The organism is Eikenella sp. (assembly GCF_057315495.1).
Genome location: NZ_DBHKXY010000061.1, coordinates 1 through 52,292, shown reverse-complemented (window position 1 = coordinate 52,292; position 52,292 = coordinate 1). Strand labels below are relative to the sequence as shown.

The 52,292-nt window shown below is 56.6% G+C and carries 49 protein-coding genes, 1 tRNA gene and 2 pseudogenes; 34 read left to right on the top strand and 18 right to left on the bottom strand.

The features are described 5' to 3' along the window. The 6 genes from ygiD to ACO6EE_RS09975 form a co-directional block, all read right to left on the bottom strand. Positions 1–700, bottom strand: a 700-nt coding sequence (ygiD, locus tag ACO6EE_RS10000) for a 4,5-DOPA-extradiol-dioxygenase (protein ID WP_485960863.1), incomplete at its 3' end; no start/stop codon positions are given. Positions 701–976: 276 nt separating this feature from the next. After that, the gene (locus ACO6EE_RS09995) at positions 977–2,884 is read right to left on the bottom strand and encodes an ATP-binding cassette domain-containing protein (RefSeq protein WP_485960862.1); all 1,908 of its coding nucleotides are present in this window, start codon (positions 2,882–2,884) and stop codon (positions 977–979) included. A 60-nt stretch (positions 2,885–2,944) separates the two neighbouring features. Continuing rightward, positions 2,945–3,541, bottom strand: coding sequence for a DUF4303 domain-containing protein (locus ACO6EE_RS09990; protein ID WP_485960861.1), 597 nt, complete (start codon positions 3,539–3,541; stop codon positions 2,945–2,947). Positions 3,542–3,732: 191 nt separating this feature from the next. After that, positions 3,733–4,443, bottom strand: a complete 711-nt coding sequence (locus ACO6EE_RS09985; protein WP_485960860.1) for a hypothetical protein — start codon at positions 4,441–4,443, stop codon at positions 3,733–3,735. A gap of 21 nt (positions 4,444–4,464) precedes the next feature. Continuing rightward, positions 4,465–4,812 (bottom strand): hypothetical protein, encoded by a 348-nt coding sequence (locus ACO6EE_RS09980; protein ID WP_485960859.1) that lies wholly within the window; start codon positions 4,810–4,812, stop codon positions 4,465–4,467. 211 nt (positions 4,813–5,023) lie between these two features. Then, complete coding sequence (locus ACO6EE_RS09975; protein WP_485960867.1) at positions 5,024–5,947, bottom strand: hypothetical protein; 924 nt, start codon at positions 5,945–5,947, stop codon at positions 5,024–5,026. Between the two features lie 223 nt (positions 5,948–6,170). On the opposite strand from ACO6EE_RS09975, the gene ACO6EE_RS09970 reads away from it, so the two are divergent. Continuing rightward, on the top strand, positions 6,171–6,749 hold the full coding sequence (locus ACO6EE_RS09970; protein ID WP_153711696.1) for a LemA family protein: 579 nt from the start codon (positions 6,171–6,173) through the stop codon (positions 6,747–6,749). 73 nt (positions 6,750–6,822) lie between these two features. On the opposite strand, the gene ACO6EE_RS09965 is transcribed toward ACO6EE_RS09970, so the two are convergent. The 3 genes from ACO6EE_RS09965 to ACO6EE_RS09955 form a co-directional block, all read right to left on the bottom strand. Next, positions 6,823–8,232, bottom strand: a complete 1,410-nt coding sequence (locus ACO6EE_RS09965) for an amino acid permease (RefSeq protein ID WP_485960858.1) — start codon at positions 8,230–8,232, stop codon at positions 6,823–6,825. Between the two features lie 278 nt (positions 8,233–8,510). Next, positions 8,511–9,959, bottom strand: coding sequence for an aminoacyl-histidine dipeptidase (locus ACO6EE_RS09960; protein WP_485960857.1), 1,449 nt, complete (start codon positions 9,957–9,959; stop codon positions 8,511–8,513). Between the two features lie 251 nt (positions 9,960–10,210). Continuing rightward, on the bottom strand, positions 10,211–10,366 hold the full coding sequence (locus ACO6EE_RS09955; protein ID WP_485960856.1) for a hypothetical protein: 156 nt from the start codon (positions 10,364–10,366) through the stop codon (positions 10,211–10,213). Between ACO6EE_RS09955 and ACO6EE_RS09950 the strand changes: the two genes are divergently transcribed. Beyond that, positions 10,365–11,237, top strand: coding sequence for a lysophospholipid acyltransferase family protein (locus ACO6EE_RS09950; RefSeq protein WP_485960855.1), 873 nt, complete (start codon positions 10,365–10,367; stop codon positions 11,235–11,237). The two genes, ACO6EE_RS09955 and ACO6EE_RS09950, sit on opposite strands and share 2 nt — an antisense overlap. A gap of 91 nt (positions 11,238–11,328) precedes the next feature. Here the strand turns inward: ACO6EE_RS09950 and trkA are convergent, their stop codons facing one another. After that, the gene (trkA, locus tag ACO6EE_RS09945; protein ID WP_485960854.1) at positions 11,329–12,738 is read right to left on the bottom strand and encodes a Trk system potassium transporter TrkA; all 1,410 of its coding nucleotides are present in this window, start codon (positions 12,736–12,738) and stop codon (positions 11,329–11,331) included. 82 nt (positions 12,739–12,820) lie between these two features. Next, the gene (locus ACO6EE_RS09940; protein WP_485960853.1) at positions 12,821–13,546 is read right to left on the bottom strand and encodes a helix-turn-helix domain-containing protein; all 726 of its coding nucleotides are present in this window, start codon (positions 13,544–13,546) and stop codon (positions 12,821–12,823) included. Positions 13,547–13,721: 175 nt separating this feature from the next. Between ACO6EE_RS09940 and hemN the strand changes: the two genes are divergently transcribed. From hemN to ACO6EE_RS09915, 5 genes are all read left to right on the top strand, one after another. Continuing rightward, positions 13,722–15,107 (top strand): oxygen-independent coproporphyrinogen III oxidase, encoded by a 1,386-nt coding sequence (gene hemN, locus ACO6EE_RS09935; protein WP_485960852.1) that lies wholly within the window; start codon positions 13,722–13,724, stop codon positions 15,105–15,107. 267 nt (positions 15,108–15,374) lie between these two features. Then, positions 15,375–16,148 (top strand): ribonuclease III, encoded by a 774-nt coding sequence (gene rnc / locus ACO6EE_RS09930; protein ID WP_485960866.1) that lies wholly within the window; start codon positions 15,375–15,377, stop codon positions 16,146–16,148. Positions 16,149–16,285: 137 nt separating this feature from the next. After that, positions 16,286–16,717 (top strand): hypothetical protein, encoded by a 432-nt coding sequence (locus ACO6EE_RS09925; protein WP_485960851.1) that lies wholly within the window; start codon positions 16,286–16,288, stop codon positions 16,715–16,717. A gap of 86 nt (positions 16,718–16,803) precedes the next feature. Next, positions 16,804–17,718, top strand: a complete 915-nt coding sequence (era, locus tag ACO6EE_RS09920) for a GTPase Era (RefSeq protein WP_485960850.1) — start codon at positions 16,804–16,806, stop codon at positions 17,716–17,718. A 111-nt stretch (positions 17,719–17,829) separates the two neighbouring features. Continuing rightward, entirely contained in the window at positions 17,830–18,198 is a 369-nt protein-coding gene (locus ACO6EE_RS09915) for a DUF4298 domain-containing protein (protein ID WP_485960849.1), read from the top strand. Between the two features lie 55 nt (positions 18,199–18,253). Here ACO6EE_RS09915 and purB read toward each other — a convergent pair whose 3' ends face one another. Further along, a complete protein-coding gene (gene purB, locus ACO6EE_RS09910) occupies positions 18,254–19,621 on the bottom strand; it encodes an adenylosuccinate lyase (protein WP_485960848.1) in 1,368 nt (455 codons plus the stop codon). Between purB and ACO6EE_RS09905 the strand changes: the two genes are divergently transcribed. From ACO6EE_RS09905 to ACO6EE_RS09880, 6 genes and pseudogenes are all read left to right on the top strand, one after another. After that, entirely contained in the window at positions 19,620–20,063 is a 444-nt protein-coding gene (locus ACO6EE_RS09905) for a hypothetical protein (RefSeq protein ID WP_485960847.1), read from the top strand. The genes purB and ACO6EE_RS09905 overlap by 2 nt on opposite strands. A gap of 68 nt (positions 20,064–20,131) precedes the next feature. Then, entirely contained in the window at positions 20,132–20,476 is a 345-nt protein-coding gene (locus tag ACO6EE_RS09900; protein WP_485960846.1) for a barstar family protein, read from the top strand. Positions 20,477–20,558: 82 nt separating this feature from the next. Then, complete coding sequence (locus tag ACO6EE_RS09895) at positions 20,559–22,250, top strand: DNA recombination protein RmuC (RefSeq protein ID WP_485960845.1); 1,692 nt, start codon at positions 20,559–20,561, stop codon at positions 22,248–22,250. A 618-nt stretch (positions 22,251–22,868) separates the two neighbouring features. Next, positions 22,869–23,282, top strand: a pseudogene (locus ACO6EE_RS09890) (glycosyltransferase family 2 protein); the annotation flags it as partial. A 108-nt stretch (positions 23,283–23,390) separates the two neighbouring features. Further along, on the top strand, positions 23,391–24,533 hold the full coding sequence (locus ACO6EE_RS09885) for a lysophospholipid acyltransferase family protein (protein ID WP_485960865.1): 1,143 nt from the start codon (positions 23,391–23,393) through the stop codon (positions 24,531–24,533). Further along, on the top strand, positions 24,526–24,972 hold the full coding sequence (locus tag ACO6EE_RS09880) for an acyl-CoA thioesterase (RefSeq protein WP_485960844.1): 447 nt from the start codon (positions 24,526–24,528) through the stop codon (positions 24,970–24,972). The genes ACO6EE_RS09885 and ACO6EE_RS09880 overlap by 8 nt, the downstream gene beginning before the upstream one ends. A gap of 93 nt (positions 24,973–25,065) precedes the next feature. Here ACO6EE_RS09880 and secB read toward each other — a convergent pair whose 3' ends face one another. The 3 genes from secB to ACO6EE_RS09865 all read right to left on the bottom strand — a co-directional run bounded on the left by secB (position 25,066) and on the right by ACO6EE_RS09865 (position 27,984). Beyond that, positions 25,066–25,527, bottom strand: a complete 462-nt coding sequence (gene secB, locus ACO6EE_RS09875; protein WP_003823659.1) for a protein-export chaperone SecB — start codon at positions 25,525–25,527, stop codon at positions 25,066–25,068. A 153-nt stretch (positions 25,528–25,680) separates the two neighbouring features. After that, the gene (gene dacB / locus ACO6EE_RS09870; protein WP_485960843.1) at positions 25,681–27,108 is read right to left on the bottom strand and encodes a D-alanyl-D-alanine carboxypeptidase/D-alanyl-D-alanine endopeptidase; all 1,428 of its coding nucleotides are present in this window, start codon (positions 27,106–27,108) and stop codon (positions 25,681–25,683) included. 183 nt (positions 27,109–27,291) lie between these two features. Next, the gene (locus tag ACO6EE_RS09865) at positions 27,292–27,984 is read right to left on the bottom strand and encodes an OmpA family protein (protein ID WP_485960842.1); all 693 of its coding nucleotides are present in this window, start codon (positions 27,982–27,984) and stop codon (positions 27,292–27,294) included. A gap of 443 nt (positions 27,985–28,427) precedes the next feature. Here ACO6EE_RS09865 and ACO6EE_RS09860 point away from each other — a divergent pair, with 443 nt between their 5' ends. Both ACO6EE_RS09860 and mtgA read left to right on the top strand, forming a co-directional pair. Next, on the top strand, positions 28,428–29,372 hold the full coding sequence (locus ACO6EE_RS09860; RefSeq protein ID WP_485960841.1) for a LysR substrate-binding domain-containing protein: 945 nt from the start codon (positions 28,428–28,430) through the stop codon (positions 29,370–29,372). A gap of 183 nt (positions 29,373–29,555) precedes the next feature. Continuing rightward, on the top strand, positions 29,556–30,326 hold the full coding sequence (gene mtgA, locus ACO6EE_RS09855) for a monofunctional biosynthetic peptidoglycan transglycosylase (protein WP_485960864.1): 771 nt from the start codon (positions 29,556–29,558) through the stop codon (positions 30,324–30,326). A gap of 105 nt (positions 30,327–30,431) precedes the next feature. Here mtgA and ACO6EE_RS09850 read toward each other — a convergent pair whose 3' ends face one another. Further along, on the bottom strand, positions 30,432–31,883 hold the full coding sequence (locus ACO6EE_RS09850) for a surface lipoprotein assembly modifier (protein ID WP_485960840.1): 1,452 nt from the start codon (positions 31,881–31,883) through the stop codon (positions 30,432–30,434). A gap of 164 nt (positions 31,884–32,047) precedes the next feature. Then, positions 32,048–33,007: a factor H binding protein domain-containing protein gene (locus ACO6EE_RS09845; RefSeq protein WP_485960839.1), complete on the bottom strand. Its 960-nt coding sequence runs from the start codon at positions 33,005–33,007 to the stop codon at positions 32,048–32,050. A 289-nt stretch (positions 33,008–33,296) separates the two neighbouring features. On the opposite strand from ACO6EE_RS09845, the gene ACO6EE_RS09840 reads away from it, so the two are divergent. The 3 genes from ACO6EE_RS09840 to ACO6EE_RS09830 all read left to right on the top strand — a co-directional run bounded on the left by ACO6EE_RS09840 (position 33,297) and on the right by ACO6EE_RS09830 (position 35,599). Then, complete coding sequence (locus ACO6EE_RS09840) at positions 33,297–33,740, top strand: universal stress protein (protein ID WP_485960838.1); 444 nt, start codon at positions 33,297–33,299, stop codon at positions 33,738–33,740. A gap of 91 nt (positions 33,741–33,831) precedes the next feature. Next, entirely contained in the window at positions 33,832–35,001 is a 1,170-nt protein-coding gene (locus ACO6EE_RS09835) for a PilT/PilU family type 4a pilus ATPase (RefSeq protein WP_485960837.1), read from the top strand. A 367-nt stretch (positions 35,002–35,368) separates the two neighbouring features. Then, positions 35,369–35,599 carry a hypothetical protein gene (locus tag ACO6EE_RS09830; protein ID WP_485960836.1) on the top strand — a complete coding sequence of 77 codons (231 nt, stop codon included), beginning with the start codon at positions 35,369–35,371 and terminating at the stop codon, positions 35,597–35,599. 106 nt (positions 35,600–35,705) lie between these two features. On the opposite strand, the gene lpdA is transcribed toward ACO6EE_RS09830, so the two are convergent. Beyond that, the gene (gene lpdA / locus ACO6EE_RS09825) at positions 35,706–37,508 is read right to left on the bottom strand and encodes a dihydrolipoyl dehydrogenase (protein WP_485960835.1); all 1,803 of its coding nucleotides are present in this window, start codon (positions 37,506–37,508) and stop codon (positions 35,706–35,708) included. A 240-nt stretch (positions 37,509–37,748) separates the two neighbouring features. Here lpdA and pssA point away from each other — a divergent pair, with 240 nt between their 5' ends. The 16 genes and pseudogenes from pssA to ACO6EE_RS09745 all read left to right on the top strand — a co-directional run bounded on the left by pssA (position 37,749) and on the right by ACO6EE_RS09745 (position 52,155). Continuing rightward, entirely contained in the window at positions 37,749–38,537 is a 789-nt protein-coding gene (gene pssA / locus ACO6EE_RS09820; RefSeq protein WP_485960834.1) for a CDP-diacylglycerol--serine O-phosphatidyltransferase, read from the top strand. 142 nt (positions 38,538–38,679) lie between these two features. After that, complete coding sequence (locus ACO6EE_RS09815) at positions 38,680–39,492, top strand: sulfite exporter TauE/SafE family protein (RefSeq protein WP_485960833.1); 813 nt, start codon at positions 38,680–38,682, stop codon at positions 39,490–39,492. A gap of 209 nt (positions 39,493–39,701) precedes the next feature. Continuing rightward, on the top strand, positions 39,702–40,127 hold the full coding sequence (gene ndk / locus ACO6EE_RS09810; RefSeq protein ID WP_064104114.1) for a nucleoside-diphosphate kinase: 426 nt from the start codon (positions 39,702–39,704) through the stop codon (positions 40,125–40,127). Positions 40,128–40,253: 126 nt separating this feature from the next. Continuing rightward, positions 40,254–41,345, top strand: coding sequence for a dual-specificity RNA methyltransferase RlmN (gene rlmN / locus ACO6EE_RS09805; protein WP_485960832.1), 1,092 nt, complete (start codon positions 40,254–40,256; stop codon positions 41,343–41,345). Positions 41,346–41,350: 5 nt separating this feature from the next. Then, complete coding sequence (gene pilW / locus ACO6EE_RS09800) at positions 41,351–42,124, top strand: type IV pilus biogenesis/stability protein PilW (RefSeq protein WP_485960831.1); 774 nt, start codon at positions 41,351–41,353, stop codon at positions 42,122–42,124. Continuing rightward, a complete protein-coding gene (locus tag ACO6EE_RS09795) occupies positions 42,121–43,014 on the top strand; it encodes a RodZ domain-containing protein (RefSeq protein WP_485960830.1) in 894 nt (297 codons plus the stop codon). Before pilW ends, ACO6EE_RS09795 begins: the two co-directional genes overlap by 4 nt. Positions 43,015–43,023: 9 nt before the next feature. Next, complete coding sequence (ispG, locus tag ACO6EE_RS09790) at positions 43,024–44,301, top strand: flavodoxin-dependent (E)-4-hydroxy-3-methylbut-2-enyl-diphosphate synthase (protein WP_485960829.1); 1,278 nt, start codon at positions 43,024–43,026, stop codon at positions 44,299–44,301. Positions 44,302–44,553: 252 nt separating this feature from the next. Then, the gene (locus ACO6EE_RS09785; protein ID WP_485960828.1) at positions 44,554–44,949 is read left to right on the top strand and encodes a hypothetical protein; all 396 of its coding nucleotides are present in this window, start codon (positions 44,554–44,556) and stop codon (positions 44,947–44,949) included. 135 nt (positions 44,950–45,084) lie between these two features. Beyond that, positions 45,085–46,896 carry a translational GTPase TypA gene (typA, locus tag ACO6EE_RS09780; protein WP_485960827.1) on the top strand — a complete coding sequence of 604 codons (1,812 nt, stop codon included), beginning with the start codon at positions 45,085–45,087 and terminating at the stop codon, positions 46,894–46,896. 189 nt (positions 46,897–47,085) lie between these two features. Then, positions 47,086–47,280, top strand: a complete 195-nt coding sequence (locus tag ACO6EE_RS09775) for a hypothetical protein (RefSeq protein ID WP_485960826.1) — start codon at positions 47,086–47,088, stop codon at positions 47,278–47,280. Between the two features lie 38 nt (positions 47,281–47,318). Continuing rightward, on the top strand, positions 47,319–47,963 hold the full coding sequence (gene pyrE / locus ACO6EE_RS09770; protein WP_485960825.1) for an orotate phosphoribosyltransferase: 645 nt from the start codon (positions 47,319–47,321) through the stop codon (positions 47,961–47,963). Between the two features lie 240 nt (positions 47,964–48,203). Beyond that, positions 48,204–49,358: a lipid-A-disaccharide synthase gene (gene lpxB / locus ACO6EE_RS09765; RefSeq protein ID WP_485960824.1), complete on the top strand. Its 1,155-nt coding sequence runs from the start codon at positions 48,204–48,206 to the stop codon at positions 49,356–49,358. Further along, the gene (gene rnhB, locus ACO6EE_RS09760; protein ID WP_485960823.1) at positions 49,355–49,939 is read left to right on the top strand and encodes a ribonuclease HII; all 585 of its coding nucleotides are present in this window, start codon (positions 49,355–49,357) and stop codon (positions 49,937–49,939) included. The genes lpxB and rnhB overlap by 4 nt, the downstream gene beginning before the upstream one ends. Before the next feature lie 270 nt (positions 49,940–50,209). After that, positions 50,210–50,286: transfer RNA gene (locus ACO6EE_RS09755), tRNA-Met, on the top strand. Positions 50,287–50,536: 250 nt separating this feature from the next. Further along, positions 50,537–50,646 (top strand): annotated as a pseudogene (locus ACO6EE_RS09750) (IS5/IS1182 family transposase); the annotation flags it as partial. Between the two features lie 90 nt (positions 50,647–50,736). Further along, positions 50,737–52,155 carry an OmpP1/FadL family transporter gene (locus ACO6EE_RS09745; RefSeq protein WP_485960822.1) on the top strand — a complete coding sequence of 473 codons (1,419 nt, stop codon included), beginning with the start codon at positions 50,737–50,739 and terminating at the stop codon, positions 52,153–52,155. Positions 52,156–52,292: the final 137 nt, after the last annotated feature.

Below are 52,292 nucleotides of genomic sequence, written 5' to 3'. Positions count from 1 at the left end.
GCGGTTCGCGCAGCGCGGCGGTGTAGAGCAGCGGCAGGTAGTGTTCGGGCGACGGCACGGAGAGCGCGGCGGCTTCCCCCAGCCGTTCGTAATGCACCAACGTGTCGTTGTCCTGCGCGGCAAGGGCGCGATTGACGGCATTGCGGAAGTCTATTGCCCATTTGTAGCCCGCGGCGGGGTCACGGCGCATGGCGCGCAGGTTGTGGACGACGTTGCCGCTGCCGACCACCAGCACGCCCTGTTCGCGCAGCGGGGCGAGTTTTTTCGCCAAATTGAAATGCCATTGTGCAGGCTGCATCAGGTTCAGGCTGAGCTGCACCACGGGAATGTCGGCTTCGGGATACAGGTGTTTCAGCACTGCCCACGCGCCGTGGTCGAAGCCGCGTTCCGGGTTCATTGCCACATTTTCAGGCTGCAACAACGAGCGCACCTGCCCCGCCAGTTCGGGCGAGCCGGGCGCGGGATATTGCACTTGGCCGAGTGCTGCGGGGAAGCCGTAAAAATCGTAAATCATTTCGGGGCGTTCGCCGGACGTTACCTGCAAACGGTTACCGTACCAGTGCGCCGAAATCATCAGAATGGCTTCGGGCTTGGCAAATTTCTGCACGATGCGGCGGAAGCCTTGGTTGAACGGGTTTCCCGCGTCCAGCGCGTTCATCGGACTGCCGTGTCCGACAAATAATACGGGTATTTTGTTCATGGTGTTTCCCAATCCGTTTTGAAGCGGATGATTTTACGGGAAACTTTTGCGCGAACCATCCCGTTTGGGGAAGAATATGGTTTCTTAATGAGAAAACATTAGCTGTTTTATGCCTTCATTTTTTACTTTTGCTTTTAAAAGGCTACCTGAAAGCATGGGTGGGTGCGTGATTGGCGCGATAAAAAGCAGCCTGCACTTGGTTTTCCCAAGGTGCAGGCTGCTTTGTATTTTTCAGGTAGCCTTTCAAACGCCCTCTCAGGCTACCTGAAACCTAAATCACCCCCCGTTCTGCTTCGCTTCCAGCATCTCCCACCGCTCCAGTTTCTCCAGCAGCAGCATTTCGATTTCTTCCGCGCGGGCTTGCAGGCTGCCGGCTTTTTCGTAGTCTTTGAAGATTTCGGGGTCGGAAAGCTGGGCGTTCAAAGCGGCCTGTTCGGCTTCCAGCGCGGCGATTTCGTCGGGCAGGGCGTCGAGTTCGCGCTGTTCTTTGTACGACAGCTTGGCCGTGCGGTTGGGCTTGGGTTTGTCTTTTTCAGACGGCCTTTCGGGCTTGGCGGCGGGGGCGGAGGCAGCCTGCACTTTTTCTTCGCGCGCCTTCGCGTCGGCATAGTCCTGATAGCCGCCAATGTATTCTTTTAGACGGCCTTCTCCTTCAAATACAATGCTCTGCGTAATCACGTTGTCCAAAAACATACGGTCGTGGCTGACGAGGAACACGGTGCCGGCGTAGTCGCGCAGCAGTTCTTCCAGCAATTCCTGCGTGTCGATGTCCAAATCGTTGGTCGGCTCGTCCAGCACCAGAATGTTGGCGGGGCGGGTGAACAGTTTGGCCAGCAAGAGGCGGTTGCGCTCGCCGCCGGAAAGCGACGACACGGGCGACTGGGCGCGGGCGGGGTGGAACAGGAAGTCTTCCAGATAGCCCATCACGTGCCGCTTTTTGCCGCCAATTTCCACATAATCGTTGCCCTGGCCGAGCGTGTAGAACACGGTGTCGTTTTCGTTCAGGGCGCTGCGGAATTGGTCGAAATACGCCACTTCCTGCTTGCTGCCGAGGCGGATTTTGCCGCCGGTGGGTGCGAGTTCGCCCAAAATCAGCTTTAAAAACGTGGTTTTGCCGATGCCGTTCGCGCCGATGAGTCCAATCTTATCGCCGCGCTGAATTACGGCGGAAAAATCATTCATAATCAATTTGTTGCCATATGCAAACGAGGCGTGTTCCAGCTCGGCGACGATTTTGCCGCTTTTCTCGCCCGAATCGAGTTTGAACGACACCTGCCCCTGCCGTTCGCGCCGCGCCGCGCGCTGTTTCCGCAATTCTTCCAAACGCTTAACGCGGCCTTCGTTGCGCGTGCGCCGCGCTTCGATGCCTTTGCGAATCCACGCCTCTTCTTGCGCGTGGAATTTGTCGAACAGGCGGTTGTGTTCGGCTTCCACCGCCAGTTCTTCCGCCTTTTTCTCGCTGTATTTGGCGAACGAGCCGGGATAGGAGCGCAGGCTGCCTCGGTCGAGTTCGACGATGCGGTTGGCCACATTGTCCAAAAAACGGCGGTCGTGGGTAATCACAATCAGGCTGCCGGCAAAGTTTTTCAGCAGGTTTTCCAGCCACAAAATCGCGTCGATGTCCAAATGGTTGGTCGGCTCGTCCAGCAGCAGGATGTCGGGCTTCTGCACCCACGCCTGCGCCAGCGCGACGCGCTTTTTCTGCCCGCCGGACAGATTGGCGATTTTTTCGTTTTCAGGCAGCCCCAGCTCGCCGATGGTCTGGCTCACCAGCGCATCGAACTGCCAGCCGTTTTGCGCTTCGATTTGGTTTTGCAGTTCGTTCAATTCTTTGATAAGGCTGTCGTTCTGCCCGTTCGCCAGTTCGCGGCCGATTTCGTGGTAACGCCGCAGCACGTCGCGCAGGCTGCCCAGCCCTTCGGACACAATGTCGAACACGGTGGCCGCGCCGTCGAAAAAGCTCTCCTGCGGCACATACACGGTTTTCAGCCCGTTTTGCAGGATGAGCTGGCCGTCGTCGGGCTTCTGCACGCCGGCGAGGATTTTCAGCAGGCTGGATTTGCCCGCGCCGTTGCGCCCGATCAGGCCAACTTTGTCGCCCGCGGCCAGTTGGAAAGACGCTTTGTCGAGCAGCGCGACGTGCCCGAAGGCGAAGGATAGGTTTTCGGCTTGGAGGATGGTCATGGTAAGTCCTTGTTTTGTTGGGGTTCAGGCTGGTTTTTGGGGTTTCAGACGGCCTGAAAGTTACACAAATTCGGGGAAATGCCGTTGCAGTTGTTCGGGCGTGAGGCTGGGGGCAATCAGTTCTTCGTCTTCATCGCAGGCAACGGAGACAAAATCGGGGGCGACGAGCTTGGTGCGCAGCAAATCTTCGGTGGCGCGACGGCAGGCGCGTGGGAAGCATTGGCGGAAGCGGTCGTATAAGTCGTCCCAATCGGCTTCTTGGCGCACGGCAGCCTGCACGCTTTGCGCCGCCGCATTGCCTGCCGCGCCACTATCAAACATATATTCCGCCAAATCCGCGCCTGACCAGCGCAGCGATTGTTTCAGCTTGGCGCGGCTTTCGGTGGAGCCGTATTCGTTTTGGTATTTTTCTACCACGCGCGCAAGCAGCTCTTCCGTGCCGACCGACAGCGAGGGGAAATAGAGATTGGCGTTGTCGCAGTAGAAATTGTGGAAAATGGCGGCGTACACGGTTTGGCGCGGGTGCTGCCTGCGGATGCTGTGCACGGCATTCACGATGATTTGATAGGCGAGGTTTTCGATAGATTGCCAATCCGGCTGCGGCATGGGGCGTCCTTTCAGGCTACCTGAAAATGATGTAGGCGGTTTCGCGGGCATCGGGTTCGGTATTTTAGTGGCGTTGGCGGGATTCGGGAATCGGATAGGGCTTGGCATAGCCACAATTTGTTCGGTTTTTTATTGGAATGAGAAAGTGCAGGCTGCTTTTTGGGCTTTCAGGTAGCCTTTTAGCTTCGCAGAAACTCGGCTTCCTTTGGAAACTTCGTTTTAACTTCGTTGAAGCTGCGCTTTCAGACGACCTGAAAAGCGGCTACCCGTTTCATCGGCCATGATTCGGTTGCCCAAACGCGTTCAAATTCTTCGGCGAAACCATGTTGCGCGGCGTAGGTTTGCAGTTGCTGCAGCCAGGTTTTGGGGGCGATGTCGGTGGCGGCGCGGGTGGTGTGCAGCAGGTAGGGGCGGGTATCGAAAGCGTGGACGATGTGCTGGCTGACGGCGTTTAAGGCTTGGGGATTATTGCTGGTTTGCTGGGCGATTTTCTCGTATTGTGACAGGGCGGCGGCTTTTGCGGTTTCGTGTTCGGCGGCGGTTTGCGGGCTGTGTCGGGCAGTGGTGGCTTGGATGATGATCAGGGGCGGCAGTTGCCCTTCGGCGAGCGCGGCGGCGAGGCGCAGGTGTCCGTCTAAAATCAGCTGGCGGTTGGATAGGGCGGGGAGTTCGTACGCCAAGACGGGCGGCAGTTGGTTTTGCCGTGCGCGTTTGCACCAATATTTCAGACGGCCATCTTCGGCGTGGTGGGTTTTCAGGGCGATAAAGCGTTCGGCTTGGGTGTAGAAATTGTTGTCCAGTGCGTCGAAACGGCTGCCTGAAAACAGCCATTGGGCGTAGTTTTCGTCGGTTTCAGGCTGCCCCACGGCGGTGTCGTGCCAGCATTCGCCCCATTGCGGCGGCAGGGTTTGGGCGGGACGGTAGTCGAAGTGCCATTCGCCGATGCCGAGCAACCCTGCGTTGTGGACGGCGAGTTATTCGATGAAATATTTGTTCCACAACAGGCCTTGTTCGGCAGCGGGCCGGCAGGCGATGTGTTCGTTTACGCGGCTGCCGATGTACCCGACGGGCTGGTATGCCTGCCAGCGTTCGGCGTAGCTGCGGACGAGGTAAACGTCGTATAAATCGTGGCTGAAGAACGACCAGAACACGGGTTCGTCGTTGCAAGTCAGGCTGAGGCTGATGCCGTCGGGCGTGTGGAGTTTCAGGTAGCCTTGCGTTTGACGGTCGATATGCAGGGCAAGGCTGCTGGTGGAGGCGGGATTCTGGGGCAGGTTGCCGCTGTATTGTTCCAGCGCGGCGTTGAGCGATTGGTAGTGCATGGGGTGTCCTTTGTGCAGGCTGCTTTTTTGGCTTTAACTTTGCGGAACCTCCGTTTCTTGGTGGAAACGGAATTTTCATTTTACTAAAGCCCATGCTTCCAGACGGCCTGAGGTGGTCAGCGGATGTGTGGGGAGTCGCTATCCGTTGATGTGAAGCCGTTTTATAGTGAATTAAATTTAAACCAGTACAGCGTTGGCTCGCCTTGCCGTACTATTTGTACTGTCTGCGGCTCACCGCCTGGTCCTGATTTAAATTTAATCCACTATAGGATGCAGGCTGCTTTGGAACAAACACGCGATACGCACCGCGCAGGGTGAACAACAGCAACGCGCCGATGAACAGCAGCCCGATGGTCAAGGCAATCGGCTCGTCAATGTTGCGCCACCAGCCGATGCCCGCCCATGCAAAGGCGGCGGCAAGCGGCAGATACCAGCAGCACAACACGGTGTATTTCCACCACTGCGGCGTTTCGTCCGGCACGGTTTCGCCTTCGGCCAGCGCGTTCTGCCAATCGTCGAAGCGGCGGAGGACCCACATCAGCGGCAGGGCGAACAGCGGCACGGCGATAAGCGCGTCCAGCAGGGCGGCTTTGCGTTCGCGGTTGAATCGGGCGGCTTGGTCGGCATAACGGTAGATTGGCACGCCGTCCACTTCCATTTCATACAGGCGAGAACCGCTGTATTTCACCACGGCCGTTTTGCCCGCGTGGGCGTAGGCGGATTCGCAAGCGTCGTGCAGGTTGGCGGCACAGTTCAAATGCAGGGTTTCACCGCCGTTGGGGAAAGGAAGATAGTTGGTATCGCTCACATGGCGGCAGGGGCGACCGAGTAGAAATTGGGCGAATCCGTTTTGGGATACGGCATCCTGCCGCGCATAACATTCGGTGCTTGCATTATACGGTTTGGCGGGCACAATGCCGCGTGCTTCGCGCAATTCGCCGTATGAGGCCGCCGTGCTGCCGTAAAAAGCGACGACCATACCCGTAACGGCAATCATCAAATAAAGCCATTGCAGCGAAGAGATGCCGCTTTTGCCGGCAGGGAATCGGTCGTACAGCCGTTTTTCGCCTCGTGCCAGCGCACGGATTTGCAGATACAGCACCAGTGCGGTCGCCAGCAGGATGCCCCATAGCACGCCGTTTACGGACAGAAACTAGCCGATACCGAATGCGGCAACGATGTAGAAGAACATGGCGCGGTAGAGCGCGTGCGGGGTTTGGGGGGCGGGAATGGGGAGGGTTATCACGATCGATCTTTCAAGAAAAGGCTGAAGGCTACCTGAAACCGTTTCAAGCCGCTGTTTGCACAAACTATATGGTAAGATGAGCTAGTAATTCTAACATTTCTAGGAGACCGTGATGCTGTGGATTCTTTTGCTGCTGGGCGCGTGCGGCGTGGTGGGCGTGATGGTGTACAACCGGCTGGTGATCGCGCAAAACCAATACCGCAATGCTTTCTCTCAAATCGGCGTGCAGCTGCAACGCCGGCACGATTTGATTCCCAATCTGGTGGCCGCCGCCAAAGGCTACCTGAAACATGAAAACGACACCTTTACGCAGGTTACGCAGGCGCGCAATCAGGCGGCCGGCGTGTTAGGTGGTGCACGGCCGGAAAATGCGGAGGCGGTGGCGCAGCTTTCTGCTGCCGAAACCCAGCTCACCCAAGCCGTGCGCAGCCTGATGGTGCAGATTGAGGCCTATCCGGATTTGCAGGCCGCCGCCAATATGCGCCAGCTGGCCGAGGAAATCACCAGCACGGAAAACCGCATCGCCTTCGCCCGCCAGGCTTATAACGACGCGGCCATGGGCTACAACACGCTGCGCCAGCTGTTTCCGCACAGCATCGTCGCCGACTACTGCGGCCATCGTCAGCCGGCACAGTTATTAGACTTCCCTGACCGCGCCAAACACCAAGCGCCGCCTGAGGTGCGGTTTTAAGGGCTGATAATAGGTTTAAAGGCTACCTGAAAGCGGGTGTTCCGTTTTCAGGTAGCCTTGATTTCCTCCGCTGTTATTGCTGTGACTGCTGCGGAGCTGGATTATTACTGTGTTTGCGGTGGTACAGCAGCCAATACAGCACGGTGCAGGCGGCAAACCAGATGGGCATGCACATCAGCCCCAGCCGGGTGTCGGCATCGCGCGAGAACAGCACCAGCACGAAGGCGAGGAAGGCGAGGCACACCCACACCATGGCGGTGCCGCCGGGCAGTTTGTAGATGGATTTTTCGTGCAGATGCGGGCAGGTTTTGCGGTATTTGAGATAGGCCAGCAGGATAATCGCCCACACGAAAATGAAGCCGATGCTGGAAAGGGTGGTGACCACGGTGAACATGGCCATGATGTCGCCCTCCTGATACAGCAGAAATACGGCCACAATCAGGTAGAGGCAGGAATACAGCAGGCCGGTGGCGGGCACGCCGTTTCGGTTGAGGCGACTGAACATACGCGGAGCCACGCCGGCTTCAGAGAGGCCGTAGAGCATGCGGCCGGTGGAAAACATGCCGCCGTTGGCAGAAGAAAGGGCGGAAGTGAGCACCACGAGGTTAACCAGCCCGGCGGCAATCGGAATGCCGATAAGGGTAAACATATTCACAAACGGGCTCTTGGCGGGGTCGATTTCGTTCCAGGGCGTTACCACCATAATCACGCTTAAGGCCAGCACGTAGAAAATAATCACGCGCATAGGAATGCGGTTGATGGCTTTGGGCAGGTTAACTTCCGGGTCTTTGGTTTCGGCAGCGGCTGTGCCCACCAATTCAATGCCCACAAAGGCAAACACGGCAATCTGGAAGGCAGAGAAGAAGCCGCCGATACCGTTGGGGAAGAAGCCGCCATGGTTCCAAAAGTGGCTGAGCGAGGCTTTTTCGCCGGAAGTGGGATCAACAAAGCCGCTGGCCACCAAAAAGCAGCCCACGGCAATCAGGGCAACAATGGCCACGATTTTCACCAGGGCAAACCAAAATTCCATTTCGCCGAAGAGTTTTACAGTGAGCAAATTCATGCCGGCCATGAGGATGATACACAACAGCCCGGGCAGCCACAGCGGCACATCCGGCCACCAGAATTGGGTGTAGCCGGTGATGGCGATGATATCGGCCATACCGATTACCACCCAGCAAAACCAATAGGTCCAGCCCACAAAAAAGCCGGCGGCCGGGCCGAGCAAATCGTGGGTGAAGTCGGTGAAAGATTTGTATTCGAGATTGGAAAGCAGCAGCTCGCCCATGGCGCGCATGATGAAAAACAGGAAAGCGCCGATGATGATGTAGGCGAGGATAACGGAAGGGCCGGCCAGATGGATGGTTTTGCCCGAGCCCATAAACAGGCCGGTGCCGATGGCGCCGCCGATGGCGATGAGTTGCAGGTGGCGGTTTTTTAGGTTGCGTTGCAGGCTATGCGGGGTTTCTTGGTTAGTGCTCACGGGTATTCCTTTGTACTTCCTATTGCGGATGAAGTTTGAACTTAATCCGCGCTAACTTAATCGGCCGCCGCAGCATTGCGGCAGCCCGAAGCGGAATATAACCCAGTCAACAGAATATAGGCAACTGATTTTTATAGAAAATATTAAATTATCGCTGTTTAAAATCCCTTTCCAATCCATTTTTTAGCAAGCCTTTCCCCTAAAAAATACGATTTTGCATGAAAAATGCCGACCAGAATAACTGGTCGGCAGGGATTTTCAATGCTTAGCTTAATTCGTTAAGCAATCCGTTTGAGCAAATCCAGCAAAATGCGCCAGCACTCTTCCACGGTATCAATCTGCACCCGCTCTTTGGGCGAGTGAGCACCTTTGATGGTCGGGCCGAAGGAAATCATTTCGGTGTGCGGCAGATGTTTCTGCATCAGGCCGCATTCCAGACCGGCGTGCACCACTTCGATTTGCGGCTGCTGCCCGCGTACGGCAGCAAAGGATTCAATGGTTTTCTGCAGCAAGGCAGACGACATATGCGGCTCCCAGCCGGTGTAGTCCTGCTCGGTATGCAGGGTGGCGCCGGAGAGGCGGGCGATTGAGCCGAGCAGGCGGCAGAAATCGTCTTTCGGCCGTTCGCGCAGTGAGCGCAACAGCATGGAAGCAGTAAATTTACCGTCTTCCGTGTGCACCACACTTAAGCAGTTGGAGGTGTCCACTACGCCGTCGAACTCTTCGCTCCACTTGAGCACGCCGCTGGGAACGGCAGCAAGCAAATCAACGAGGCGGCGGCTGTCGGCATGGCTGGCGGCCTGCGCGCTCTGGCCGAGCAGGGCTACCTGAATTGCCAGTTTGTCGGCAAACTTGCCCAATTCGTTTTGTGTTTCGGCAAGCACGGTGGCGGCCAGTTCGGTCAGCGCACCAACAAATGCCTGGGGCAGCACGATTTCAGCTTCTGCCTCGGAGGGAATCACGTTGCGCAACGCACCGCTGTGGAAAGCCGCCAGCCGCCAGCCGCTTTCTTCCGGCAGGCGTGCCAACAGGTCGGTCAACACCTTAATGGCGTTGCCGTAGCCGCGGTGAATATCGATGCCGGAATGCCCGCCCAACAAGCCGGACACGGTAATGCGCACATGCTGGCCTTCGGCGGCTTCGGTGGCAAAAGGCAGGCGCAAATCGGCATCGCGCCCGCCCGCACAACCCACATACACGCAACCGGCTTCTTCGGTATCCAAGTTGATCAAATAGCGGCCTTGCAGCAAATCACCACGCATTTGGCGCGCGCCGTCCATACCGATTTCTTCTTCCACCGTGAGCAGCACTTCCAAGGGCGGATGCTCGATATCGTCGGCAAAAGCCACAGCCAAACCCATGGCCGAACCGAGGCCGTTATCTGCACCCAGCGTGGTTTGCGTGGCGTGTACCCAGCCATCGATGATTTGCGGCCGGATAGGGTCGGTGGCGAAATTGTGCGGCGAATCGGGAGTCTTTTGCGCCACCATATCGATGTGCCCCTGCAAAATTACGCCGGGCTTATCGGCCATGCCCGCACCGTGCGCCGGCTTGCGGATATAAATATTGCCCTTTTCGTCTTGCTGCACCGCCAAGCCTTTTTCCTTGGCGCGGGAAACAATCATTTCGGCCAGCGCGGCTTCTTGATAAGTGGGGTGTGGAATGGCGCAAATATCGGCAAACCACTGCCAAACAGCCTGCGGCTGCAAAGAATGAAGCGGATTCATGGGGTCTCCTTTGGGGAATGATGGGCTACCTGAAAATGTAGCCGAAGCAAGAGCCGATACCATTTGGCAAACGCATCGGCGCGAATAAACGGCTTGAGTTTAAACCTGCAGCGCACGGCAGGCAAGCCGACAAAAGGCTACCTGAAACCGATGTTTTACCAAAGCCAAGGCTGAGTTTCTGCACAGCTAAAGTATAAATTTCAGCGAAATAAGCAATATCTTGGCGCTACTACGCCTGCGTTTCTATGCAGTTAAAACCCCAGTGCCAACACCATAAACCCATTTGGGCTTTTAATCTTGTTGGAGCCCATGCTTTCAGGTAGCCTTCCCGCCATTGGCTTGCCCGCCCCCTTTTCCATTACAATACTGCCCAAACCGCTCCAACCCATCCCTAACGCCATCCCCATGCGCACCCTTGTTTTCTTCCTCTTCCGCACCCTGGCAGCGCTGCCGCTGGCCGCGCTGCACTTCATTGCCAACTGCGCCGGCGGCCTGCTTTATTGTTTCGCCCGCGCCGACCGCGAACGCATCCGCAACCACCTGCACACCGCCGGCCTGCCCAACGATGCTGCCCACATCCGCGCCGTGTTCCGCGAAACTGCCAAAGGCGCGCTCGAGCTGCCGCTGGCCTTTTTCCGTAGCCCCGAGCAGGTGGCCGCCCTCTTCGTGGAAACTCACGGCTGGGAACACATTCAAGCCGCGCTCGATGCCGGCGAAGGTCTGCTGCTCATCACTCCCCACATCGGCAACTACGACCTCGCCGGCCGCTACATCAGCCACCGCCTGCCCTTCCCGCTCACCGCCATGTATAAGCCGCCGAAAATCAAAATCCTCGACGACATCATGCAAGCCGGCCGCGTGCGCGACAAAGGCCGCACCGCCCCCACCAACCTACACGGCGTGAAGCAAATCATCCAAGCCCTGCGCCAAGGCGAAGCCACCATCGTCCTGCCCGACCACGTGCCCGACGAACACGGCGACGGCGTATGGGTGCCCTTCTTCGGCCGCCCCGCCTACACCATGACCCTGGCCGGCCGCCTCGCCCAAGTAAAAAACGTGCGCCCCCTGTTTTTCGCCGGCATCAGGCTACTTGAAAGCCGCGGCTTCGCCCTACACATCGAGCCCGTGGAAGGCAGCTTCAACGGCAACAAAGCCCACGACGCCGAAATCATCAACCGCAATGTGGAAAACTGGGTGCGCCGCTTCCCCGAGCAATACCTGTTTGCGTACAACCGCTACAAACATCCTTCTGGCGCCCCGCTGCCACCGCAGGAATAATCAACACCTTCGGCCTGCCATACAAAAAGGCTACCTGAAAAACCATTTTTGTTTTCAGGTAGCCTTTCTCTATATTTTCAATTTATTGTTTCTAACCAAAGAAACCCATGCGCACTTGAATCAATTTTTCCAACTCGCTCACCACGCGGCGGCGGGCTACGAACAGGATGATGTGGTCGCCGTCGGCCAGCTGCACGTCTTGATGCCCCATAAACACTTCTTCGCCGCGCACCACGGCGGCAACGTGGCAGCCGTTGGGCCAGCGTACGGCACTCACACGGCGGCCGACCAGTTTGGAAGTGTCTTTGTCGCCGTGTGCCACGATTTCGATGGCTTCGGAATTGCCGCCGCGCAGGGGGTGGACGGCTTCCACGTCGCCGCGCCGGATGTGCGCCAGAATCGAGCCGATGGTCACCAAGTGGGGCGATACGGCGATGTCGATGGTGTTACCTTGCAGCAAATCCACATAGCTGGAACGGTTTACGATGGCGATAACGCGCTTGGCACCCAGGCTTTTGGCCAGCATGCCGGCCATGATGTTGTTTTCGTCGTCGTTGGTGAGCGCGCAGAACACGTCAATTTCGTCGATGTATTCGCCTTCCAGCAGGCTTTCGTCGGCGGCGGAGCCGTGCAGCACGAGGGTGCTGTTGAGGTTTTCCGAAAGCCATTCGGCGCGTTTTTCGTTGATTTCGATGATTTTCACATCGAAGCGGTCTTCCAGCTGGCGGCTGAGTCGGAAGCCGATTTGGCCGCCGCCGGCAATCATCACGCGTCGCGTGGGCTGCTGCTGCGGGCGCAGTTCGCGCAACACTTCGGCCACTTGCGAAGTGGCGGCAGCCACGAATACTTCGTCGCCCTGCTGAATCACGGTTTGCGGCGTGGGCATAATCAGCTTGTTGTTGCGGTAGATGGCGCAGATTTGGCAGTCGGTGCCTTCGGGCAGGTGTTCGTGGATGGTGTGGATCGGTTGCCCCAACAGTCGCCCGCCGCTTTGCGCACGTACCACCAGCATGCGCACTTTATCTTCGGCAAAGGTGAGCACCTGCAGGGCGCTGGGGTGGCAGAGCAAATCGGCCAGCCGCTCGGTAACCAGCTGCTCGGGGCAGATGGATTCGCTCACGCCGAACAAATCGAGCGTGCCGCGGCTGTCGTTCTCTTCTTCAGCGTCGCGGCCGGTGAATTCCAAATAATCGGAAAGGCGCACGCGGGCAATGCGATTGGGGATGTTGAACAGGCTGGAAGCCAGTTTGCAGGCAGCCAGATTGGTTTCGTCGTGGCGGGTGAGGGCGAGCAGCAGGTCGGTGTCGTAGGCGCCGCCTTCGGCCATCACGGCGGGGGAAGAACCGTTGCCCAGCAGGGTTTGCACATCGAGCTTGCTGCCGATGTTGCGCAGGGCTTCGGAATCGTTGTCGATAATGGTCACGTCGTGGTTGGGAATTTCCACCAGATTCTGTGCCACGGCAGTGCCCACTTGGCCGCTACCTAAGATGAGGATTTTCATATTGGAAGATTGGGCTTGGCAGGCATAGTTTCAGGTAGCCTGCCAAGCGGTTGGGAAATAAAGATAAATCCAGGATGCCGCTTTAAACCACAGCAGGCTGGAGGCCGGAAGCCAGCTGCTTGAGCCGTTCGGGCTTGAGCAGTCGGATGTGTTTGTATTCCACTTCCACCAGCCCCTCCTGGCTGAATTTGGAGAGCGTACGGCTCACTGTTTCCAGCTTCAGCCCCAAATAGCTGCCGATTTCCTCGCGCGACATGCGCAAAATAAAATCATTGGCCGAGAGGCCGCGTTTTTTCAGCCGTTGCGACAAATTCAGCAAAAATGCCGCCAGCCGCTCTTCGGCGCGCATATTGCCCAAAATCAGCATAACATTTTGATCGCGCACGATTTCCTGGCTAAACAAGCGGTAGAAATGCAGCTGCAATTCCGGCACCGCCGCACAAAGCTCCTCCATGCTGGCATAGGGCAGCTCGCACACTTCCGTGTCTTCCAGCGCCACCGCATCGCAGTAGTGTATTTGGTTGCAGATGCCGTCCATGCCCACCAGTTCGCCCGACATAAAAAAACCGGTAACCTGATCGCGCCCGTCGTGGCTGGCGATAACCGTTTTCAGGAAACCGGTGCGCACCACAAACAGTGAATCAAACCCGTCGCCGTTGCGAAACAGGAAATCGCCCTTTTTCAGGCGGCGGCTGCGTTTGATAACCGCATCAACGCGCTCTACCGCCACCGCAATCGCGGCATTGGGCTGGCATAGCTCTTTAAAAACGCAGCGCAAGCAAGTTGTGGAGTGGGGCATGGCTTTCATGTGTGTGCTAACTTTCTAAGCAATCTGAGCTTATGAAGCGGCGGCAATTATCGTTTATACTTACCGCCTGGCAATAGTTGGAGCAATTTGCCAAACACCGGCATTTTACCCGATTTCACAAACAAAACCTATTACCGCATATTTATCAAAAAATAACAGCAATCTAACCACTACCATGTCTGCCAACCGCACCCAAGAAATCATCTTCGACCGCAAGCTTATCGCCTCCCTGCCTGCCAACGGCCCGCGCTACACCTCCTACCCAACCGCCGACCGCTTCCACACAGGCTTTACCGCCGAAGACTACATCCAAGCCGTGCAAAACCGCACGCCCGGCCCCCTCTCGCTCTATATCCACATCCCCTTCTGCAACACCATCTGCTACTACTGCGGCTGCAACAAAATCATCACCAAAGACACCACACGCGCCGACCAATACCTGGGCTACCTGAAAAAAGAATTCGCCCTGCAGGCCGAACTCCTGCAAGGCAAGCCCGAATTGGCACAGCTGCACTTCGGCGGCGGCACCCCCACCTTCCTCTCCGATGCCCAGCTCGATTTCGTATTCAGCCTTATCCGTGAGCACTTCACCCTGATGCCGCAAGGCGAATACTCCATCGAAATCGACCCGCGCAAAGTAAGCCGCGAAACCGTGCTGTCTCTCGGCTCGCTCGGCTTCAACCGCATGAGCGTGGGTATTCAGGATTTCGACCCGCAAGTGCAACAAGCCGTAAACCGTACCCAAAGTGAAGAAGAAACCCGTGTGGTGATTGATGCCGCCCACGAAGCCGGCTTCCAATCCGTGAGCGTCGATTTGATTTACGGCCTGCCGCACCAAACCCCCGCCACCATGCAGCAAACGCTGGATAAAGTGCTTGCCCTCGCCCCCGACCGGCTGGCGGTTTACCACTACGCTCACCTGCCGCACATTTTCAAACCCCAGCGCCGCATCGACACCAATGCCGTGCCCGACAGCAACACCAAGCTCGATATGCTCCAGCAAATCGTGCAGCGGCTGGGCAGCGAAGGCTACGTCTTCATCGGCATGGACCATTTCGCCAAGCCCCAAGACGAGCTCGCCATTGCCCTGCGCGAAGGCCGCCTGCAACGCAACTTCCAAGGCTATTCCACCCACGCCGACTGCGACCTTATCGCCGTCGGCCTCTCCTCCATCGGCAAAATCGGTCGCATCTATAGCCAAAACCAGCGCCAGCTCGAAGCCTACTATGCCGACCTCGATGCCGGCCAGATGCCCCTGTTCCGCGGCTACCTGCTCGACGAAGACGACCTGCTGCGCCGCCGCCTCATCCAAGACCTCATGTGCCGCTTCGGCCTCGAGTTTGCCGATTACGAAGCCGAATGCCGCCAGCCCTTCGCCCAATATTTCGCCGCCGAGCTGGCCGATATGGCCACCCTCGCCACCAAAGGCCTGGTTGAACTCAATGAAACCGGCCTAACCGTCACTCCAAAAGGCCGCTTCCTCATCCGCAACATCGCCATGGTGTTCGACCGCCACCTGCGCTCCCGCGACACAGCCGCCAAGTATTCGCAAACCGTGTAAACAAGGTTTCAGGTAGCCTTTATCCGGCAAGCAAAGGCTACCTGAAAGCACAAGCTGCAAGGCAAGCAAAACATTGTGGATAAAAATGAATGGGCTAGGCAGCGAGCCGTAGACAGACCAGCCGGTATGGCAAGGCAACAGCATCCTTAATTTTCATTCGCTATAATCCACCACTTTTCAGGTAGCCTCCCGCAAACCGCATAGAGGCCACCTGAAAACCATCTCTTGCCTGCGCCGCACCGCCAAACCCGATATAATCCCGCCATCATGAGCAAACCCACCGCCAAACCCCGCAAGCCCACGAAGCCCGACCCGCGCCGCGCCCGAGCCGGCGAAGAGCTGCAGCGCCACCTCGGCCACAGTTTCCAAAATCTCCGCCTCTTCGAGCAGGCGCTCACCCACCGCAGCTACAGCGCCCAAAACAATGAGCGCTTCGAGTTTGTCGGCGACGCCATTCTCGATTACAGCGTGGCCAAAATGCTGTTCGACGCCTTCCCCGACTACAGCGAAGGAGAACTCTCCCGCCTGCGCGCCAATCTGGTCAACCAAGACGTGCTCGCCGAAATCGCCCGAAGCATGGGCGTGGGCGACGCGCTGTATTTGGGCGTGGGCGAGCTTAAAAGCGGCGGTTTCGACCGCCCCTCCATCCTGGCCGACGCCGTGGAAGCCCTGCTGGCCGCCATCAGCTTCGATGCCGATTTCGCCGCCGCCGAGCAAACCGTGCGCCGCCTGTTTGCCCGGCGCATTGCCAACATCGACTTGAGCAATCAAGGCAAAGACCCGAAAACCCTGCTTCAAGAAGCCCTGCAGGCCCGCCGCCTGCCCCTGCCCAAATACCGCATCGAACACCAATCCGGCGAAGGCTGCGATGCCCGTTTCGACATCGCCTGCGACCTGGGCGAACTCGGCCACATCACCCGCGCCCAAGCCGCCAGCCGTCGTGCCGCCGAGCAGGCTGCAGCCAAAGAAGCATTGGATTGGCTGCAAGCGCAACACCCCCTGCCCGGCAAAAACAAAAAACACCGCCAATCCCGTGCCTGAATCGCTGCTGATACCGCTATCATTCAGGCCAATAATATTTGAGCTAATGCAAACAAGCCTTGCAGGCAGGATTTACCAATAGAAAACGGCATGCTATATATTAGCCACTCATTTTCAACTTAATAAAGGATTCAATCATGGTTTTTGTATTCAGCGTCTTATTCGGCGCATTTATCGGCATTTTCTTCTTATGGTTCTCCTCCAAAAACGCGGTAAAAGACTATCCCGAGCTGCGCATCCACGTGCCTGAAGGAGCGGAAAACTCGCCCGAATGGCAGGCTTGGGCGCAGGAGAACGGCTATAAACTGAACGACAAAGGCGTGTGGGCCAAAGGCACCGGCATGCTCACCAGCTCTACCGAAATCCGTTTTGAAGGCAACGATATGCTGGTGCAGGAATGTATCAACTTCCTACTCGGCATCAACCGTTTTGCCATCAATGCCCCCATTCTGGCCGGCAAACCCGTGCGCATGGTAAAAATCAAAGCGCTGAACAAACTCATGGCACAATGGAATCTGCCCGAAATCGTGTTCGGCAACCCAGGAGACAAAGTTCGCATTAAACAATAAGTCACTATCTTTATAACTTTATTGCAGCTCACGCTTTCAGGTAGCCTGTTCAGCATCCCGCCAAGGCTACCTGAAAATATATCCATATGAACAACATGAATTATTCCACCACCAAGTATCCGGCCACCTTCCGCTGCGGCTTCGTGGCCATCGTTGGCCGGCCGAACGTGGGCAAATCCACGCTGATGAACCACCTCATCGGCCAGAAAATCAGCATCACCAGCAAAAAGGCCCAAACCACCCGCCACAAAATCACTGGCGTTTATACCGATGAGCGCAGTCAGTTCATCTTCGTGGACACCCCGGGCTTCCAAACCCGCCACCGCAACGCGCTCAACGACCGGCTCAACCAAAACGTTACCGAAGCCATCGGCGGCGTGGACGTGGTCGCTTTCGTGGTGGAAGCCATGCGTTTCAGCGAAGCCGACCGCGCCGTGGTCCGCCTGCTGCCCAAACACCTGCCCGTCATCCTCGTGGTGAACAAAATCGACCGCGCCAAGAGCAAGGCCGAGCTTGATGATTTTATCCAGCAGCTGCAGCAAGAATTTGATTTTGCCGGCGTAGAAGCCGTGAGCGCCAAACACGGCCTGCGCATCGGCGAATTGCTCGCCATCCTGCGCCCCCACCTGCCCGAGGGCGTGCCGCTCTACCCCGAAGACGCGGTCACCGACCGCTCCGCCCGCTTCCTGGCCGCCGAAATCGTGCGCGAAAAGCTGTTTCGCCATCTCGGCGAAGAGCTGCCCTATGCCGCCAACGTGGCGGTAGAACAATTTGAAGAAGAAGACGGGCTGTACCGCATCTACATCGCCGTGTTGGTGGATAAAGATGGCCAAAAGGCCATCATCATCGGCAAAGGCGGCGAAAAACTGAAAAAAATCTCCACCGAAGCCCGGCTGGATATGGAAAAACTGTTTGAAACCAAGGTATTCCTTAAAGTTTGGGTGAAAGTGAAATCCGGCTGGGCGGATGATGCCCGCTTCCTGCAGGAATTCGGGCTGTAGAGCTGCTTCGTTGAAGCGCACGCTTTCAGGTAGCCTCAACATTTCTGCCCGCCTGCCACCCATATCAACCAAACACCGCCATTTCACCCAACCATCCCCACTGGAGGCCATATGTCGCACCCCATCACCCCTGAAGCCGCCCAAGCGCGCATCGACCGCATCCAAGCCCTCTACCGAGAATGGGAACGCCTGCTGCCCGAATTGGAGGCCGCCCAAGAGCAATGGCAACACGCCATGCAGCTGATGCGCGAAATGTCCGATTTTTACGACCGCGAATACATGCCGCTGCACCAAGCCATCGAGAGTGGCCTGCCCGTTTCCCTCGCCACCGAAGGCGAATACAGCATCATGAGCGAAGACGCCCTGTGGAACGCCTTCCAGCAGCAATACGACCTATCCTGGGCCTGGCTGCGCGCCGCTACCCACGAGCTCGATCCGCAAAACCGCTTCCGCTACGACCCGGCAGCAACCGAGGAATAAACAAAGGCTACCTGAAATTTCAGGTAGCCTTTTTGTTGATTGCAGGCAATCGGCCTTAAATCCGCTTGGCCAGCTCTTCCGCTTTGCCCACATACAGCGCGGGGGTGAGCGCGAGCAGGCGCTCTTTGGCTTCTTCGGGGATGTCGAGGCCGCGGATGAAGGATTGGAGGGTGGCGGGCGTGATGCCGTCTTGGCCGCGGGTGAGGGCTTTGAGCTGCTCGTAGGCCTGCGGCACGGCGTGGCGGCGCATCACGGTTTGGATGGGCTCGGCCAGAAGCTCCCAGGTGGCGTCGAGGTCGGCCTGCATGGCGGCGGGATTGGCTTCGAGTTTGTTCAGGCCGCGCAGGTGGGCAGCCCAGCCGAGCAGGGTGTAGCCGGCGCCCACGCCCATGTTGCGCAGCACGGTGCTGTCGGTCAGGTCGCGCTGCCAGCGGGATACGGGCAGCTTCTCGGCCATGAAGCCGAGGATGGCGTTGGCGGTGCCGAGGTTGCCTTCGGAATTTTCAAAGTCGATGGGGTTCACTTTGTGCGGCATGGTGGAGGAACCGACTTCGCCGGCCTTCACTTTTTGTTTGAAATAGCCGAGCGAAATATAGCCCCACACGTCGCGGTTGAAATCGATGAGGATGGTGTTGATGCGGCTGAGGGTTTGGAAAAACTCGGCCATGTAGTCGTGCGGCTCGATTTGGATGGTGTAGGGGTTGAAGGTGAGCCCGAGCGACTGTTCGACAAAGCGGCGGCAATGCGCTTCCCAATCCATATTGGGATAAGCGGAGAGATGGGCGTTGTAGTTGCCCACGGCGCCGTTGATTTTGCCCAAAAACTCCTGTTTCTCCAGCTGGGCGGCTTGGCGCTGCAAACGGGCGAGCACGTTGGCGATTTCTTTGCCCAGGGTGGTGGGGGTGGCAGGCTGGCCGTGGGTGCGGCTCATCATGGGTTGGGCGGCCAGGCTGTGTGCCATTTGGCGCAGCTTGGCGGCAATTTCGGCCAGTTTGGGCAGCAGCACGCTATCGCGGGCTTCACGCAGCATCAGGGCGTGGGAAAGGTTGTTGATGTCTTCGCTGGTGCAGGCAAAGTGGATGAATTCGTTTGCCTTTTGGATTTCAGGTAGCCTCTCGAAGCGCTGCTTGAGCCAGTATTCCACGGCTTTCACGTCGTGGTTGGTGGTGGCTTCGATGGCTTTCACTTCGGCAGCGTGTTCGGGCGAAAAACCGGCAATCACGGCATCGATTTCGGCCAAAGTGGCGGCAGAAAAAAGCGGCACTTCGCTAATTTCGGGCGCGGCAGCCAGCGATTTGAGCCATTCCAGCTCCACGCGCACGCGGGCGCGAATGAGGCCGTATTCGGAAAAAACGGGGCGCAGGGCTTCAACGGCGGCGGCATAGCGGCCGTCGAGCGGGGACAGGGCAAGCAAGGCAGACATGTGGTTTCCTATGAAAAAAGGCCGACAAAACGACGGTATTCTACCCGAAAAGCGGAAAGGCTACCTGAAAGCGGTAGAATTCATGATTTGTAGATTGATGAACTTTCCCGATAACCAAGCGCGGAAGATGAAAGGTACGAACGGTTTCGGCAACGCCCTCTCTGCTGGCGCAGCCGAACGAAGCGTGGTTTTTCGGGGAACAAGGGCTTGCATGCCCGAAGCGGCGCAGCCGCAAGTTGCAGCTAATCCAATTTCTCTTTGCGCCCGAAAAACCGCGCGAAGTGAGGGAAGTTTGGCAAAGCCAAACCTGTGCCCGCGCCCGCAGTCGCCTTTCTTTGCTTCCTTTTCTTTGGCGAAGCAAAGAAAAGGAAGTGCCCCGCGCCGGCATGAGGCGCAAAGGCGAGCAGGCAGGAAATGGCGAAGGCTACCTGAAATTTGGTAAGCTGCCGAAACCCTAACATATATCTCACAAAATTCGTTTACTCTCAGACTAGCACACAATAAACTTCCATGAGCCGCTTTATCCGCCAAACCCTAACCCACCCGGATGCCCTCGCCATCAGCGTGAATTTATCCCGCATCAAAACCCCGCACAACCTGATGCAGCGTATGCGGGAAGCCTTCGAGCTGCCCGCCTATTTTAGCGGCGGCTTCGATTCGCTCAACGACTGTATGCGCGACTTGGGCTGGCTGCCGCAACGCGAAATCCACATCGCCTTTTGCGGCCTGGCCGACCTCAAGCAACGCCAGCCCAAACTGTTTGCCGATATTGCCGACTGCTTGGAACTGTACCGCGATTATTGGCATGGCAACCAGCAGGAGCATAAAATCGTGCAGATTTCGATAGCGGATTAAACCGCCGCCCGCTCCCCATTATTAACTTCATTGAAGCTCACGCTTTAGCTTCGTCAAAATATCGTTTTTCAGGTAGCCTGTTATGACCTTCACCCTCCCCATCCTGCTTATCGCCTGCTTCGCCGCCGCCCTACTCTGCGCACTCATTGTCTGGCTGTGGCAAAACGCCCGCCACCAAGCCGCGCAACACCGCCACCAGCAAGAAGCCGACCGCCTGCAACATCAGCTCACCCTACAACAGCAAGTCTGTCAGCAAAACGAACAGCAACTCGGCCACACCGCCCAAAGCCTGGCCGACAGCCAACAGCAGCTTTCTGCCGCCCGCCAAGCCGCACAGGATTACCAAACCCGCGCCGCCGCCGCCGAGCAATCGGTGCAACATTTCACCAACCGCCTGGCCGAGGCCGCCGAACGGCAGCAGCAGCTATTGCGCGAGCTCGCCGCCGCCAAGCAGCAATCCGCCGCCGGACAGGAAGAAGCCCAAAGCTGGCAAACCCGCGCCGTGGCTGCCGAACAGTCCAAACAACACCTCGACCGCAGCTTGGCCGAAGCCGCCGAACGGCAACAGCAGCTCCAACAGCGCTACGAAACCGCCCGCCAAGAGCTGGCCGCCAGCCGCCTGCAGCACGAGCGCGTGCAAACCCAAATCGAACAGCAGCAGCAAGCCCACGCCGAACAAATCGCCCTGCTCAACCAAGCCCGCCAAAACTTGGGCGAACAATTCCAAAACCTCGCCAACCAAATCCTCGAAGAAAAAAGCCGCCGTTTTTCCGAGCAAAACCGCCAAGAGCTCGACCAACTGCTCAATCCCTTGAGCGAAAAACTGCAAGGCTTCAGCCAACTCGTACAAAATACCTACGAAAAAGAAGCCAAAGAGCGGCTCACGCTGGAAAACGAGCTCAAACGCCTGCAACAGCTCAACGCCCGCCTGCACCAAGACGCCCAAGCCCTCACCCAAGCCCTCACCGGCAGCCGCAACAAAAGCCAGGGCAACTGGGGCGAGATGATTCTGGAAAAAGTGCTGGAAAACTCCGGCCTGGTGAAAGGGCGCGAATACTTCGTGCAAAGCGGCGGCCGCCAAACCGACAGCAACGGCGAAAGCCGCTACCTCCAGCCCGACGTGCTCATCAATCTGCCCGACAACAAACAAATCATCGTTGATTCCAAGGTATCGCTCACCGCCTACGTGCGCTATACCCGCGCCGAAAGCCCCGAAGCCGCCGAAGCCGAGCTCGCCGCCCACCTCGCCTCCGTACACCAGCACATCAAAGAGCTCGCCGCCAAACGCTACAGCGACATCGAAGGCCTGGTATCGCTCGATTTCGTCTTCATGTTCGTGCCCGTAGAGCCCGCCTACCTGCTCGCCCTGCAGCAAGACCCCGAGCTCTTCCAAACCTGTTTTGACCAACGCATCATCCTGGTCGGCCCCAGCACGCTGCTGGCCACCCTGCGCACCGTGGCCAACATCTGGCGGCACGAATACCAAAACCGCCACGCCCTGCAAATTGCCGATGAAGGCGGCAAACTCTACGACAAATTCGTCGGCTTCGTGGAAACGCTGGAAAAAGTGGGCAAAAACCTCCAGCAGGCGCAAGATAGCTACCAAGCCGCCCACAAACAGCTCCACAGCGGCCGTGGCAACTTAGTCGGCCGCGTGGAAAAACTGCGCCAAATGGGCGTGAAAGCCGGCAAACGGCTCGATGCGCAGCTGGTGGAGCAAGCCGACAGCGACGGGGCGGAGATGCTGGCAGACAAAACAGATGGCGGGCAGTAAGAGGCTCCCTGAAAAATATAATCCTATAGGGAGGACACGATTTGGCTATCCACCTCTTTCTCCTATCCTGACAGACATCACATTCAGCGCGGGAACAGTTAGCAGTATTGTTGGGAAGTTAATAGCTGAAAAATGACTTCAACAGATAATAGAAGGAAAATAAGAAAGCATTGAATGAATAAGAGAATGATTGTATTTATAAGTACTCTTGGTAGCTGTTATTTTTGCATACTAATTCCAATTATAATTGGGGCAATCTTTATTATTTTTTTAGATATTTTAAATGGCCAACTTGGGATTGATACCATTATTGATATATTTTCATTTTTTAAAGACCCTTGGGTATATAAGATGATACTTATAGGAGTTCCTTTTATTTCTATTGTTATGGCTATACTTAATACGGATTAGTATATATTTATAGATAGAAAATCCGCGTAAAGCAGACATTTTCAGGTAGCCCCTCCGCGGTACATAAAGACTACCTGAAAAAGCAACAATGTCTTGGCAAAGCCAACGCGCAAGCCGCAACGAAGCGAAAACAATCCCATCCGATTTTCAGGTAGCCTTTCCCCCTTTTTGTTAAAATCCCGTTTTTCCACCGTTTTCCACCCAATCATGAAACTCCTCGCCGTTATCCCCCACTACCGACATCTCGGCACGCTGCCGCAGGTGGTTGCCGCCCTGCGAGATTGCGGCCTGCCCGTTTTGGTGGTGGACGACGGCTCGGGCGAAGACTGCCGCGCCGGTTTGGAGGCCTTGCGTGAAGAAGGCGTTCAGGTAGCCTTCCGCCCAGTGAACGGCGGTAAAGGCAGTGCGATGAAATGGGGTTTCAAATTGGCGGCGGAGCAAGGTTTCAGCCACGTTTTGCAGATTGATGCCGACGCGCAGCACAGCTTTGCCGACATCCCGCGCTTTATCGAAACCGCACAGTCGCAGCCGCAGGCCGTGGTGTGCGGGCGGCCGGTATACGGCGGCGACGTGCCCAAATCGCGGCTCTACGGCCGCAAAATCACCGATTTTTGGAACGTACTGCACACTTGGTCGTTCGACATCAAAGACGGCATGTGCGGCTTCCGCGTTTATCCTCTGGATGCCGTCTTGCCCATCCAATACGGCAGTGCCGTCATCGGCGAGCGCATGGATTTCGACAACGAAATCCTCATCCGCCTGCATTGGGCGGGTACGCCTTTCATCTGGCTGGACACGCCCGTGCGCTACGAAGCAGGCGGCGTGTCGCACTTCAACCTGCGCCGCGACAACCTGCTCATCAGCAAAATGCACGCCCGCCTGTTTTGCGGCATGGTTGCCCGCCGCCTCGGCCGCCTGTTTAAACGGTCCCAAGCGGCACAGGCCGCCCGGGCGCATTGGTCGGCACAGCACGAACGCGGCCACCGCCTCTTCCTCAAGATTACCGAATGGCTGGTGCGCTACCTGCCCTTGTGGCCGGTGCACATCATCGCTGCCGCGGTATCTTCCTATTTCTACCTCACCTCCGCCGCCCAGCGCCACAGCGTGCGCCAATATCAAGGCTACCTGAAAGCCAGTTTCCCCGATGCGCCGCTGCCCGCGCGTTTCCCCGTATACCGCCAATTCGCCGCCTTCGGCCAAGCCGTGGCCGACCGCTTCGCCGTGTGGCAGCATAAAATCACCGTACCCGACCTCGTGGTGGAAGACCCCGACAACCTGTATGCGGATGTGGACAACCACAACGCACGCGGCCAAATCCTCATCTGCTCGCATCTGGGCAATATTGAAGTGTGCCGCGCCCTCGTCACCCACCACCAAGGCTTCAAACTCAACGTGCTCGTGCACAACGCCCACGCCGAAGATTTCAACCGTGCCATCAAAGCCGCCGGCGCCAGCGATTTGCAGCTGATTCAGGTAGCCGACCTCGACGCGGCCAAAATGCTCCAACTCTCGCAAAAACTCGATGCCGGAGAGTGGCTCGCCATTGCCGCCGACCGCACCCCAGTGCGCGGCAACAAAACCGTGCCCGTGCAATTCCTCGGCCACACCGCCTATCTGCCGCAAGGCCCCTGGCTGCTCGCCGGCCTCTTGCGCGCGCCCACCAACACCGTGTTCGTGTTAAAAGAGCAAGGCCGTTATCATCTCTGCCTGAAACGTTTTCAGGTAGCCCCGAGCTGGACCGCCGCCACGCGCAAACAAGTGATTGAAAGCATGGCACAACAGTACGCCGACGTTTTGGCCGCCCACGCCGCCCGCGCGCCGCTGCAATGGTTCAACTTCTACGACTTCTGGAGCAACACCCCACATGGCTAAACACATCTACTGCCGCCACCACACCGAGATCGAAGTCCCCTTTTTCGACGTAGACGTGATGCAGATCGTTTGGCACGGCCACTATGTCAAATACCTCGAAATTGCCCGCTGCGCCCTGCTCGACGCCATCGGCTATAACTACACCGTCATGCTCAAACACGGCCACGCCTGGCCCGTGGTGAAGCTCGACCTCAAATACGTCCGCCCGGCCCACTTCGGCCAGAAAATCCGCGTGGAAATGGCCGTAACCGAATACGAAAGCTGCCTGCGCATCGACTACATCCTGCGCGACGCAGAAAGCGGTACCAAACTCACCCAGGCCCACACCACCCAAGTCGCCCAGCGCATCGACAACGGCGAAATGCAGTTCCAAACCCCCGCAAGCTGGCAACAGGCCGTGCGGCAATTTGCAGGGTTTGCGCCCTTAGCCAAGGATTGAGACTACCTGAAAGGCTATTTAGAATAATGGTTTCTGCTATAGAAAACAGGCGATGATTTTGCGTCATCGCCTGTTTTGTTGGCCAATCGCCGATTAAGCGTTGCCGGCAGCCGGAGCGTTGGCAGCGGCTTGTTGCTGTTCGTACATGGCTTCGAAGTTGATCGGCATCAATACCACGGGCGGGAAACCGGCGCGGGTGATGCAGGAAGACACAGCCTCACGGGCATAGGGGTAGAGGATGTTGGGGCAAGCAATGCCGAGCAATACTTTCACATCTTGCTCCGGAATGTTTGCCAAACGGAAAATACCGCTCTGCGCCACTTCGTTCAAGAACAATACCTTGCCATCAGGCAGTTTGGCGGTAACGGTTACGGTAACGGTTACTTCGTGGTGTTCTTCTTCCAGTTTCTTAGAATCGGTGTGTACTTGGATTTCCACGTTCGGAGCATCCTGGCTGAGGAATACTTCCGGTGCGTGCGGCACTTCCAAAGACAAATCTTTTACATACAGTCTTTCTACGTTGAAAATCGGTTGCTGTTGTTCTTGTTCGCTCATGGTTTACTCCTGCGAAAGGGGTGGAAAAATCAAAATGGAGATCTGGCGGATTGATCCGCTATAAACTGCGTTAGGCTACCTGAAAATGCTCCACTTTGCCAGCTTTTCCTTGTGGGATAAGGTATTCGGCAGCTTTCCCGCTGCATTTGCCGATTATTGGGCGGGTACGGTTTGAACGTTATCCAATCTATCGGCATCATGCACAATCCGGCGCACCATGGCATCCATATCGGGCAGGTAGCCGCCGGAACGGTGGCTGTTAATAATCACCACCACGGCCAGCCTGCGCCCATTGGGCGGCAACCAGTAGCCGGCCAACGCACGCACGTCACGCAGCGTACCTGTTTTCATACGCAGCGAGCGGCCGAGCTGGCGGAAGCGGCCGCGCAGGGTGCCGTCGGTACCGGCAATCGGCAGGGTGTGAATGAAAGTATCGCGGAAGGGGGAGCGGTAGGCCTGAAACAGCATGCTGCCGAGAAAACGGGCAGTGAGTCGCTCACGGCGGGAAAGGCCGGAGCCGTTTTCCAACACCAGCGCTTCATCATCCAATCCGGCGGAAACCAGCTGCCGCCGCACAGCGGCTTCGGCATTCTGCACGCTGTGCGGTCCGTTCGCTTGGTGGCCAAGCGTGAGAAAAACGCTACGTGCAATCAGATTGTTGGAATGCTTGTTCATATCGGTCAGCACTTCGCCCAGCGGCTTGGAAAAGTGCGTGGCCAAGATGCGGCTATTGCTGGGGGCTGCTCCCCGGCCAAAGCCATAGAGGCCACCCAAGCCCTGTGTAAGCCAATAGCCGCGAAAACTTTCTTCGGCAAAGCGTGGAGCATCGAACAAATTGATGAACATTTTCTCGCCCATACATGCAGCTGGCAGGCGACCACGAAACACCAGCACGCCGTTTTCAAATTTGGCGGAAACGTGATTGGAAAGTTTACCGCAGTGGCCGTCTGTTTCGGCAAGTTGGCTGAGATCGGTTTGAATACCGTAGAGTGGCGGGTTGAGCAAAAAAGCAGGCTGCCCAGTCTCATTGCGGGCGGCAGTAATCCAAAGGGCTTTGTAGGCAATCATGTGGGGGTCTGGCGGCACAACAAAGCTTTCGTCAGCATCGTTTTCAAAACCTTCTGCGCTGGCAAGACCGCCCCAAACGCGCCGATCCAGCACCACTTTACCGTTTAATGACACAATGCCCTGCCGGACCAGCTGTTGCTGCATATCCACCAGATCGGGCTGGTCGAAGGCAGGATCACCGCTACCCACCCAATATAAATCGCCTTGCAGTGCGCCATTAGCTACTGTACCGCTGCTGCGCCACTGGGTTTGCCAGCGGTAATCACCACCCAACCCACGTAAGGCAGCGAAAGTGGTCACTAACTTCATGGTGGAAGCGGGATTCATAGAAACATCGGCTCGATGTGCAAGCAACACTTCACCGCTGTCGAGGTCTTGCACATAAACCGCAGCCTCATCCGGCTGAATACGGCCGAAATCGATAGCAAAGGCTACCTGAAAATAGAAGAATAGCGCGAATGCTAATAGCAGGCGAGAGCAGTTTTGGCAGAGAAGTAGAAGTTTTTCCAGCATAAGATTATTTTTAATAAAATATTTTCCAGCAGACTAATTTTGCTCTATCCCACCTATGTAGGCAATGGAAATATGTTGGAAAGCAGCTATTTCTGCAGTTCGCTCACAACAAGTAGTACACGCAAAAAAACCGGACTTATAAAAGCCCGGTTTTTCATTATTGAACGCTAACTCAGCTAACGATTAACGAGCAGGCTGTTCAACCAGAGTGCGGATACGAACGTCTACGCGACGATCCGGCTCGATACATGCAATCAGAGCGCTACGTTTGCGAGCGGCAGAAACGCGACGACCCAAATTGCGAACTTCTTGCTGGCACTGTTCGGTCATCTTAGCTTGAGATTCGCCCAAGCCAACGGCAGAGATTTTCTCAGCCGGTACGCCATGGCCAACCAAGTACTCGCTAACAGTGTTAGCACGACGCTCAGACAGAGCCTGGTTGTATTTGTCGCTACCCATGAAGTCGGTATGACCTTCAACACGTACAGACTGTACGCTGGTCTGAGACAGGCGTTGAGCCAATTCATCCAAAGTAGCACGTGCTTCAGGACGCAGATTGTATTTGTCAAAACCAAACAGGAAGTTGGATGACAGAGATACCAGCTCTTCGCGTACTTGCGGTTCAGCAGGAGCAGGAGCTTCAGCCTGACGGTCACCACACTCTACCAAGCCCAAGCGATCCACTTCGGCATTCAGGAAGCTGTTTTCCCAGCATTCGTGAGCACCTTTAGGCTCATAGTTAGAGCGAACCACTTCGCGAGACTGCTGGCTGATGGTGTAGCCGTATTTTTCATTGTTGAAGCTGCTGTCCGCCATGGCGGCACCGGAAGCAACCAAGGCCAAGAACAAAGCGCCTAATTTAAGCTGTTTGGTCATGTTATTCCCTCATCAAAAAGTTTGTTATGCGCAGACTTGGCAAGCTTTGCAGCATGCCGGCCTTCACAAAAATCACCATATACGGACCGCCCAAATACTGCGGTAATCCAAATATATTCGGGGTACCACTATAAAAAACCGTGCCCGAACTGTCAATAAGGAATTGGTTACCCGCTGCACGGGCACCTCCGTTTCCTACGTGCCCAATCATGCCCAAAATTACCCTAACTGTCAGCAGGATAATGGCAAAAGAAAGGGATATTTCCCTATAAGTTGCTAAAAAACAACAAATCCTGCCGCAAATTACCAGCATGTGGCAAAATAACGATGGCGGGCTATGATACCATTCAGCCCTCACTGGTTTCAGGCGAAGTCGGTGATTTCGACGGCACTTTGGCGGTTGGCCTGTCGCATAAATCCGACAAATATCACTTGGATGCATCATGAAACTGCAACAGCTGCGCTATTTTTTGGAAGTTTACCGCTGCAATCTGAATATTTCGGAGGCAGCGGAAATTTTGTTCACTTCCCAACCGGGCATTTCCAAGCAGATAAAGCTGCTGGAAGACGAGCTGGGCGTGCAGCTGTTTGTACGGCACGGCAAACGGATTGTGGCGGTTACGCCGCCGGGGCAGGCCGTGCTGGAAATTGCCGAGCGCATCTTCCGCGATGTGCAGAGCATTCGCAATATCGGCACCGAATTTGCCGAGCAGGACAGCGGCCGCCTCACGATCGCCACCACTTATACCCAGGCGCGGCATGTGTTGCCGCCGGTGGTGGCCGAATTTTTCCGGCAATATCCGAAAGTAGGCTTGTCGCTGGTACCGGCCGAACCTTCGGCAGTGGATAGAATGGTAGCCGAGGGTTTGGCCGATTTCGCCATCAATTCGGAAGCAGATGCACGCCTTTCCGAGCTGCGCCATATCAGCGCGCGGGCTTGGAACCGCTGCGTGCTGGTGCCGCAGGGGCACGCGCTGGCGGATAAAAGGCACATCAGCCTGGCGGATTTGTCGTCCATGCCGCTCATTGGCTACACCGAGGCCGGGCAGGATACGGCTTTGCAGCAGGCCTTTTCCGGTAGCGGGCTGACTTTACCGCAAGTGGTGCTTGCCAGCATGGATGCGGGCGTGATTAAAACCTATGTGCGTGCCGGTTTGGGCGTAGGGCTGCTGGCCGATGCCGCCTACGACCCGCAGCGCGATGCCGATTTGGTTTGCCTGCCGGCCGACCATCTGTTTAAGCCGTCATTTACTTATATTGTGGTACGGCAGGATGCCTATCTGCGCAATTACGCCTACGATTTCATGCAGCTCTACCTGCCCGGCCTCACCCGCGACCGCATTGAGCAGGCGCTATACGAGCCCATCCGCGAAGACTTCTCGATTTAATGGTTGGCTATTTCGCTTTAGCCTTGCGCAAGCCAGGTTGGAGTCGATGTTTTCAGGTAGCCTGTTACCCATACTCCAGGCTACCTGAAACGAGGTCTTGGCAAAGCCAAAACGCCAGCTTCACCAAAATTAAAACTGGATTCCTTTATAATCTTGCCCCGTCTTGCCACGATTGATTTGCCGATGGATACCCAGCCCACCGAACTCGTTTCCAGCCCTGTCCCCCAGCCCGTACCCGCCGCACCGCCCGCCAAAAAACGCCCCGGCCTGCTGCGCCGTTGGTTTAAGCACCTGGTGTGGAGCATCATTCTCTTGCTGCTGGGCTTCCACCTATTGGTTTTCCTGCTCTTAGCCTATTGGAAAGGCCAGCCCGTGCACACCAGCGCCTTTATGCTGCGCCACAACCTTTCCACCTTCTCCCGCGTGCAGCAAACCTGGGTAGATGACAGCCAAATCGCCCGCGTGGTGAAACAGGCGGCCATCGCCAGCGAAGACGCCCAATTCAGCAACCACGACGGCTTCGACTGGAACGGCATCGAACACGCCATGCACCGCAACCAGCGCAGCGGCACCATCCGCGCCGGCGGCTCTACCATCAGCCAACAGCTGGCCAAAAACCTGTTTCTGTTTGCCGAACGCTCTTATGTGCGCAAAGCCGAAGAAGCCGTGATTACCGTGATGATGGAAAGCATGTGGAGCAAAGAGCGCATCCTCACCGTGTATCTGAACGTGGCCGAATTCGGCGAAGGCATCTATGGCATCGAAGCCGCCGCCCAGCATTATTACCACAAGCCGGCATCCCGCCTGCGCGCCGGTGAAGCTGCTTCACTCATCGCCATGCTGCCCAACCCCAAATACTTCCAGCAACACCGCAACGACCGCCGCCTGCGCAATAAAACCCGCATCATCCTGCGCCGCATGGGCAGCGCCGATTTGCCGCCGGACGAAGAATAGTTTGGTATCTGTCAATCAAAGGCTACCTGAAAAACCCATTCCGTTTTTCAGGTAGCCTTTTTCATGCAGTGCATGGATGCAGTATTTCAGCGAAGCTTCCGATGCTCAAAACCGACGTTCCACTTCGATAAACCATTGGCGGCTGCGGCGTTGGTAGAGTTCCGGAATGTTGCTGTTGATATTCAGATAGCGGTAGGTTAGGCGGGGCATCAGGCCGTGCCATTGCAGTTTGGGATGCCACAGCGACAAGTTGAGCTGGGTTTCTCGGTCGGAGCGCACCACAGGGAAAAAGAAGTGCGTTTGGCGGAACTGCCGCCTGCCCAAGCGGATGTCTGCACGCAGGCCAAATTGCGGCCATTCCCGCATCAGGCCGAAGCGGATGCCACGTCGGACGGAGGCTTCCGATGGGTCGCGAGTTTGGTGTTCCAGCCAGTCTAAACCGATATAGAGCAGGCTGTTTGCGATAGGCATCCAGGCGGCGGTGGCGGTTAATTGGGTTTGCGGGCCGTTGTAGCTTTGTGCAACGTTTTGGCTGCGGTAATGCCGCCAACTGCGGGCGGTCATCACGCTGATTTGCCATTTTGAGCCGATTTGGCGGCTATATTGCCCCTGTATGCCGTATTGGCGGCTGTATGGGCTACCTGAAAACCAGCTGAATTCGGTATAGGGCTGTATCTGCCAGCTGCTGCGGATATTGCGGAAGCGGTAACCAGCCTGCACACGTAAGTTTTCTTCGTTGTACTCGCGCCGATCCCAGTAAAACACACCGTCCAAACCAACGCCGCCGGTGAGGAAGTGGTTGCCGCCGATGTTCACGGCCCGGTCGAGTGCGGCACTGTAACGCAGGCCGGTGGCTTTCTGGGGCAACGAGGCTTCATCACGCACCCACACGCGTGAGCCCAAGCGCAGTTCGCGGGCAGAGGAGGCGTTATTGACGTTGTCGTTCCGTTCGTATTGCAGCGAGGCATCGGCTTGCCACGCCTGCCGTTTTTGCATGGTTTGGCGGTATTGCGCCACCAGTTGTTTTGCTTCGGGCAGCAGGTCGGACTGTTCCAATTGTTCGGCCTGTTGGTCGGCCTGGCGGTATTGGTGGTTTTCAAACAACATCGCCATGTAGTCGAACCGGACATAAGACAGTTCCGGCCGCCGCTGCACAATGGCGGCATAATGCTTGATTGCCTGCTCAAGCTTGCCCTGCCCGCGCAATAAGGCACCTTTACCGTAATCGTACAACACGGTATCGTGGTTTGGTATGGTGAGGTACAAATCCAGCAGGTCGGCCAGCAAATCCCATTGCTGATTGAGGATGGCCTGATTGATTAGGTGTTCGGTCAGGGCAGGATTGGCGCGCAGGTCGGTTTCGGTCAGGTGCTTGGAGGGTTGGGGGTCTCTTGGGGGTGTTTTCGGGGCGATGCTGTCGCTAGTTTGAATGGGCTGGGGTGGTTGCGGCCATGGCGGATTGTCATCGTGCGGCACGAGGGTTGTCGGTGCGGCCATCGTGCAGAATGGCAGCAGGCAGAGCATCAGAATGGCCGGATGGCGGAAGAGGGATATCATAACGGCTGAAACAAAATATAGATGGCAGATGTTAGATGAATGACGGCTACAGGCTACCTGAAACTCTATCGGGCTGTTTTCAGGTAGCCTGTAGCCATGCATTACTTAACTGCTTTGTCGCGTTTCTTTCCTATGCGGAACAGCTGTACAAAATATTCGGCAGATTATTGCTTGGTTCCGCTGAATCCGACATGCCACTGACCATTGGGGCCGCTGCGGCTTCCTTCTACTAGGCCGGCCACTTCTTCAGCATTGGGCCCGAAGATGGAAAGGTAGTATTGATAGGCGTTCATGCGGTCGGAAACGGCGTTGCCGCTAATGCCTTTAGTGCGTTCGGCAGCCGACAGCATTGGATTATAGGGTAATGCGCCGCTGATACGGCCTTGGCGCAATTCGATGTCGCCGGTGGAAGCCATGCCGGTAATACGGCCGCTACCGGTTTTGTCGGTGAAATTGATGCTGTAGTTAAACGCACCTTTTTCCACGCCCGATCCAAAATTGGCAAACGATTCGCCGCTATAGTTAAACGTATTGCCGCTGAGACGGGTGATGGTAGCATCGTTCACGGGCAGGCCGCTCACTAACTGTACGCGCATAGTATCCGGTCGGTTGAGTCGGTTGTTCGGATCGTTAGCGCCATCATAGCGGTAGGCACTGGGCAAAGTGGCCAACACCATGGAGTAGGGGCGTTGGTAGATATACATTTTTCCTTGCTCTTCCACTTTCACATCGCGACTGTCAGGATAGGCGACTTTCAAAGACGTCCATTCAGCTTTGTAGGGCAGTTCGAGCAGACCGTCCGGCAGTGCGGTGATATTGATACGGTCGTTCAGGCCGTAGCTGCGGCCGTTAAGGGTGAGAGTGAGGTCTTTCTCACCGCGTGTGTTGTTACCGGCCTGTGGTCCCATCAGGGTTTGGGCGGCAATCACACTCTTGCTGCTGACCACTCCGGCATAATTGCGGCGATAATCCAGGCTGGAACGGTTTTTAACAGCAGAAGATTCGGCATCCGGCGACGCGGCGGTTTGAGGCGTGTTGTTTTGCACGGAAGGGGGGCCGCCGCCACTGCTGCCGCAGGCAGCCAAGCTGAGAGCGATAATGGTGGTGCTGAGCAAATGTTTCATTGTTGGTAACTCCTACTTTATTTTTAAGTTTTAAAATTTGTTAAATTTTGAAGTTTTGCAGTCTAGCAGGCAGGAGATAGGGGGTTCATTCAGCCGTTAGTAGTAGCCCGATCGGCTAACTTTGGCCGAATAATCGTGGAATTCCTGTAACCGACTCCGGCAGCGAAGTGGTTTTCTGTAAAAACCGGTCATTTGCTTTACAATCCTATTACAGGTAAAGTGATTCGGTCTGCAAAGAATTGGCGGCGGCAATCCTGCCCGGCTGCCAGCAACTAAAAGGAGTGGCAAAATGTATCAACGGATTTTCGTTCCGATAGACGACAGCAAAACCTCTCTCTACGCCCTGGAACAGACCTGCCGGCTGGCCAAGGCAACCGATGCCGTGTTGGTGGCCGTGCATGTGGTGGATTTAAGCGACCTCAAGCGCGAAGCCAGCCGCCTGCCCAATTCCGAAGAGCTGTATGCGGCCGAAATGCAGGTGGCCGACCATGCTGAAACCATCATGCAACAAGCCGGCGTGAAATACGAAGTGGACACCCTGGAAAACGACGGCATGCGTATTTCCGACGTACTGATTAAAGAGGCCGTGCGCCAAGAGTGCGACCTCATCGCCATGGGCACCCACGGCTTCTCCGGCCTGCTGCATCTATTGATGGGCTCCGTGGCCGAAGGCGTGCTGCGCCAGTCTCCCCTGCCCGTGCTGCTGTTCCGCCGCCCCGACGACGAAACCTAGCCGCACCAACTTTCAGGTAGCCTCCCGACTATGCGGCGAGGCTACCTGAAAACTTCATCTAATAACTTACAACCCAAATGGAAAACGCTCTATGGCAATCCCCGCTTACAACGAAGAGATGAAAAAATTCATCCACGGCCTGCTCAACCACCTGGTGCAGATCAAAGGCTCCGACCTGTTCATCACCGCCGGCTTTCCCCCGGCCATGAAGCTCGACGGCAAGCTCACCCCGATTACCGACAAACCGCTCACCGCCGACCACACCGCCCTCATCGCCCGCGCCCTGATGGACGACAAACAGGCCGAAGAATTCGATAACACCAAAGAATGCAACTTCGCCATCAGCCTGGCCGGCGTGTCCCGCTTCCGCATCAACGCCATGGTGCAACGCGGTGCCGCCGCCCTCGTTTGCCGCGTAATCACCAGCCAGATTCCCAAGTTCGATAACATGAACCTGCCGCCGATTTTGAAACAAGTGGTGATGGAAAAGCGCGGCCTCGTGATTTTCGTGGGCGGCACCGGCTCCGGCAAATCCACCTCCCTGGCCGCCATGATCGACTACCGCAACGAAAACAGCCACGGCCACATCATCACCATCGAAGACCCGATCGAATTCGTGCACCCGCACAAAAACTGCATCATCACCCAGCGCGAAGTAGGCGTGGACACCGAAAACTGGTTTGCCGCCCTTAAAAACACCCTGCGCCAGGCCCCCGACGCGATCCTCATTGGCGAAATCCGCGACCGTGAAACCATGGACTACGCCCTGGCCTTCGCCGAAACCGGCCACCTCTGCATGGCCACCCTGCACGCCAACAACTCCAACCAAGCGCTCGACCGCATCATCAACTTCTTCCCCGAAGAGCGCCGCACCCAGCTGTTGAACGACCTGTCGCTCAACCTCAAAGGCTTTATTTCCCAGCGCCTCGTGCCCAAACCCGACGGCAAAGGCCGCGTGGCCGCCGTGGAAGTACTGCTCAACTCCCCGCTGATTTCCGAGCTGATTTTGAACGGCGACATCCACGGCGTGAAAGAAATCATGGCCCGCTCCCGCGATTTGGGCATGCAAACCTTCGACCAGTCCCTGTTCGACCTCTACGAAGCCGGCCACATCGCCTACGAAGACGCCCTGAAAAACGCCGACTCGGTAAACGATTTGCGCCTCAATATCCAGCTCAACAGCAAACGCGGCCGAGACAACGAAAAATCCGGCATCGACAGCCTCTCCATCGTCGGCATGGACGAAGCCGGCGAAGCCTAAGGCGGAAAAGGCTACCTGAATATTCAGGTAGCCTCATTTACAGCCAGCTCAAGAAAGGCAGGTAGCGGATACCTGCCTTATCTTAAAGTTGCCGATCAATAAAGAGGAACATTAATGACTGCCTCCTCAAGCAACCCATCCCCCTACCCTATTGATTATCATGGGGGCGGTTTCCGAATCTATTCTTGACATACTTTCAAACCAAATATAGTGAATTAAATTTAAACCAGTACAGCGTTGGCTCGCCTTGCCGTAACGTGTGTACTGTCTTGCAGCTCGCCGCCTTGTCCTGATTTTTGTTAATCCACTATAAATACAATTCTTCTCAAGATATTGATTTCTATCTCGAGGTTTCCGGCAAAACATATTGTGGAAGCGCTTCTATATCCACTCTATTCCTGGCATTATGGAGCGCCAAGGTAAGTTCGAACATCCCGCTTATGGCCGATATTTCTGGGCGAGCAACTTTATTTTGCTGCAAGAGCCAACCGTAGCTTGCTTAGTGGAGGCCATCGAACACATGATTTCAGACGGCAGACATGAGCTGGCTTTTTTAGAAGTGCGGCCGGATGTTTCCGAAGAACCTAAGGCCACCTGAAAGCCCAAGTTTCAGTATTGTGAAAATGTTCCCCAACCCGCATAGAAAAGGCTACCTGAAATTTTTCAGGTAGCCTTTTCTATTCAGCGTTTAAGCTGCCAAACGCTTATTTCTTCTTGCGCTGAGGCGGCAAGTCGGTGCAAGTGCCGTTGGCCACTTCCGCTGCCATGCCGATGCTTTCGCCCAAGGTGGGGTGCGGGTGGATGGTTTTGCCGATGTCGGTTGCATCGCAGCCCATTTCGATGGCCAGGCAGATTTCGCCAATCATGTCGCCGGCGTGGGTGCCGACGATGCTGCCGCCGATAATCAAGCCGCTTTCGGCATCGAAAATCAGCTTGGTGAAGCCTTCGTCGCGGCCGTTGGCGATGGCGCGGCCGGATGCGACCCACGGGAATACGGCTTTGGTGATTTTGATGCCGTCGCGTTTGGCGATTTCTTCGGTAACGCCCACCCAAGCCACTTCGGGGTCGGTATAGGCCACGCCCGGAATCACGCGCGCGTCGAAATAAGCTTTGTGGCCGGCGCAGTTTTCGGCTGCCACGTGGCCTTCGTGCACGGCCTTGTGCGCCAGCATGGGTTGGCCGATGACGTCGCCGATGGCGTAGATGTGCGGCACGTTGGTGCGCATTTGTTTGTCCACTTCGATGAAGCCGCGTTCGGTAACGGCCACGCCGGCTTTTTCAGCCGAGCAGAGTTTGCCGTTTGGCGCGCGGCCGGCAGCCACCAGCACCAAGTCGTAGCGTTGCGGCTCTTTCGGCGCTTTTTCGCCTTCAAAGGTTACATAGATGCCGTCGGGCTTGGCTTCCACGGCCACGGTTTTGGTGTTGGTCATGATGTTGTCGAAGCGGTGGGCGTTCATTTTTTCCCACACTTTCACCAAGTCGCGGTCGGCGCCCTGCATCAGGCCGTCCATCATTTCGACTACATCCAGGCGTGCGCCCAGTGTGCTGTACACGGTGCCCATTTCCAGGCCGATGATGCCGCCGCCGATAACCAACATTTTTTCCGGCAGCTTGCCGCCGTTTTGACGCAGCTCCAACGCGCCGGTGCTGTCCACAATGCGTGGGTCTTCAGGAATGAAGGGCAGTTTCACTACGCGGCTGCCCACGGCGATGATACAGTTTTTGAAGGCAACGGTTTTTTTCGCGCCGGTTTCGGTGGCTTGCTCGTATTGGGTGGATTCGGTGAGCGACACTTCGATATGGTTCGCACCCACGAATTGGCCGTTACCTTGAATAACGTCCACTTTGCGGGCTTTGGCCATACCCGCCAAGCCGCCGGTGAGTTTGGCGATGACTTTTTCTTTATAACCGCGCAACTCGTCTACATTGATTTCGGGTTCGCCGAATTTGATGCCGTTTTTCACCAAGTGTTTCACTTCATCAATCACGGCAGCATTGTGCAGCAGCGCTTTAGACGGGATGCAGCCCACGTTCAGGCACACGCCGCCCAAGGTGCTGTATTGCTCGATGATGGCGGTTTTCAAGCCTTCGTCGGCTGCGGCAAATGCGGCGGAATAACCGCCGGGGCCGCCGCCCAATACCACCACGTCGTATTCGGCATCGGCAGAACCGGCAAACTGTGCCGCCTGCGGTGCGGGCGCAGCGGCTTTAGGGGCTTCCGGCGCCGGAGCGGCGGCAGCTTTCGGTGCTTCGGTGGCGGCAGCCGCACCGGCGGCTTCGATCACGGCAATCACGCCGCCTTCGGAAATTTTGTCGCCCACTTTCACTTTCACTTCTTTCACCACGCCTGCGGCTTCGGCCGGCACATCCATAGTGGCTTTGTCGGTTTCCAGCGTAATCAGGGTGTCGTCGATAGCGATGGTATCGCCTGCTTTGATTTCCACGGCGATGATGTCTACATTTTCGTGCCCGCCGATGTCGGGTACTTTCAATTCGATTAAGCTCATTGTGTTGTGCCTTTCTTGAGTATTAGACTAATTAACAAAGGGCTACCTGAAAAATGGAATGCCGCCATGCGGCCAAGTTTTTGGCATTCAGCCCGATTAATTGCTCGACGGGGCGAATTATAACGCACTTCTTTGCCTTCCCCGCAGCTTTATCAACACGGGTTTTGCTGCTGCAGGCGCAACGATGTCGGGATAGGTATATAATAGGCTTCTGATTATCCAGTTTTCAGGTAGCCTCAAATGACTCAGCCACTCTCCCCCGAACAGCCCGCCAGCCGCCTCGAAGCCTTCCGCCAAAACAGCATCTACCTTCTGCCCAATTCGTTCACGCTGACGGCCTTGTTTTGCGCATTTTTCGCCATCACCCAATCCATGCACGGCCACTACGAGACGGCAGCGGTGGCGGTGTTTGTGTCGATGCTGCTCGACGGCATGGACGGCCGCGTGGCACGCTGGACCAACAGCCAGAGCGCGTTTGGCGAACAGCTCGACAGCCTGGCCGACATGGTGAGCTTCGGCGTGGCGCCCGCGCTGATTGCCTACAAGTGGCAGCTTTTCGAGTTCGGACGCATCGGCTATTCGGTGGCTTTTATCTATTGCGCCTGCGCAGCTTTGCGCCTGGCCTTGTTCAACACTTTAATCGGCAAGGTGGACAAACGCTGGTTTATCGGCATCCCGAGCCCGACAGCAGCCGCTTTGGTAATCGGGCTGGTGTGGATGGATCACAACCTGGGCGGCCTGCCGCTGGCGCGTTGGTGGTGCTTGATCATCACACTGTTTGCCGGGCTTTCGATGGTAGCGCAGGTGCGGTTTTGGAGCTTTAAGGAAATCAACGTGCGGCGCAAGGTACCGTTTTTCGGACTGCTCTTGGCCGTGATCGGCTTTTTGGTGATTACTTGGGAGCCTTCATTGGTGCTGTTCCTGCTGTTTCTGGCCTACAGCTTGTCGGGCTATGTGATGTGGTTTTGGCAGCGCGACCGCAAGCAGAAAGAACAACAGGAAGCAGAAAAAGAAACAGAGGCTACCTGAAAAGTGGTAACAACCTGAATTGATAGGTAGGCAAGTGCCAAGCCAAATTGGGCTGAACGGCTAAAGGCTACCTGAAAATTCAAAGATGAAACGCCGCTGCCGATTTGCTTTCCGGCAGCGGCTTTATAGTGGAGGCAAAGCAATGTGGAGCATGGAAGTATTGCTGCCGCTGGCATCGGTGGGCGCGATAGCAGGATTTTTGGCCGGGCTGCTGGGCATCGGCGGCGGGATGATTATCGTGCCGATTGTGCTGTGGGTGCTGGGCAGGCAGGGCATCACAGGCGAGCACGGCCAGCATTTGGCGGTAGGTACCTCAATGGCGGTGATTGTGTTCACCACCTTTTCCAGCGCGCTGGCGCAGCAGAAGCAAGGCGCGGTGCGCTGGGAATTCGTGCGGCGTATGGCGCCGGGCTTGGTGGCGGGCAGCCTGTTGGGCTCGCTGGTGGCACACCGGATTCCCACCTTCGGCCTGCAGATATTGTTTATTGTGTTTTGCTATTCGGTGGCGGCAAAAAACCTGTTCCAGCTCAACCCGAAACCGGCAACCACGCTGCCCAGCGGTCGGATGCAGGCGGGGATTGGCGGGCTGTTCGGGCTGCTGTCCAGCTGGGTGGGTATTGGCGGCGGATCGTTGTCGGTGCCGTTTATGATGTATTGCCGCGTGCCGGTACATCAGGCGGTGGCTACTTCCAGCGTGTTGGCCTGGCCGATTGCGGCAGCGGGAGCGCTGGGCTATCTGCTGTCTGGTTGGAATGTGCCGGGGCTGCCCGCGGGCACGGTGGGCTTTTGGTATGTGCCGTGCATCGTGGTGCTGGGGGTGTGCACGGTGCTGTTCGCGCCCTTGGGCGTAAAAGCGGCGCACCGCCTGCCGCCGGCCGGTTTGAAGCGGGCATTTGGGGTGTTGATGGTGGTAATTGGCAGCCAGATGCTGTGGAAATTGCTGCATGGAGCATAGAGCCAGACGCCATCCTTCAGTATAAGTTTTCAGGTAGCCTGCAAACCGAGTATGCCAAGCCAAAACCGATAAATGCAAAAATCCGTATCCGAACAAGCAATCGCGCGGAAAACTTGCTAAAATGCCGTCCGCCAGCCGCACGCCCCTTTGGGCGGGATAAAAATCCGTAGCGGCCAATATATTGATAGTGAATTAGATTGGAGAACCAAATGGCTGTTGAACGCACCCTTTCCATCATCAAGCCCGATGCCGTGGCCAAAAACGTTATCGGCAAAATCTACAGCCGTTTTGAAAGCAACGGCTTGAAAATCGTGGCTGCCAAAATGAAGCACCTCTCCCGCGAGGAAGCCGAGGGCTTCTACGCCGTACACAAAGAGCGCCCGTTTTTTGCCGAGCTGGTGAAATTCATGACCAGCGGCCCGGTGATGGTGCAGGTGTTGGAAGGCGAAAACGCAGTGGCTAAAAACCGCGAGCTGATGGGCGCCACCAACCCGAAAGAAGCCGCTCCCGGCACCATCCGCGCCGATTTCGCCTCCTCTATCGATGCGAATGCCGTGCACGGTTCCGACAGCTTGGCCAATGCCGCCATCGAAGTGGCCTATTTCTTTGGCGAGCAGGAAATCTGCCCGCGTTAAACCGGCCAAGCTGCAGGCTACCTGAAAGTTTCAAACGTGTTGAAACGCAGTTTTCAGGTAGCCTTTAAGCCTTTATATACAAATCATAAAACCTAAGAACACAACCAGCCGATTTGCGGCGCTCATATGAAAACCAACCTGCTCAACTACGACCTCGCCGGCCTCACCGCCCATTTCGCCCAAATGGGGGAAAAACCCTTCCGCGCCCGCCAAGTGATGCGCTGGATGCACCAAGGCGCAGCCGGCGATTTCGACGAAATGACCGACCTGGCCAAATCGCTGCGCGCCAAGCTCAACGACAGCGCGCAAGTGGGCGTGCCCGCGCTGATGGCGGCGCAGGAAAGCCGCGACGGCACGCGTAAATGGCTGTTGGATGTGGGCACCGGCAACGGCGTGGAAACCGTGTTCATCCCCGAAACCGACCGCGGCACGCTATGTATTTCCTCGCAGGTGGGCTGCGCGCTGGAGTGCACTTTCTGCTCCACCGGCCGCCAAGGCTTCAACCGCAACCTCTCCACCGCCGAAATCATTGGCCAATTATGGTGGGCAAACAAAGCTCTGGGCGCCACCCCCAAAGACGAACGCGTAATTTCCAATGTGGTGATGATGGGCATGGGTGAGCCGCTGGCCAACTACGATAATGTGGTGACTGCGCTCTCCATTATGCTGGATGACCACGGCTACGCCCTCAGCCGCCGCCGCGTTACCGTATCCACCTCCGGCATGGTGCCGCAGATGGACAGGCTCAAAGAAGATATGCCGGTGGCGCTGGCCGTATCGCTGCATGCCCCCAACGACGCCATACGCAACGAAATCGTGCCGCTGAATAAAAAATACCCGCTCAAAGAGCTGATGGCTGCCTGCCGGCGCTATCTGGTTAAAGCCCCGCGCGACTTCGTTACCTTCGAATATGTTATGCTCGACGGCGTAAACGACAAACCCGAACACGCCCGCGAGCTGCTGGAATTGGTTAAAGACGTTCCCTGCAAATTCAACCTGATTCCGTTTAACCCCTTCCCTAATTCCGGCTACAACCGTTCCAGCGATGAGAATATCCGTGTATTCCGCGATATCTTATATCAGGCAGGCTTGGTGGTTACCGTGCGCAAAACGCGCGGTGACGACATCGATGCAGCCTGCGGCCAGCTGGCCGGACAGGTACAAGACAAAACCCGCCGCCAACAAAAATGGCTGCAATTACAAGTTGTGAAAGGTTGATTATCATGAAAAAAAGTTTAATTGCCTCCCTGACGACGCTCGCCTTGCTCGCCGGCTGCGGTGGCATCACTATCCACACCGGTAACAAAGAAGTGCGCAACCGGCCGGAAGAAATTGCCGCCATCAAAACCCAGCTGGCCATCGAATACATGAATTCGCATGACTACCGTGCCGCCGTGTCTGCAATTGAAGAAGCCCTGCAAGCCCAGCCGCGCAACGAAAATGCCTGGTTGGTGCGCGCCGAGATTTATCAATATTTGAAAGTGCCGGAAAAAGCAGAAGAAAGCTTCCAGCGTGCCCTGGCTATCAAACCCGACAGCGCAGAAATCAACAACAACTACGGTTGGTTCTTATGCAATTCCGGCGGCCGTGCAAACCAAGCACTGACTTATTTCGACCGCGCCTTGGCCGACCCCACCTACCCCAGCCCGCAGGTAGCCTACATGAACAAAGGTATCTGTAGCGCCCGCTTGGGTCAATATAACCTGGCTATGGCCTATCTGGAACGCTCCCAGGCTGCCGATCCTAGCTTCGCTCCCGCACAGAAAGAAATGGCACGCGTGCGCATGATGGAGGGCAACCTAGGCGAGGCCGACCGCCAGTTCCGTCAATATCAAAGCAAGGTAGACCGCCTCAGTGCCGACGACCTACTATTGGGCTGGAAAATTGCCCGCACCCGCGGCCAAACCCAAGCCGCCTACGAATACGAAGCGCAGCTGCGCACCAACTATCCGTATTCGCCTGAACTTCAAGAAATTACCACAGGAAGACCCCAATGACCGAGATCTCAACCCCCCAACTGGCCGCCGCTGAAGAACTGGGCAAACTGTTGCGCCACAACCGCGAACAGCAACAACTGTCGCTTGGTGATGTGTCGGAACACCTCAAACTGCCCGCCCGCCAGGTGGAGGCGTTGGAAAACGCCGATTTCAGTAAATTGCCCGAGCCCGTGTTTGTGCGCGGCTTTCTGCGCAGCTACGGACGCTACCTGAATTTGGACGAAGCCGTATTAAACAACTATCTGGAGCAGATCGTTGCCCCCAGCCAATTCCAAAGCCCCTCGGCCAAAGAAGATGGCAATGTGAAGATGACTTACCACAACGCTCCGATTAAAAAGCCCTTCCCGCGCTGGATTTTCGGCGTGGCCGCCGCTGCCGCGATTGTGGGCGTGGTGGTGTTGTGGCAGATGAAGTCCAACACCGAACATCAAAAACAGAATGCCCAAACCAGCATTCCGGAAAACCAAATCTTGCCGCCCAACTTAGACAGCAGCAATGTACAGGTGTTGCCGCTGCAAGACGCCTCCGCGCCTGCCGCCTCCCTGCCGGCAGTTTCAGGTAGCCAGCCGCAGCCGGTGGAAAATCCGGTGTCTGCACCGGCCGCTGCTGCAGGCATCCAATCGGCTCAGGGCGAATTGGTGCTCAAACTGCGCTTCCGCTCCTTCCTCACCGTAACCGATAAAGACGGCCAAATGCTGGTAAGCAAAATCGTGCCTGCGGGCAGCGAACACCGCTTCTCCGGCAACGGCCCCTACCGCGTACGCATCGGCTTTGCCAAAAACAGCCTGGCCAGCTACAGCGGCCGCGACATCAATGTGGCCGAGCACATGGTCGACCAAAAAACCGCCGCCTTCACTGCCGGCGGCTCAGACGATGCCGCCAAACAATAATATCCGTTTATGAACACAACCCTTCCTTCCCGCCGGCACACGCATCAGGTAGAAATCGAACACATCACCGTCGGCTCCGGCTCGCCGGTAGTGGTGCAATCGATGACCAACACCGACACTGCTGATGCCGAAGCCACCGCTTTGCAGGTGAAAGAGCTCAGCGAAGCCGGCTCGGAAATGGTGCGGATTACTGTCAACAACCCGCAGGCTGCTGCCAAAGTGGCCGAAATCCGCAGCCGACTGGACGACATGGGCTGCCCCACCCCGCTCATCGGCGATTTCCACTTCAACGGCGAACGCCTCCTGGCCGAGTTTCCCGAATGCGGCAAGGCCTTGGCCAAATACCGCATCAATCCCGGCAACGTGGGCAAAGGCACGAAAGGCGATGAAAAATTCGCCTTTCTCATCCGCACCGCAGCCGAAAACGGCAAAGCCGTGCGCATCGGCGTGAACTGGGGCAGCCTCGACCAAAGCCTGGCCAAACGCCTGATGGATGCCAACCGCAACCACCCCGAGCCGCTGCCGCCCGAAGCCGTGATGAAGGAAGCATTGGTGCTCTCTGCACTGGAATCCGCACAAAAAGCCGTGGATTTGGGGCTACCTGAAAACAAAATCATCCTGTCGTGCAAAGTCAGCGCCGTGCAGGATTTGATTCAGGTATACCGTGATTTGGGCAGCTGCTGCGCCTATCCGCTGCACCTGGGACTTACCGAAGCCGGCATGGGCAGCAAAGGCATTGTGGCTTCCACTGCCGCGCTGTCTGTGTTGCTGCAAGAAGGCATCGGCGACACCATCCGTATTTCGCTCACTCCCGAGCCAGGCAGTTCGCGCACACAGGAAGTGATTGTGGCGCAGGAAATTCTGCAAACTATGGGGCTGCGCTCCTTCACCCCGATGGTTACCGCCTGCCCTGGCTGCGGCCGCACCACCAGCACCGTATTCCAAGAGCTGGCACGCGATATCCAGCTGCACCTGCGGATGCAGATGCCCGTGTGGAAACACAAATATCCAGGCGTGGAAAGCCTGAACGTGGCCGTGATGGGCTGCGTGGTCAACGGCCCCGGCGAAAGCAAACTGGCCGATATCGGCATCAGCCTGCCCGGCACCGGCGAAACCCCGGTTGCCCCCGTGTATGTGGACGGCGAGCGCACAGTAACGCTCAAAGGCGACAATATGGCTGCCGAGTTTTTGCAGATTGTGGAAAACTACGTGGCCGAAAACTATGGCGAAGGCGGCAAAAAACGCCTCAGCCAAGCCGCCAAAATCATTCCCATCCGACAAGCTTAGCCGGATTGGCATACAAAAATAAAACCTTTGCTTCACTGGCAAAGGTTTTTTGTTTTCAGGTAGCCTCGTTACGGCTACAAACATTGCAGGCTACCTGAAACACCGTAGAAGTAGTGCGACAAGGCAAACCAACATAGCAGCATTCTTAATTTCAATTCACTAAAAATATGCTGCGGCTATCGCTTTAATATCCGCAGATTGGCTATAATGCCCACCAACCGCAGCTATAGCGGGCACACAAAGGGAAACATCATGGCCGCCGACCTCCGTCAGCTTTTGTTCAAACTCTATCTAATCAACAATTTCAAACTCGAACACAAGGTTTACATCTACACCTATCGCGGCGTAACCGATGTGGCCACCAACCCCTTCCAATACGTGAGCGGCGATGTGGCCGAAAACGTGAAGAAAAGCCTGATCCTGCAAAACCTGGCCAGCGGCGAAATGTTGCAAGCCTTCATCGTGCCCACGCCCGATAGCAAAGGCAAAACCCACAGCGCCTACGAAATTGAAAACACCGTGCTCTATGGCAACAAAGCCGGCGTCCTCATCGAAATCGGGCTCGACAAAGACAAAATCGAGAAAACCGACAAATACCGCCAGTTCAGCCACTTGGCCGTGAGTATGTTGCGGCAGTTTAGCGACTAAGCCACCACCCAATCCCATACAGGCTACCTGAAAAACACCAGCCCACCTGATCTGCTTTGCGGGGCGAGCAGTAGAACTGCTATAATGCGCGGTTTCCAAAATTATTTTCCGCACCCGCTGCGGCCACAAACTAACATGAAAAACATCCGCAACATCGCCATCATCGCCCACGTCGATCACGGTAAAACCACACTCGTAGACCAACTCCTGCGCCAATCCGGCACCTTCCGCGCCAACCAGCACGTGGACGAGCGCGTGATGGACAGCAACGACATCGAAAAAGAACGCGGCATCACCATCCTGGCTAAAAATACCGCCATCGAATACGAAGGCTACCACATCAATATCGTCGATACCCCCGGCCACGCCGACTTCGGCGGCGAAGTCGAACGCGTGCTCGGCATGGTGGATTGCGTGCTGCTGTTGGTGGATGCGCAAGAAGGCCCGATGCCGCAAACCCGCTTCGTGACCAAAAAAGCCCTCGCGCTAGGCTTGAAACCCATCGTGGTGATCAACAAAATCGACAAGCCCACCGCCCGTGCCAGCTGGGTGATCGATCAAACCTTTGATTTGTTCGACAACCTCAGCGCCAGCGAAGAGCAGCTCGATTTCCCCATCGTCTATGCTTCCGGCCTTTCCGGCTTCGCCAAGCTGAACGAAGAAGACGAGAACAGCGACATGCGCCCGCTGTTCGACACCATCCTCAAATACACCCCCGCGCCTTCAGGTAGCGCCGATGCACCGCTGCAGCTGCAAATCTCTCAGCTCGACTACGACAACTACACCGGCCGCCTCGGCATCGGCCGCATCCTCAACGGCAAAATCCGCCCCGGTCAAACCGTGGCCGTGATGAACCACGACAAACAAATCGCCCAAGGGCGCATCAACCAGCTGCTCGGTTTCAGCGGGCTGGAACGCGTGCCGCTGCAGGAAGCTGAAGCCGGCGACATCGTGTTGATTTCCGGCATTGAGGAAATCGGTATCGGCGTCACCATTTGCGACAAAGACAACCCCGTCGGCGTACCGATGCTAAGCGTGGACGAGCCCACCCTCACCATGGACTTCATGGTAAACACCAGCCCGCTGGCCGGCACTGAAGGCAAATTCGTTACCAGCCGCCAAATCCGCGACCGCCTGCAACGCGAACTGCTCACCAACGTTGCCCTGCGCGTGGAAGACACCGCCGATGCCGATGTGTTCCGCGTGTCCGGCCGCGGCGAGCTGCACCTCACTATTTTGCTGGAAAACATGCGCCGCGAAGGCTACGAGCTGGCCGTGGGCAAACCGCGCGTGGTGTACCGCGAAATCAACGGCCAAAAATGCGAGCCGTATGAAAACCTCACCGTGGACGTACCCGATGAAAACCAAGGCGCCGTCATGGAAGAACTCGGCCGCCGCCGTGGCGAGCTCACCAATATGGAAAGCGACGGCCACGGCCGCACCCGCCTCGAATACCACATTCCCGCGCGCGGCCTCATCGGCTTCCAAGGCGAATTCATGACCCTCACCCGCGGCGTCGGCCTGATGAGCCACGTGTTCGACGACTACGGCCCCGTGAAGCCCGATATGCCCGGCCGCCGCAACGGCGTGCTGGTGTCGCAAGAGCAGGGCGAAGCCGTGGCGTATGCGCTGTGGAACTTGGAAGACCGCGGCCGCATGTTTGTGTCGCCGAACGATAAAATCTATGAAGGCATGATCATCGGCATCCACAGCCGCGACAACGACTTGGTGGTAAACCCGCTCAAAGGCAAAAAGCTCACCAACGTGCGCGCCAGCGGCACCGACGAAGCCGTGCGCCTCACCACGCCGATTAAGCTCACGCTGGAAAGTGCAGTGGAATTTATCGACGACGACGAACTGGTGGAAATCACCCCCAAATCCATCCGCCTGCGCAAACGCTACCTGAGCGAACTGGAACGCCGCCGCCACTTTAAAAAATTGGACTAAGGCTACCTGAAAGCCTCAGGCCATATCAACAAAGGCTACCTGAAACCCGCCCGCCGGTTTTCAGGTAGCCTTATATATTCGCTCCCGTGTGGAGCTTTAATTTTAACGGTATCTTTGGCACTCCAGCCAGCATCGCTAAGTAAGGCTGAATAAAGCTCCATTCATAGCTAACTGAAAGGGGCTTTTATTATGACCGCCATCGTTATTTCTCGCGATTATCCTTGTGTTGTTTTATCTAATCGTTACTGCCCACTGTTCAAAGAAACGGTGAGCTGTCTATCTATCGCCTTATCTGAAGAAAATTCAACCGTAATTGATGTTGCGGCTTTCCCTTCAGATGGTCTTTTTCATATCCGCCGAAGAGTACGGCAGAATCGGCTATAATGCCGCCGTTTCCAATTCTTGATTTCAGGGAAGGCATCATGAGCGATTTTCGGCAGGATTTTCTGCGCTTTGCGCTGGAGCAGGATGTGTTGCGCTTTGGCGAGTTTGTTACCAAGGCCGGGCGGCTGTCGCCCTATTTTTTCAACGCCGGGCTGTTTAACGACGGCGCCTCTACCCTGGCGCTGGCGCGGTTTTATGCGCGTTCGATTCTCGAGAGCGGGGTAGAGTTTGATATGCTGTTCGGCCCGGCTTATAAGGGCATCGTGCTGGCTTCGGCCACGGCGATGATGCTGGCCGAACAAGGGCGTAATGTGCCTTTTGCCTACAACCGCAAGGAAGCCAAAGACCACGGCGAAGGCGGTACGTTGGTGGGCGCGCCGCTGGCCGGGCGGGTGTTGATTATTGACGATGTGATTTCCGCCGGCACTTCGGTGCGCGAATCGGTGCGCCTGATTGAGCAGGCGGGCGCCACGCCGGCCGGGGTGGCAATTGCGCTCGACCGCATGGAAAAAGGCACGGGCAGCCAATCGGCAGTGCAAGAGGTACGCCAGCAATACGGGCTGCCGGTGGTGCCGATTGCCAGCCTGGCCGATTTGCTCGCACTCTTGCAAGACGATGCGCAGTTTAGGCAACACCTCGAGCCGGTGCAGGCCTACCGCGACCGCTACGGGGTGGCGGATTAGGATTTTCTGACAGTCCCTTAGTAAAGAATAAAGGCTACCTGAAACTGGGAATACGGGTTTCAGGTAGCCTTTTTTGCAGCCATCGAAACAAGTTTGAGGCTACCTGAAAACGATGTCTTGGCAAAGTCACGGCTGAGCTTCTGCGAAGCCAAAATTTTCAGGTAGCCTTCAACGTCCCATCCGCCCGCCACCTCATTCTTCGGTACAATACCGCATCTTCATTTTCCAGCCGCTCCCACCATGAACACTTCCCCCCTTATCGCCCTGTGTGCCGGCGAAGCTTCGGGCGACCTGCTCGGCGCACACCTGATTGAGGCCATCCGCGCGCGCTGCCCGCAGGCGCGGTTTACCGGCATCGGCGGTCCGCGGATGCAGGCGGCCGGGCTGGAGAGCCTGTTCGACCAAGAAACGCTGGCGGTGCGCGGCTATGTGGAAGTGCTGAAAAACCTGCCGGCGATTTGGCGTATCCGCAAAGGGTTGATTGCCGAAATGAAACGGCAGCAGCCAGATGTGTTCGTGGGCATCGACGCGCCGGATTTCAACCTGGGCGTGGCCGCTGCGCTCAAGGCGGCGGGCATCCCCACGCTGCATTATGTGAGCCCTTCGGTGTGGGCATGGCGGCGCGAGCGGGTGCACAAAATCGTACAGCAGGCAGATGAAGTGTTGTGCCTGTTCCCAATGGAGCCGGAGCTATATCGGCAGGCCGGCGGGCGGGCGCGTTTTGTGGGACACCCGTTGGCGCAAACCCTGCCCCTGGAAGCCGACCGCGCCGCCGCACGCCGTGAGTTTGGGCTACCTGAAACACAGCCCGTATTCGCCCTGCTGCCCGGCAGCCGCGTGAGCGAAATCGACTATATGGCGCCGCTGTTTCTGCAAGCCGCGCAGCTGGTGTGGCAACAAATTCCCGAGGCACGATTCCTGCTGCCCTACGCCACAGAAGCCACCCGCACGCGCCTGCAAAGCCTACTCGCCGCCGAGCCATATTGCCGCCTGCCCTTGCAACTGCTCCCGGGCGGCACGGCACAGGCCTGCACGGCGGCGGATGCGGTGTTGGTCACCAGCGGCACCGCCACGCTGGAAGTGGCACTGTGCAAGCGGCCGATGGTGATCAGCTACAAAATTTCGCCGCTCACCTATGCGCTGGTGAAGCACAAAATCAAAGTGCCCTATGTGGGGCTGCCCAACGTGCTGCTCGGCCGCGCCGCCGTGCCGGAGCTGCTGCAGCACGATGCCGAGCCGGAAAAGCTGGCTGCCGCGCTGCTGAATTGGTATCGCTCGCCGGAGAAAACCGCCGCGCTGCAACAAGATTTCACCGAGCTGCACCGTTTATTGCGCAAAGACACCGCCGCCGAAGCCGCAGCGGCAGTGCTGGCCGCCGCAGGGGCAAACCCATGATTTGGCAGGCCGGTGTGGACGAGGCCGGGCGCGGGCCATTGGTTGGCAGCGTGTTTGCCGCCGCCGTGGTGCTGCCGGACGAATACGATTTGCCGGGGCTCACCGACTCGAAAAAACTGAGCGAACGCCGCCGCGACGAATTGGCGGTATTGATTCAACAGCAGGCGCTGGCTTGGTGCGTGGCCGCCGCCTCGGTGGAGGAGATCGACCGGCTCAACATCCTGCACGCCACCATGCTGGCCATGCGCCGCGCCGTGCACGGGCTGGAAAGGCTACCTGAAAAAGTGTGGATAGACGGCAACCGCGTGCCGCCCGATTTGGGCTGCGAGGCCGAAGCCGTAATAAAAGGCGACAGCAAAATCATCCAGATTTCCGCCGCCTCCGTGCTGGCCAAAACCGCGCGCGACGCGGAAATGTATGCCCTGGCCGAACGTTATCCGCAATACGGCTTCGAACGGCACAAAGGCTACGGCACCGCCGAGCACCTCGCCGCCCTGCAACGCCACGGCGCGCTACCCGAACACCGCCGCAGCTTTGCTCCGGTGCGGGCGATATTGGCACAGGGCCGGCTGTTTGAGTGAATCAGGTTTCGCCCGCAGAAACTCAGCTCTGTCTTCGTCAAACCATCGCTTTAGCTTCACAGAAGTCCAGCTTTGCCCTTGTCAAATCATCGCCTTAGCTTCGTAGAAGCTCGGCCTTGGCTTCGCCAAGACATCGCTTTCAGGTAGCCTGCTGGGCAGAACAGCCAAATTGCGCAAACAAAATTAATCAAACAATGCAGGCCAATAGCCTTTATCTGGCGCACAAACTTGACAAGCTCCGCCAAGGCGCGTATAGTCCACTTTCCCTGACGCGGGGTGGAGCAGCATGGTAGCTCGTCGGGCTCATAACCCGAAGGTCGTAGGTTCAAATCCTGCCCCCGCAACCAATTTCAAACCTCTCGGCAATTTGCCGGGAGGTTTTTGCATTCCGGCAATTTTATGCTGCCATACGCCTAGAAAGTAAAACGATGTAGCGCAGCCTGGCCGAGTGTTGGCAATCTGTTGGAATTTTACCAATCCTAACATTCCCAATCCCAGCTGTTTTGGCCGCTGGGTTTTATTTTTGTACAAAATTTCCTGTAGAATAGTTATTCAACGTTAATAGCCAAACAGCTGCAAAGGATGCGGATGTTTAGCTATAGTGGATTAAATTTAAATCAGGACAAGGCGGCGAGCCGCAGACAGTACACACGTTACGGCAAGGTGAGCCAACGCTGTGCTGGTTTAAATTTAATTCACTATATATGGCGTAATGTTTCAGGTAGCCCCTTTATCAAGGCTACCTGAAAATATGCCTGTTAATTGATAAATAGCTTTTTTCTTCAACCAAATAGATCATGACAACCCGCCATTTCTCCCGCCTCGCCCTGTTGCTGGCCGCCGCTTTTTCCGCCCAAGCCTGGGCCTCCGGCTACCATTTCGGCACTCAATCCGTGAGCAGCCAATCCACAGCCAACTCTTCCTCCGCCGAAGCAGCCGATCCTTCCACTTTGTTCCACAATCCCGCCGGCCTCACCAAACTCGAAGGCACGCAAGTCAGCATCAACGTCAACCTTGTTGCGCCCAGCGTGAAATACAGCGATGCCGAAGCCTACTATCCCGGCACCAACCAGCCCGTGCAAGGCAGCACTTCCGGCAACATCCGCCCGGAAAGCGTAGTGTTTGCGCCGCATTTTTATTTGTCGCACCGCTTAAACGACAACCTTGCCCTAGGCTTGGGCATGTACGTTCCCTTCGGCTCCGGCACCGAATACCAACACGATGCTGTATTGCGCTACAACCTGAACGAGTTGAGCGTGAAAACCATCGCTATCCAGCCCACCGTTGCCTATAAAATCAACGACCAGCACTCCGTTGCCCTCGGCCTGGTGGCTCAACACACCACTGCCAATTTGCGCCAATACGCCAACTTCGGCGCCTTCCCTCCGCTGCGCCGCAACGGCTTTGCCGACGGTTATGCCAGCGTGGAAGGCAGCGATTGGGGCTTCGGCTACAACCTCGCCTGGCTGTGGGACGTAAACGACTCCTTGCGTTTGGGCGCAAACTACCGCTCCAAAGTCAGCCACAATCTGCGCGGCGATGCCGAATGGAAACTGGTGGGCGCAGCCTTCCAAACTCCGATGGGCGGTACAATTTCCAACGTCATCCGCGCCAATGGCTATGCCGAATCCGAAGCCGCCAACGTGCGCATCGTTACCCCCGAATCCTTCTCCCTGCACGGCATGTACAAACTCACGCCGCGCTGGTCGCTCTATGGCGACGCCACCTGGACACGCCACTCCCGCTTCGACCGTGCCGAGCTGAATTTCGGCAACACCAAAACCGTGGCCAACCCGCAGAATCCTGCCGCCCCTGGCCGCAGCAATCAAACCATCCTCACCCCCCAGTGGCGCAACACTTATAAACTCTCCCTCGGTGCGTCTTACCAAATCACCGACCCCCTGCAACTGCGCTTCGGCATCGCCTATGACCAATCCCCCGTACGCGGCGCCAACACCCGCATGAGCACCCTGCCCGATGCCGACCGCCTCTGGCTCTCCCTCGGCGGTAAATACGACATCAATCAGCAGCACAGCCTCAACCTCGCCTACAGCTATGTGCACGTGAAAAACACCTCTGCCAACGTAAACGGCTGGTGCGGCGGCACAGCCTCCGGCCCCGGCTCGCAAGCCTGCGTGTCCAGCCGCACCCACGGTTCCGCCAAATTCAGAAGCCATTCCCATATCTTAGGCTTGCAGTACACCTATAAATTCTAATTCGATTCATGTTGGCAAAAAGGCTACCTGAAAGTATGACTTCAGGTAGCCTTTTCCAATTCTCCGGTTCTTAGTAAAAAAGGGCATAAGTAACAAAAAAGGTGCTATTTCAGAGAACCTTGCCAGTAAGTAACAAA

Excerpts from the sequence above, each read along its gene's own strand:
- ACO6EE_RS09995 (WP_485960862.1), bottom strand. The coding sequence starts at position 2,884 with ATGACCATCCTCCAAGCCGAAAACCTATCCTTCGCCTTCGGGCACGTC.
- ACO6EE_RS09990 (WP_485960861.1), bottom strand. The coding sequence starts at position 3,541 with ATGCCCGCGAAACCGCCTACATCATTTTCAGGTAGCCTGAAAGGACGC.
- ACO6EE_RS09980 (WP_485960859.1), bottom strand. The coding sequence starts at position 4,812 with ATGCACTACCAATCGCTCAACGCCGCGCTGGAACAATACAGCGGCAAC.
- ACO6EE_RS09970 (WP_153711696.1), top strand. The coding sequence starts at position 6,171 with ATGCTGTGGATTCTTTTGCTGCTGGGCGCGTGCGGCGTGGTGGGCGTG.
- ACO6EE_RS09960 (WP_485960857.1), bottom strand. The coding sequence starts at position 9,959 with ATGAATCCGCTTCATTCTTTGCAGCCGCAGGCTGTTTGGCAGTGGTTT.
- ACO6EE_RS09950 (WP_485960855.1), top strand. The coding sequence starts at position 10,365 with ATGCGCACCCTTGTTTTCTTCCTCTTCCGCACCCTGGCAGCGCTGCCG.
- ACO6EE_RS09955 (WP_485960856.1), bottom strand. The coding sequence starts at position 10,366 with ATGGGGATGGCGTTAGGGATGGGTTGGAGCGGTTTGGGCAGTATTGTA.
- trkA (WP_485960854.1), bottom strand. The coding sequence starts at position 12,738 with ATGAAAATCCTCATCTTAGGTAGCGGCCAAGTGGGCACTGCCGTGGCA.
- ACO6EE_RS09940 (WP_485960853.1), bottom strand. The coding sequence starts at position 13,546 with ATGAAAGCCATGCCCCACTCCACAACTTGCTTGCGCTGCGTTTTTAAA.
- hemN (WP_485960852.1), top strand. The coding sequence starts at position 13,722 with ATGTCTGCCAACCGCACCCAAGAAATCATCTTCGACCGCAAGCTTATC.
- rnc (WP_485960866.1), top strand. The coding sequence starts at position 15,375 with ATGAGCAAACCCACCGCCAAACCCCGCAAGCCCACGAAGCCCGACCCG.
- ACO6EE_RS09925 (WP_485960851.1), top strand. The coding sequence starts at position 16,286 with ATGGTTTTTGTATTCAGCGTCTTATTCGGCGCATTTATCGGCATTTTC.
- era (WP_485960850.1), top strand. The coding sequence starts at position 16,804 with ATGAACAACATGAATTATTCCACCACCAAGTATCCGGCCACCTTCCGC.
- ACO6EE_RS09915 (WP_485960849.1), top strand. The coding sequence starts at position 17,830 with ATGTCGCACCCCATCACCCCTGAAGCCGCCCAAGCGCGCATCGACCGC.
- ACO6EE_RS09905 (WP_485960847.1), top strand. The coding sequence starts at position 19,620 with ATGTGGTTTCCTATGAAAAAAGGCCGACAAAACGACGGTATTCTACCC.
- purB (WP_485960848.1), bottom strand. The coding sequence starts at position 19,621 with ATGTCTGCCTTGCTTGCCCTGTCCCCGCTCGACGGCCGCTATGCCGCC.
- ACO6EE_RS09900 (WP_485960846.1), top strand. The coding sequence starts at position 20,132 with ATGAGCCGCTTTATCCGCCAAACCCTAACCCACCCGGATGCCCTCGCC.
- ACO6EE_RS09895 (WP_485960845.1), top strand. The coding sequence starts at position 20,559 with ATGACCTTCACCCTCCCCATCCTGCTTATCGCCTGCTTCGCCGCCGCC.
- ACO6EE_RS09885 (WP_485960865.1), top strand. The coding sequence starts at position 23,391 with ATGGATTTCGACAACGAAATCCTCATCCGCCTGCATTGGGCGGGTACG.
- ACO6EE_RS09880 (WP_485960844.1), top strand. The coding sequence starts at position 24,526 with ATGGCTAAACACATCTACTGCCGCCACCACACCGAGATCGAAGTCCCC.
- secB (WP_003823659.1), bottom strand. The coding sequence starts at position 25,527 with ATGAGCGAACAAGAACAACAGCAACCGATTTTCAACGTAGAAAGACTG.
- dacB (WP_485960843.1), bottom strand. The coding sequence starts at position 27,108 with ATGCTGGAAAAACTTCTACTTCTCTGCCAAAACTGCTCTCGCCTGCTA.
- ACO6EE_RS09865 (WP_485960842.1), bottom strand. The coding sequence starts at position 27,984 with ATGACCAAACAGCTTAAATTAGGCGCTTTGTTCTTGGCCTTGGTTGCT.
- ACO6EE_RS09860 (WP_485960841.1), top strand. The coding sequence starts at position 28,428 with ATGAAACTGCAACAGCTGCGCTATTTTTTGGAAGTTTACCGCTGCAAT.
- mtgA (WP_485960864.1), top strand. The coding sequence starts at position 29,556 with ATGGATACCCAGCCCACCGAACTCGTTTCCAGCCCTGTCCCCCAGCCC.
- ACO6EE_RS09850 (WP_485960840.1), bottom strand. The coding sequence starts at position 31,883 with ATGATATCCCTCTTCCGCCATCCGGCCATTCTGATGCTCTGCCTGCTG.
- ACO6EE_RS09845 (WP_485960839.1), bottom strand. The coding sequence starts at position 33,007 with ATGAAACATTTGCTCAGCACCACCATTATCGCTCTCAGCTTGGCTGCC.
- ACO6EE_RS09840 (WP_485960838.1), top strand. The coding sequence starts at position 33,297 with ATGTATCAACGGATTTTCGTTCCGATAGACGACAGCAAAACCTCTCTC.
- ACO6EE_RS09835 (WP_485960837.1), top strand. The coding sequence starts at position 33,832 with ATGGCAATCCCCGCTTACAACGAAGAGATGAAAAAATTCATCCACGGC.
- lpdA (WP_485960835.1), bottom strand. The coding sequence starts at position 37,508 with ATGAGCTTAATCGAATTGAAAGTACCCGACATCGGCGGGCACGAAAAT.
- pssA (WP_485960834.1), top strand. The coding sequence starts at position 37,749 with ATGACTCAGCCACTCTCCCCCGAACAGCCCGCCAGCCGCCTCGAAGCC.
- ACO6EE_RS09815 (WP_485960833.1), top strand. The coding sequence starts at position 38,680 with ATGTGGAGCATGGAAGTATTGCTGCCGCTGGCATCGGTGGGCGCGATA.
- ndk (WP_064104114.1), top strand. The coding sequence starts at position 39,702 with ATGGCTGTTGAACGCACCCTTTCCATCATCAAGCCCGATGCCGTGGCC.
- rlmN (WP_485960832.1), top strand. The coding sequence starts at position 40,254 with ATGAAAACCAACCTGCTCAACTACGACCTCGCCGGCCTCACCGCCCAT.
- pilW (WP_485960831.1), top strand. The coding sequence starts at position 41,351 with ATGAAAAAAAGTTTAATTGCCTCCCTGACGACGCTCGCCTTGCTCGCC.
- ACO6EE_RS09795 (WP_485960830.1), top strand. The coding sequence starts at position 42,121 with ATGACCGAGATCTCAACCCCCCAACTGGCCGCCGCTGAAGAACTGGGC.
- ispG (WP_485960829.1), top strand. The coding sequence starts at position 43,024 with ATGAACACAACCCTTCCTTCCCGCCGGCACACGCATCAGGTAGAAATC.
- ACO6EE_RS09785 (WP_485960828.1), top strand. The coding sequence starts at position 44,554 with ATGGCCGCCGACCTCCGTCAGCTTTTGTTCAAACTCTATCTAATCAAC.
- typA (WP_485960827.1), top strand. The coding sequence starts at position 45,085 with ATGAAAAACATCCGCAACATCGCCATCATCGCCCACGTCGATCACGGT.
- ACO6EE_RS09775 (WP_485960826.1), top strand. The coding sequence starts at position 47,086 with ATGACCGCCATCGTTATTTCTCGCGATTATCCTTGTGTTGTTTTATCT.
- pyrE (WP_485960825.1), top strand. The coding sequence starts at position 47,319 with ATGAGCGATTTTCGGCAGGATTTTCTGCGCTTTGCGCTGGAGCAGGAT.
- lpxB (WP_485960824.1), top strand. The coding sequence starts at position 48,204 with ATGAACACTTCCCCCCTTATCGCCCTGTGTGCCGGCGAAGCTTCGGGC.
- rnhB (WP_485960823.1), top strand. The coding sequence starts at position 49,355 with ATGATTTGGCAGGCCGGTGTGGACGAGGCCGGGCGCGGGCCATTGGTT.
- ACO6EE_RS09745 (WP_485960822.1), top strand. The coding sequence starts at position 50,737 with ATGACAACCCGCCATTTCTCCCGCCTCGCCCTGTTGCTGGCCGCCGCT.